Consider the following 57,671-nt stretch of genomic DNA (forward strand, 5'->3'; position numbering starts at 1 on the left):
AACATTTTACTAGAATGATTGGTTGCACCGATAATCATCCAATAGAAGGGGAAGATTGAAATGATGGTAAAGATCCCGAGCATGAAATAAATACCGATACGGCCTGCCAATGACTTATTTTTCTTCTTTTTTACTTGAATGGTTGGTTGTGTCGTAACTCTTTGGACTGTATTCATCTATTTTTCCTCCGTTACTTTGAACTGGATAAAGGTTAAGATCGCCACTAATACTACAACTGCATATGCAACTGCTGAGGCATAACCAAAGTCAAAATATTGGAATCCACTTTTATAAATATATAATCCTAACGACATGGTGGAATCTGCTGGCCCACCCTTTGTTAAGTTGTAAGGCTCATCGAACAACTGAAGTGTTCCGATGGTTGATAAAATTCCTGCAAACAAAATAACCGGTTTTAACTGTGGAATCGTAATATAAAAGAACTGTCTAATTTTCCCCGCTCCATCTAGTGAAGCTGCTTCGTACATATCCTCTGAGATGTTTTGTAGTGCTGCAAGGAAAATAACCATGTTGTACCCTGTCCAGCGCCATGTCATAGCAATGATAATGGATGCTTTAGCACCAGTTGGTGTTGAGAGCCAAGGGATAGGATCAAAACCAAAGATGCCTAGGAAGTTATTAATAAACCCCTCGTCTTGAAGCATGATCGAAAACAAGATTGAATATGCCACCAGAGACGTTACGGCTGGTAAAAAGAAGGATACTCGGAAAAATCCTTTAAATTTTAATAGCTGGCTATTTAATGCGCTAGCAAGAATAAGTGCTAATAAAATCATGACTGGTACTTGAATGATGAAGATAATAAACGTATTTTTTAATGCTTTCCAGAAAATTTCGTCATGTAGTAATCGCGTATAGTTAGATAACCCTGTAAATACCATTTCTCCCTGATCCATCTTTTGAAAACTCATGATGAGAGAAGAAATAATTGGGTAGATGGTAAAAATCGCGAATAAAATTACGGCTGGACCAACAAAGTAGTATGGAAAAAGCTTATTTCTGCTCATTTTGACCTCCGTCTCTAAACTGAATAGATCACTCTATCAGTTCCGTTGTAAACATTTCGTATTTTAAGAGAAAAGACGATCACTATAAACCCTTAAATATCTCATGAGTTACAGGATCGTCTTTGAAAACTTAAATCAATTGTTTAAGTTTCTACTATTACTTATTCATTCTGTTTTTCAAACGATCTTCTGCATCTTTAAGTGCCTTATCCATTGATTTACCATTCATGACTTCTGATTGTGCTTTAATTGCTTCATCATGTGCTAATGAATAGTTTTCTGTGTAGTTTGCTGGTGGAATGTCATTTACTTCGTCAGCAAATGTTTTCCAGATTGTTTGTCCTGAGAAGAACTCATCTGGGCCAGTAAACATTTCATTGTTGTAAATGGTATTCAATGTCGGGAATAATCCACCCTTCATCGCTTCTAATTGAATGTTATCGGTAGTAGAGAAGTATTCTAAGAATTTGTAAGATAGATCTTTATTTACAGTAGAAGATAGAATCATATAGTTACTTCCACCTTGGTTCGCTGCACGATTTCCGCCTTCTTCAAATGCAGGGAATTGCATAACGCCCCATTTACCTTTTGTGTCTGCTGCTTGTTGTGTAATTGAACCTGCTAACCAAGCACCTGAAGGAGCAACTGCTGTTTTCCCTTCAGACATTGCACTGATCCAAGCATCCCAACCTACAGTGTTTTTCACTAATTTTGCATCTTTTAAATCCTTTTGTACTTGTAGTGCTTTTTTCGCTTCTTCTGTGTTTAATGCTACTTTTCCATCGTTATCAAATAGGAATGATCCTTGCTGATTTAACATTGCACGAAGAAGTCCATCATCACCGTTAAGATCTAAGCCGATAAAGTCAACGCCAACTTTTTCTTTGATTTTCTTACCTGCTTCAATGAAATCGTTCCACGTTTTAATATCGTCTGCTTTCACGCCTGCTTTTTCAAAGTAATCTGTACGGTAGAATACACCAGTTGGTCCACCGTCAAACGGGAAGCCGTATACTTTACCATCTTTTTCTAATAGAGCTTTTTTATACTCTGGGAATTTGTCTGCTTGTTTGTCGAATCCCATTTTTGAAATATCTAAGAACGCTTTAGGAAAAGCGTTTACATATCCTTGTACACGATCATCCTCGACTAACACGATATCAGGTAATCCTTTACCGCCTGCTTGTAGACCTGTTGTTAATTTTGAGTACACATCTTCGCGACCCATCTCAACAACTTTTAATTTAAATCCTGGATTATCTTTTTCAAATTGTTCAGCAGCTTTTTTCAGAACAGGAACGTTAATGTTCCAAGCCCAAGCTGTTAATTCTTTCTTGTTTCCTGAAGTTTTTTCAGAACTTCCCCCACATGCAGCTAAAACTAGTGTTAGAGCTAGTAGTAAGCTAAGTACACTAAACATTTTCTTCACTGCTATTACCCCCTTGTTTTAAGAAACATTTTCATCATCATTGTAAGCGATTGCAAATTAATCGTCAATAAAAATTTAACTAAAATTTTACTCATTGTTTTACTAAAGGCTGAATATACTGTTAAATCAAGCTTTTTTACAACCTTAAAAAAATTTTTTGTCTGTCCAATCATCCTCTTTTACGCAAAAAAACATGTGGCTTTTACGAGGCCACTGAAAAAATCCTTAAAGGATTTCGTTCATAAAGGAGTTGGTTGATTTCCACTCCATGCCGCTTCGCTTTCCGCGGGGTGTGCGGTGAGCCTCTCCGCTGCTCTGCGGTGTCTCACCTGTCACACTAATCCCGAAGGAGTCTCGCGCCTTCCGTTCCAAACAACCTAGAGCGACTGCATGATCTAGAATAGCCAAGTTTCCATTTTGAAAGGAACTTGGCGGTTTTTTGCTTTACCATGAAGAAAAAGCTGGATCCATTCCAAAGAAAGGAATGGATCCAGCTTTTTGTCTTACGTTCTACTGATCATCTAAAAAATCCGAAGCTTTTCGGTGGCCTCGCTTTTACGCAACATGTTTTTGAAGTATTTTCTTCTATATTTTTATGCCCTAGCAGACATTGAATGACTTCTTTCTAGATTTAGAGGAAGGAGAAGGTGCACTTCTGTTCCTTTACCCTCTTCGCTTTTATACGTAATTTTACCATCCATTGCTTCAATGATTCGTAAGGACACCATTGTTCCTAACCCCGTTCCTCGATCTTTCGTCGTATAAAAAAGCGTCCCAATTCGTGCAAGTTGCTCCTTGTTCATTCCTTTCCCATCATCAATGACCTGTACACATACATAGTCATCCTCCTTCTGCGCGTGAATAGTCACCGTTCCGCTATTATCAGTGGCTTCTATTGAATTTTTGATTAAATTAATAAACACCTGCTTTAATTGATTTTGATCCGTTTCCAAATGAAGAGGAATTTGTACGTTTATATGTAGATTTACTCCTTGCTTTACGGCTAACGGGTTTAATAAAGCTAATACATCATAAAACATGTCTGATAAGGAAAACACTTCAATCTTAGGAAACTGCGGCTTGGCAAAAGTTAAATAGTCACTAATAATTGATTCCGCTCGGTTTAACTCGCTTAGTACGAGCGAAATATATTGATCATACTCCCCGCGTTCCTTTTTTTGATCATGATTCATTAATTGTAGAAAACCCTTTACAACCGTAAGCGGATTACGTACCTCGTGTGCAATGGAGGCAGCTAACTCCCCTAGCGTATTCAGCTTCTCCGCATGCTGAATTTTTTCTTTCATTATCTTTCGCTCGATCATCCACTCATAAATTAATGAAGCCATGCAAATTCCGATTAGTTGAATAGTGCCAAAGCTTATCACATTTTCAATTAAGCTAGCTTCTATTGAGACATTTGGGCTTAGAGCAGTAGAAATTAACAATATGGAAAGCTGAACGAGGGATGGACCCAGTCCTAATATAATGGTAAAAATAATTCGTTTGCGAGCAGAAAATCCCCACGCCATTTTAGCTAAAAGAAAAGGGAAAAGAGCAGAGATAAGGACGCTTATATAACCGACGATAAGGGCATTTCCACCTAACATCGTTCTCCCACAAAGAATAAACCCTAATACAATAAATCCAGATTTCCTTCCACCATACACAAAGGCTAAAATTAACGGAACGTAGCGCAAATCCCAAAATAAATCATGACTCGAAAATGAAAACATTAGACAACAAAAAGTAGCTCCCCCTTGAAACAATCCGATTGCATAAGGAGAACTTCCGTACCGATTGTATTCTTTGAAGATTCCATGAAGTAATGTTGGCACTAGAATAATCAAAACATGTAAAAATAACTTTTCAGTTACCATTCTGTCGTACCTCACTAGACTTATTTTATAGTACAAAAGTACGACACTTCTCTCTATTTCCCTGCTTCTGTTGCATGATAATTTCTTCTCCCTTATTTATGATTTTGAGATGCATAGGCACATTTTGATTGATCTCACATACCTTGTCGGTAACGACATTTTACGAATGAGGTGGGAAATCCAATGTTTAGAACCCCTTACTACAACAAATCCCTCGCCCTTTTTTTACTAAATATGTGTGAGCTCGCATATGTGCAATACCAGCAAAACGGTTTAGTCTCTGTTCCAGAAGGATTTACGCTTGTGACCGAATTTCAAGCAACTACGTATGGTAGAACAGGCTTGTTTGGCTTTATTTTAGAATCGGAAGAATCGGTCATTGTAGCTTTCCGAGGAACTCAGTCAGACGTCGATTGGATGGCAGATGCGGACTACTCTCAAAGCTACTACCCTTATACGGTCAACGGTGGGCTTGTTCATAATGGCTTTTTAAGTGTGTATGAATCATGTCGTGATTTCCTACTAGATGTCTATAAAAAGCTTTCTCCTAATAAAACGCTCTATATTACCGGGCATAGTTTAGGAGCAGCTTTGGCTACTCTTCATGCGGCAGATGTCGCAACAAATCAGCTCTTTCGAAACGTTGTGATGTATAACTTCGCTAGCCCTCGTGTTGGCGACCCAACATTTGCTGCTCGTTACCACCAGCTTGTTCCGAATTCCATCCGGTTCGTTAATACAACAGATGTCGTAGCTAAAGTGCCTCCCATTATGATCTACGGACCAAAAGCAAAAAAAGCATGGTATTACTGTCATGTTGAATATGAGGTGTCTTTCACCGTGCAAGGAGGATCATTAAAAGCCAATCATTTTTTAGACACGTATAAAAGAGGAATCAAAAAGCTCAGTAATAGCGTGTTTAAATAAGAAAGGCGAGCTCTTTTTTTACTGAGCTCGCCTTTTTCTATCTATATTAATTCACATTCCACTTTTGCTGAAAAGAAGGAGGCGCCTCCGCCCATGTCTGCTAGCTTTTGTGGTGTAAGCATATTAACGGAAATACGTTCTCCCTCTTCGTCATCCCACCACAAGCCTTGTGTGAGCGCGACACCAGGTAGTACGTCTTCGGTAACGAATATACGTAGCTTCACTTCTCCTAATTCGTTAAACACTCGTACTCGATTTCCATTCTGAATTCCCCTTTTCATCGCTTCCTCTGGATGAAGTGAAAGGATTGGCTCTTTTTCTAGTTTTTGAAGACTTTTAATATTAGACATCGTGGAATTCAAAAACTGGTGATTAGGTCCGGATACAAACGTTAGCGGGTAGTGATCATTCTCTTTAACCCCTTCGTAATGTGGAAGCGGATTATAACCATCTCTTATCATTCGCTCTGAATAGAACTCTATTTTTCCTGAAGGAGTCGGAATATATTCCGGAAACATCTGCTGTTCCGTTACGTTCAACTTTATATGTTTTTCTTTGGCTAAACGCTCGTATGTAATCCCTGCAAGTGATGGGTTTTGGCTATCTAGCGCCTCATTAATCATGTCTTGTTCACTCACTTGAAACGCATCATCAGTGAACCCCATCCATTCAGCAAGCTCTTTAAATAACGTGAAGTTTGACTTTGCTTCTCCCATTGGTTCAATAATTGGTTGTTGTAGCTGTAGATATAGATGCCAGTACGATTTATAAAGATCTGTGTTTTCAAAATGACTTGTTGCCGGTAGGACAATGTCAGCATATTTGCACGTATCCGTTAAAAACAAATCATGCACAACGGTAAACAAATCTTCCCTCATTAGCCCTTTTCGAACTTTGTTTTGATCAGGGGCTACTTGAGCTGGGTTGCTGTTGTAAACAAAAAGACTGCGAATTGGGAGCTCCTCCTGCAGAAGTGCATCTCCAATTTGATTCATATTTACGCTGCGAGGATTTTGACTTGGTCGCAGATCAGCTCTTGCAAGTTTTGCATAGTTCAACTCTGCATAAGCGCTATTTCCTTTTAATGCTCCTCCACCTTTTACTCCCCATTGACCTGTTAAAGCTGGGAGACATGTAATCGCTCGTATCATCATTCCCCCGTTCTCATGGTGCTGAAGTCCATTTCCAATTCGAATAAAAGATGGCGTCGCTTCACCATACATTTTTGCTAGCTTCATAATATCATCAGCTGAAACACCCGTTATACGAGACACGTATTCCGGTGTATATTCCTGCACATGTGCAACCAGTTCTTCATAACCAACCGCATACTTAGAGACAAATGCTTCATCAACAAGCTTTTCGTTTATAAGCACGTGCATCATCCCAAGCGCTAACGCTGTATCTGTTCCTGGATTTAACTGAACAAACCAGTCGCCCCATTTTGCTGTTTTATTGTTATGAACATCAATTACGACGATTTTTGCGCCGCGCTTTCGAGCTTCATTAAAATAAATCATTTGGTGCATGTTTGTACTAATCACATTGCACCCCCAAATAAGGATTAACTTTGAATGAACTGTATCTTCTGGGTCAATGCCTACACCTCTCCCCATCGTATAGCGAAATCCAACAGAAGCCGCTGAATTACAGATGGTTTGCTCAAGGTGACTTGAGCCAAGCTTATGGAAAAAGCGACGATCCATTCCATCACTATTTAACAATCCCATATTTCCGTAAAAGCTGTAAGGAAGAATGCTCTCTGGTCCGTAACGACTAATTAAGTCGTTGTAGCGACGAGTAATTTCCCCGTACGCTTCTTCCCACGTAATTCGTCTGAAAGAAAAATCCCCTTTTTCTCCTACACGTTTTAATGGATACAAAACACGGTCAGGGTGGTTTACTCTCTCAGGAAATTTACGCACTTTATGGCAGATAACTCCCTTTGTGACGGGGTGATTCGGATCACCATTCACGGAAACAATTTTCCCTTCTTCTATTTCCACTTTTAATCCGCACGTGTCTGGACAATCTAGTGGACATACCGCTGATGCAATGGTTCGCTTTTTTTCCATCTTATTTCTCCTCTCACGACAAAGTATTTTATTATTCTATCATTTCTGGATTATTTGTCATACGTTTCTGCCACTCTTCCAATGCTTTTCCAATTATTTTGTTTAAAAATTCAGAAAAATAAAATATAATTACCGTGTAGACAAATTATTGAGGGGGAATATGCATGAGAGCATGGAAATCAATTTTGATCTGGGGTGTTATATCGGCCTTAGGAGCGATCTGCTTTGGCGTCGTGGCATTAAAACAAGGAGAAACAATTAATGCCATTTGGCTCCTGACAGCAGCCGTGTGTGTGTACGCTGTTGCCTACCGATTTTACAGTCGTTTTATTGCCCGAAAAGTGTTTCAGCTAGATGATAACCGACAAACCCCTGCCGAAACGCAGACAGATGGAAAAGATTATGTTCCAACAAACAAGTGGGTACTTTTTGGTCATCACTTTGCAGCAATCGCAGGAGCAGGTCCACTTGTCGGGCCCATTCTAGCGGCTCAAATGGGATATTTGCCTGGCACGATCTGGATCGTTGTAGGTGTTGTTCTTGCAGGAGCGGTTCAGGATTTTATTATTTTATTCGGTTCGATGCGTCGTAAAGGAAAATCTCTTGGTGAAATGATTAAAGAAGAAATTGGACCCGTCACTGGATTCATTGCGATGGTTGGTATTTTAGGTATCATGGTTATCCTTTTAGCCGTTTTAGGGCTCGTAGTTGTGAAAGCGCTAACAGGAAGTCCTTGGGGAATGTTTACCATTGCCGCTACGATTCCAATCGCTATTTTTATGGGTGTATACATGCGTTATATTCGCCCTGGTCGCGTTGGTGAAGGATCGATTATTGGGATTGTGCTCTTAATCTTATCATTAGTAGCCGGGCAATACGTAGCCGAAAATCCAACTCTTGCTAGCATGTTCACGTTTACAGGCGAAACGATCGCAATCATGATGATCGTATATGGATTTATCGCTTCTGTGCTTCCTGTTTGGATGCTGCTTGCTCCGCGCGATTACTTAAGTACGTTCTTAAAAATCGGAACAATCTTAGGTCTTGCATTAGGCATTTTGGTCGTTGGTCCTCACCTACACATGCCGAGCGTCACACAGTTCATTGATGGAACAGGACCTGTATTTGCTGGAAATATGTTTCCGTTCTTATTCATTACTATTGCCTGTGGAGCTGTATCAGGATTCCATGCTCTCGTTTCCTCTGGTACAACACCAAAAATGATCGAACGCGAGTCACATGCACAACCGATTGGATACGGCGCAATGCTCACGGAATCCTTCGTTGCCGTTATGGCCATGATTGCTGCCTGTGTATTAACGCCTGGTATTTATTTTGCGATTAACAGTCCTCCTGCCGTAATTGGGACAGACGTGTCACAAGTTGCTCAAACTGTAAGCAGCTGGGGATTCGCTATTACTCCTAATGATTTGAGCACGCTCGCAAAAGATGTTGGAGAGGAAAGCATCCTTTCTCGTACAGGTGGCGCTCCTACTCTTGCAATCGGAATGTCGTTTATCTTTTCAAAAGTAATCGGTGGAAAAGCGCTCATGGCGTTTTGGTACCACTTTGCTATTTTATTTGAAGCTCTCTTTATTTTAACAACCATTGATGCTGGAACCCGTGTTGGTCGATTTATGATTCAAGATCTTTTAGGCCATGTGTATAAGCCTCTCGGGAAAACAGACTTTCTTCCAGCTAACTTATTAGCTACGCTACTCTGTGTCGCAGGGTGGGGCTACTTCCTTTATCAAGGTGTTATTGATCCGTTGGGTGGTATTAACACGCTTTGGCCATTATTCGGTATCGCCAACCAAATGCTAGCAGGGATTGCCCTTCTACTTGGAACAACGCTCTTATTCAAAATGGGGAAAAAAGCGTACGTATGGGTCACACTTGTCCCAACGACATGGCTATTAATCGTAACGATGACAGCAGGATGGCAAAAACTATTCCATGACAATCCTAAAATTGGATTCCTTGCTCATGCGAAAGTATTTAAAGGTGCACTAGACAAAGGAGAAATTTTAGCTCCAGCAACGTCGAAAGAACAAATGCAGCAAGTATTGTTTAATGACTATATTGATGCCACGCTCTGCGGTATTTTTATGCTTGTTGTATTGGCTGTTTTAGTATCAGCGATTCGTATGTGGATAAAGGTTCTTACAAACAAAAAAACGACTCTTCATGAAGCGCCTTACGTTCCACGTGAAAAAGGAGACTTCCAACATTATGCGTAAACTGATAGCATCTTTTTTAGCGCACCGAAAGCAATTTGTTAGTCTCCTAGTAGGCGTTCCAAGCTACGAAAAATATGTAGATCATATGAAAAACCATCACCCTGATGAACCAGTTAAATGCCGCAAAGAATTCTTCTGCGAAGCTCAAGAAGAACGCTTTAACGCCAAGGGTGGAAAAATATCTCGTTGCTGTTAATACGGTCAGAGCCCTCTAAACTGTTTAGAGGGCTCTAATTATTTTGAGTGTAATCTCTCCTACCTTTCAAAATTCTTCCTAGTCCTTATCTACCAAAATAAGGATATCTCCTTCTTTTACCAAATTTCTTCCTATATACTTTTATTTACAGCCGCTTGTCATCCCTCGTCCCGCAACAAAGAAAGCGGTTACTAAAAAGGGGGATTTTCTATGAAAAAGTACGTTCTTTTGCTCATCACTGGCTTCCTCATCTTAGCTCTTTTTCCACGTCATACACTTGCTGATGAATTTCAGCCCGGCGATCAGTTTGAAAAACCCATTAATTTAGGTGAAGCGGTTACCATTCCACTTTCACAAGCTGCTGCATATGGTCAAACAGCAAGTGGGGAAAACGAGCAGTACATTGCCATTACCGGAACACCGGCCGTTTTCTATGCGGTGGATGCCGAAACAGGAGAAAAAAAATTCTCTCAAGCCCTTCCCAATACAGATGTTGTTTGGGCGATGACGGTGGGAAGTGACGGCAATGTCTACATGGCTGGAACGATTAACGGCATGATCTATCGTTACCTTCCAAATGAAAAACGCCTTGAAGCAGTAGGAAAAAATCCTTCCGATAATTTCATTTGGGACCTTAAAGCAAGTACTGATGGAAAGATCTACGGTTCAACATATCCTCGCGCAAAAGTATTTGAATATGATATTGCTTCAAATTCTTTTACCGATTTAGGTGTGATGAAGGAAGGACAGCAATACGCACGAGGGATAGGCGTTACTGATCAGTATGTATACGTAGGAATCGGAACGACTGCCGCACTAGTACGCTATGACCGTCAAACAGGTGAAAAGAAAGAAATTGCGATACCAAACAGCGGAAAAAGCGGCACAATTTCCGAATCGGCGGTTTATAATGGAAAACTATTCGTCTATTCAGGAACGAGCCTATTTATTCTAGATGAAGCAACAGAAAAACTTATTCGCACAATCAGCTTTCAAGGAAAAATTTCTCCACCTTCTCCTTACAACCCAAACTTAATCTACTACAAATCTAGTGGAGACTTATATTCCTATAACACAGCAACCAATACGGTTCAAAAAGTAACGGGCATTCCTCCTCTACCAGCAGACACAGCTGTAAAATCTCACTCATGGATCACTCTAAAAGATGGACAAACGGTCTTAACTGGAATGGCAGCTTTTACGGATTCCTTCTTTTTCAATCCAACTACCAACTATTATGACCTTCATTTCCCAACCGTTGAGGCTCAGGGAACAACCGTGAACGCCTTGCACTACTCAAATGGCAAAGTATATGCGGGAGGCTACCAAAGAGGCCTTAGTATTTTTGATGAGAAAAGTCAAAGCTACACCTACACGTACAAAGGCTTTCATCAGCCTGAAGGAATTGGTGTGATGAACGATACGCTTTATTTTGGAACCTATCCAGGTGCAAAAATCTATCGCTACGACCCAACCAAACCGTTTGACTACAACGAAATTAAGCAAGGAAACCCTGGACTTATTCTAGACATCGAAGAGGACCAGGATCGTCCGTTTGTTTTAAAAAGCGCTGATAATATGATGTTTATTGGGACATTCCCAAGCTATGGAAAGCTTGGTGGTGCCTTAACGATTTTAAAAGAAAAGCCGAACGGTGATGGCACCATTGCCACGGAGACAAAAACCTATTCAAACATTGTCCAAAATCAAAGTATTTTCGGTCTTGCCTATAAAGATGGCAAATTATATGGAGGCACATCTATATACGGCGGACTCGGTAGTACACCGACAGAAAAAGAAGCAAAAATGTTTGTATTTGATGTCAAAACAGGGCAAAAGATTAAGGAGTTCACTCCTACTATCCCAGGGATAGACGTTCCAATACAACTTATCGGAGACTTGGAATTCGGTCCTGACGGATTACTATGGGGAATTGTAGACGGCACCATTTTTGCAATGAATCCTGACACCCTTGAGGTAGTCAAAAGCAAAGTGGTTTATCCGACCACGTTTGGCTCAAGTAAGTTCCGTCCTTATTATTTGAAATGGGGCTATGATGGCACCATTTACACGACAATTGGAAGAACTCTTACGGCGATTAACCCTGTTACGTTAGATTCTCAAAAGCTGATCACAGGCTCTAGTCAAATGATGACTTTATCAGATGAAGTTGTAGAAGCTTCCATTAATTTAATGGCGCTCTCAGATGACGGAAGCCTCTATTATACGATTAGTTCCAAACTGTATAAACTTCCGATGAAAACTATTGTTTCCCTATCCGTTGATCAACAAGTGATTAATAAATATGACGTCGTAAACCCTTCTATTTCATTTGCCTATGCCAATGGGAAACCGATTGTCTATGAAAAAGAAGATGTGACGCTAACCTCGTCTGATTCTTCCGTTCTTCGTGTCAGAGAGGATCAAACACTTCAAGCGGTTCATTCAGGTATAGCAACCGTTATGGCAACGATCAATCGGAATGGCAAGGTCGTCACAAGTAACGAAGTAACGATTACAGTGACAGCAAGTCTTCCAATTTTGACAGAGGATATTCAAAAAGCCAGAGAAGAAGAGGAAATAAGCAACTCTCTTTTCAAACGAATTATTAATCCACTACAATCAGCACAGCATTTTATAGACAAGGGAGAATCAGATAAAGCCATTCATCACCTTATGAAGGCTAAAGAAGTTCTACAAAATACTTCAGATAGCGAACTAAAGGAAGCTTTACGGGATAGCTATATTCATGATCTAGATGCGATTATAAATAGCCTGTCTTAGTTTCTAAAAGCAGCGCTTTTGGCGCTGCTTTTATGATTTATCTATCTTTCGACCTAAAAACACTTCAAAAAAATTCCATAATAACCGATAATTTGATCGTACATGCTAAATATAAGACAAAACAATACAAGGAGGTTGAAATGAAATTACGTAACTATTTGTCAGTAGTAATTTTGTTTATTTTAGGTCTATTTTCTCTATCACCACAGCACGCACTAGCCGCTTCTTCTGATTTCCATCCAGAAGATTCATTCAGTGATCCTATCTCACTTGGACAAGCGGTTAAAACACCTCTATCTCAAGCAGCAGCTTATGGACAGAATGCGCTAGGAGAAAATGAACAATACATGGTTGTTAACGGAAGTCCTGCAGTCTTTTATGCCGTTGATGCAGAGACAGGTGAGCAAAAGTTCTCCCAAACCATTGCCAATTCTGATGTCGTATGGGGAATGACTGTCGGAAGCGATGGGAATGTCTATTTCGCTAGCACGATGAACGGTATGCTCTATCGTTACTTACCAAATGAGAAAAAGCTTGAATCGCTTGGGAAAAATCCCTCTGATACTTTTGTTTGGGATTTAAAGTCGAGTAGTGATGGAAAGATTTATGGAGCGACTTATCCTAATACGAAGGTATTTGAATATGATATTGCAACCAATACATATAACGATTTAGGTATTATGAAAGAAGGTCAGCAATATGCGCGTGGCCTAGGTGTAACAGATCAATACGTATACGTCGGGATTGGAACAACAGCCGCTCTTATACGCTACGATCGGACAACAGGTGAAAAAGTCGAGATCCCTCTTCCAATTTCAGGTGAAAGTACAACAGTATCAGAGGTGGCTGCGTATAATGGGAAATTATTCGTCCGCGCGGGTTACCGACTATTCATTTTAGATGAAGAAACAGGGAAACACATTAATACCATTGGTTTCCAAGGGAAGATCTCCTCTCCCTCACCTTATAATCCAGATCTGCTTTACTACAAAGTAAACAGTAGTCTCTACACGTATAATATGAAAGAAAACAAAGTAGAGGAGCTAAAGGACGCCCCTCCACTACCAGACGAAACAGAAATTAAAGCACACGCTTGGATTACCTTACAGAACGGAAAAACAGTGCTAGCAGGAATGGCTGCTTTTACGGATTCTTTCTTTTACAATCCAACCGACAATGATTATAAGCTTCACTTTCCAAATGTAGATGCACAGGGTACAAACATAAATGCCATCGCTTCAATTGATGGAAAAGTGTATTCTGGTGGATATCAGCGTGGAATGAGTATTTTTGATGAAGCATCTCAAAGCTATACGTACATGAATAAAAGCTTCCATCAGTCAGAGGGAATTGGATCGTTAAATGGTGTGGTCTATTTCGGAACATATCCCGGTGCAAAGATTTATCGCTACGACCCAACCAAACCGATTAACTACACAAGCGGAAAAAATGGAAACCCTTCTCTCGCCGTCGATATTGATGATGACCAAGATCGTCCATTTACGATGACGAGTGGAGATAACAAGTTATTCATTGGAACAATTCCTGGTTATGGAAAACACGGTGGTGCGCTTACAGTATTAAGTGAGAGCCCTTCTGCTAACGATCAAGTGAATGTTCAAACAAAAGTCTATGCTGACATTGTAAAAGATCAAAGCATCATCGGACTTGCTTATAAAGACGGCAAAATTTATGGCAGTACTTCTATCCATGGTGGTCTAGGAAGTGAACCTGTTGAAAAAGAAGCGAAAATGTTCGTATTCGATGTAGAAAAGGGAGAAAAAATTGCGGAATTCACGCCTAAAATTCCCGGATTAGATATACCGATTGAAATGATTGGCGAATTATCGTTTGGACCTGATGGCTTACTTTGGGGAATTATTGACGGAACCATTTTCGCTATGGACCCGACGACCTATGAAGTCGTCAAAAGTAAAGTTGTTTACCCAACTACGTTCAGTACAGGTAAGTTCCGTCCGTTCTACTTAGACTGGGGAAAAGACGGTACGCTCTATACGACACTTGGTCGAAAATTAACGGCTGTTAATCCTGATACGTTAGAAGTTAAACAGCTTGTGCGAGGATCCAAAAAGCTGATGACAGTATCTGATGAAGTGGTTGAAGAATCCATTCAGTTCATGACATTATCAAACGACGGAAGCATTTACTATACGCTCGGTTCAAGGTTATATAAGCTTCCGATTATGATTGAAAGCATGAACTTGGATATCGGTCCAGTTGGCTTGAACTTGCAAAAGAAACAAGTCGTTACCCCTTCACCTACTGTTCAAGTAAAATACGCAAGTGGAGCTGAAGGAACATTAAATGAAAATCAGTTCAAGCTTGTCTCATCAAATCCAGACGTTATTAGCATTTCAGACTCAGGAGAAATTGTAGCGAAATCGGCTGGTATTGCATCAGTGATGGCAATTTCTACTTCTACAAAGCAAAACGTAACGAGCAATGAAGTTCCATTCGTTGTTACCGTCACACTCGGAGAAGTGAAACAGGAGCTGTCTGATTTTACAACAAAGGCGAAAATTAGAAGTGTCTTTAGCCAGACATTACAAAATGATCTACAAGCTGCTGAGAACTCCTACAACAAAGGCGACGTTACGCAGGGAATGAACGTTTTAACCGGTATGATTACCAAGCTACAGTCTGCACAGCGTATTTTGATTAGTATCCAGGCTCAAAAAACGTTGATTAATGATCTTAACAGCTTGAAAATGTCATGGCAAACAACAGTGAAATAAACAGAAAAAATCCTGGTCTCCAAAATGTGACCAGGATTTTTTCATTGAACAACGATTTGAAAATCTAGATGAGATGATATTTTCTCTAACGATTGATCTCCGATATGCTGACAGGTTTTGCGAACAACTAGCTTTGATGGTACTACAATACACTTCGGTGTAGCTGAGGTGTCCTCCACCTTTTCTACTAAACATTTTGCCGCTTCATAACCAAGCTGATAGATATTCACGTCTACCGTCGTTAATGGTGGAATCGTGAATCCTGCAAAAAACAAGTTATTAAAGCTAACAACCGTTACTTGCTCAGGCACTCGTATTTCCTTTTCGTGAAGCACGTTCAAAACACCCATCGCTAACACATCATCCGTCACAAATATCGCTGTTGGGAGCTCGTTTAATTCAAGAAGCTCCTGGACACTTGCATTTCCACCCTCGATGCTAAACTCAGTATGTTTGATGTAATCCTCCGGAACAGAAAGTCCCGAAAGAGAGAGCGTATCTAAAAAGCCAGATAGACGATTTCTCGTCACAATCAAGCGCTTATTCCCCCCAATAAAGGCGATCTTTTTATGTCCAAGTGACAGAAGGTATTTCGTAACGTTTTGGGCAATTTTATAGTTATCATTATCCACATACGTAATGTTTTGAACGTTATCAGGAGGATGACCAACCAACACGAACGGAAAATCATGTTCCACAAGAAAATTGATGATAGGGTCCTCTTCTTGCGAATAAAGAAGCAAAATGCCATCTACTCGTCTCCCTTTGACCATATTCACAACGTCCTGGTAAATTTCCTCTTCCGTTTCTCCTGACGTCATATAAAGTGAATAGTTTTTCGAGTGAACAAACGATCCCACACCCTTCATGACATCTTGAAAGAAGGGGTTTTGAAATACGAGGTCTTGATCTCTCATTGATACTGGCATCACAATACCGAGGGAACACGTAGCTCCGTTTACTAAGACGCGCGCGTGAAAGTTAGGAAAGTATCCTAGCTCTTCCATCACTTTTTTGACCTTCCGCTTTGTTTTTTCACCGATTAAGGGACTGTTTGAAATGACTCGTGAAACCGTTGATGGCGATACGTTTGCTTTAGTCGCAATATCTTTTATCGTTACACCCATAAGTTATATCCGTCCTAATTTTATTTTTCGTTTCCTAAAGAATATGCTTCTTGTCAACGCACTCATAAATAAAGCGCTTTCAATATCTTTTAAAAAGAAAGAGAAAAGGAGGAATCCCCTCTTTTCTCTCTGTCTTTTACCCTTTATTAGCCCCGGCTGTTAATCCACTAATAAGGTACTTTTGTAAGAAGATATACAAGAGTGTAATTGGTACCGCAACGAGAATAGCTCCTGCAGCAAACATCGTAAAGTTTGTATTCGTATTTCCTTTAATAAGATCGAAAAGGCCTATCGCAAGTGTTTTCTTTTCGTTTGAGCTAATTAAGAGACGTGGAAGAATGAAGTCCATCCACGGTGCCATAAATTGCGTGAGCGCTACAAACGTTAGAATTGGCTTTGAAAGCGGCATAATGATCTTAAAGAAAATTTGTGTTTTCGTTGCTCCATCGATCATGGCTGATTCATCTAATGATTTTGGAACAGACTGTAGATATCCCTTAATTAACCATGTATTAAACGGAATTTGTCCTGCAGCATAGATAATGACTAATCCGATATGGCTATTTAACAGGCCAAAGTTTAAGAATAAAATGTAAAGAGCAATCATCCCCATGAAGGAAGGGAACATTTGCAGAATCAAGATTGACATTAAGCCCACTTTTTTACCTTTAAACTTAAAGCGAGAAAAAATGTACGCCGTTGATGTGCTCAATAGAACTGAGAAAATCATGTTCAATACGGCAATTTTAAATGTATTCCAATACCAGGCTAGGAACTTGGTTTTTTCAATCAATTCTTTGTAGTGAATAATTGTAGGATGTTCAGGAATAGCCGTGGCATTTGCTAACCCACTAGACTCACCAAATGACGAACCAACGATCCAGATGATCGGAAAAAGAACGGCAGCTCCTACGATAATTAACTCAATATAAATGAGCGTCGTAATGAAAAAGCTTTTAATTTTAAGGCCAGGTGTCCCCTTCTTAGGAGCTGGCACGTTACGATTAACGGGTGTTACACTCTCCATTTAGCTCAACTCCTCTTCCTTAAACGCTTGTGTACGGCTGAAGTTCCAAGCAGAGATCGAACCGATCACAATGAAAATAATCATCGACATAACAGATGCCATGCTATACATCTTGACATCAATGGTTAATTTATAAATCCACGTAATCAGAATATCTGTGTATCCAGCGAACTGATACTGCGAATTGACTGGTCCACCCTCTGTGAGGAAATAGATGACGTTAAAGTTATTAAAGTTTGTTGCAAATGACATAATTAACAGCGGCGCAGTTGCACTTAATACAAGCGGGAACGTAATTTTCCAAAATTCTTGTGTTGGTGTTGCACCATCGATTTTAGCTGCTTCATAAATTTCCTTATCAAGACTTGTCATAACCCCAGTCATTAATGCCATGAAGTATGGGAAACCGAGCCATAAGTTAATGATGAGCACCATTGCGCGTGCCAGATTTGGATTACTTGAATCCGTGAACCAAGAGATACGTTCAGACGTTAATCCAATATCCAATAAAAATTGGCTGACAGGTCCAAATTGACCATTGAATAGCGTTTTAAATACAAGCAAGGAGATCATTCCTGGAATGGCCCATGGAAGGATATAAAGCGTTCTCCAGAACTTTTTACCTTTTACTCGTTTGTTGTTTAAAATAACCGCTTGGAACAGTCCTCCGAAGAAGCATGTCACAGTTGATAAGATTGCCCATACGATCGTCCATCCAAATACACCGAGGAACGTGGAAGACCAGATTGGCATTTTAAATAGGTTCACGAAGTTATCAAATCCAACCCAGTCAACAAGCTTAGCTGGTGGAAGATGAGCACCGTTGTAGTTGGTAAATGCAATAAGAACACCAAAAATGATTGGCATTACTGAGATAAATAGTAGAAGAAGTGCAGATGGAATGAGCACGATGTATTCAAACATGCTTGTCCATAATTCACTTAAGTACTCGCGAGTCTTTGGAGTATGACCTGTTTCATTAGCAAGCTTTCTTGTTTTTACTGCATCTTTAATATTCCAATAGTACAGTGACAACAAAATACACATAAACAAGATGGCAATAATCCCGTTAATTAAAAGAACAATGGAGTGATCTCCATCTGTAAGACCAAGGATGGACATTTTTCTTGGAACCTCTCCAAGCGTCACAAGACCCCAGAAGCCTTTTAAAAAGAAGCCACCATTTTCGCGAAAACTAAAGCCACCAGACATGTTCGTGTAGTTTCCAGTAAGAAACTCAATCATTACAATTATCACTTGAATGATAAAGAAAAATAATGCTTTAACAGGCTGTTTGTTCAGCAGTTGGCCCAGTCCCCAAATGATAGCTGAAGCTACACCAGGTAAAACAGGACTCTTTTTCGGTGCATGATCAATCATGGCGTATATCCTCCTCTTCAAGCAGAAAAGCAGGCATAAGACCTACTAACTTTACTTGAAAAAATAGTTTAATAGAATTTTATTCCAAAAGATGTAAAACTAAATTCCCAATCTTTGCAAACGTTTGCTTTTTTAGAAGATAAAATTGCCTCATCCAAGTTGTATTGGAGAGGCAATTTCTCTTCGTCAGAATGACATCTAGGTACTTTCAGATGTCACATATATGCAAGATTTTGCTTCTTCCTCAGACAGATTATTTACCGCCTGATTTTTGTAAAGTTTCGTAATCTTGAGTTGCTTTCTTTTGAGCTGCTTTTACATCTAATAAGCCATTCCATACGTTTACGTACATTGCTTTAGCAGGATCCCAGTAGTTAGCCATTTCTGGAATTGTTGGCATTGGAGTTGAGTTCGCTGCTTGAGCTGCTACACCTTGAAGAAGTTCATCGTCTTTAAGACCTGCTACTTTTTCAGCTGCTTTTTCTTTTAGTGCTGGTAATTTACCAGTTGATTGATACATTGCTTCTGCTCCCTCTTTAGAAGCTAGGAACATTGCGAATACGCGTGCTGCACCTGGATATTTAGAATAAGCAGATACGCAGGCAATTTGGTTCCCAGAGAATGTTTTAGCTTTTTGGCCATCAACATCTGGAATTGTTGTAATACCAAATTCGAAGTTGTTTTTCTCAGCGCCTTTTTTCACATCAGCGATTGCCCAAGGTCCTGAAATTAAGTAAGGTGTTTTCCCTTTTGCAAATTCAAGAGTTGTTGTATCGTTTGTTGCATCTTCAGCGTTTACATCCCAAACTGGGCGAAGTGATTTGAAGAATTCTAATCCTTTTGTTACTGACTCATCTTCAAAGTTTAATTTTTTTGCATCGTCTCCATTTTTACCAAACAGTTGGAATCCATTTGCTGTTAAGAAGAAATGGTTTGTGTAAGAGTTACCTGATTCCCAACGAACTGTCCATTGGTTTTTTGCTTTGTTGTTATAAGTTTTTGAAAGCTCAACAATGTCTTTCCAATCTTTTGCTGGTTCACCTGAACCTGCTACTTGCTCTAATAGCGTTTTATTATAGAATAGTGCAAGCGATTCCGTAGAAATCGGCACTCCGTAATATTGACCATCGCTTTCTACTGTCTTTAATGAAGACGGAATAATTTCATCTTTTAATTGATCGCTATATCTTCCCATTGGACCGATAATAGAATCTGATAATGATGGTCCAATTCCATCATGTGGTTGAATGAAAACGTCTGCACCAAGACCAGCTTCCCCATCTAAAGCCATTTTTGCACGAGCATCAACTGCTCCAACTTTTTCGTACTTGATTTTTACTTTTGGGTATTTCTCATTCCATGCTTTAATGATTGCGTCTGCGTAAGTATCGTCATCTAACCATACTTTCAAAGATGCTTTTCCATCTAGTAATTCTTTCTCAATTTTGTAACCGTTTTCTTTTTTATCCCAAGGAAGATCCCCTTTTTCCTCAGCTGCTCCTTCATTATCTGTCGATGCTTTTTTGTCACTGCTACATCCAGAAATGAAAGCGACTACAATTAGCATCATAGCTAAAAATAGCATTGATAATTTTTTAAATCCCCTGTTCATTCTTATACCCCTCTCCATTTTCCGCGAAATTTGTGCAAACGCTTTTACAGAAATCATATTACATGATTTTTAATTCGTCAATTGAATTTTTTTCATTTTCCGAAAATTCTATCCTTCGTTTGTCTTACACTATTATCATGCTTTTGTTACAGATCAAAGGAGTACACCCTCTGATCTGTAAGCAAAAAGTCTCATCGCAAATATTTTCTAAATAAAAAGTAAGCCAAGAAAATTAATCCGAAATTATAAATGGTATAAACAAAAGCTGCGGAAATGAAACTACCGACGGCAAACGCAATAAGAGCTGGTATAGTCGCGGCGTAGGACAGCATAGAGAAAATTTGTTTGTACTTCAGCTTCACTCGTGCTCTGAAGTTCATTGGCAATGCAAAAAGTGAAACGATTGCGATAAAGATCATATTCATGACAATTGAGAGTGGGTAAAGGAATTGCATGGCGGGCAAAATAAGCTGTGGTTTTGCCGTTTGTGCTACCTGTTCTAACAGCTCCTTGCCACTCTTTTGATTAAAGAAATTATCTGATCCATACGGAACCGTGACGTTAATTCCATGAGAAGAAACGCTCATGTATCGTTTGTGGAAAGCAAGATAAGCGTCATTTTCCTTCACTTTTTTTTCCCATCCGGATGCTGGATTAACTAAAATATGTTCATTCCCCTTTTGTATGTCTTTGCTTTTGTCATCCTCACAGTTCAGCTTCTTATCATTAATCGTACATTTAGGAAGCTCTTGAACCCACGTGTCACTACTGCTTAACTTCGGAAAGGCTAAGCTCGTCAACGTTTCAGGTGTAGCCTTTGAAACTTGAATCACGAGCGGAAACGCGATGAGGCTTCCTACCAAAACATGTTGCAGCAAGATAAATATGAATCTAGCATTTACCGTTTCCATAATGTGTTTGAACGACATTCTTCTTAAAGCAAAACTCCTAAATTTACTCATTATGCAATTCTCCTTCAGCGTAACTTCACACTTGTTGTATGCAATACTCTCCTCAATAAAAGAGTTATTGTTTCTCCCTATAAGTGTAAATGAAATCGTTTGCATAAATCTACTATTTTTTAAAAATTTCACACTTTTTTAAAAATATTGTACTCCTTCGCTCATTTTTCTAGTAAAATTTAACATAACAACGAAGATCAGGGGGAGTGTGTACAGATGAAAACAATATTACTTACAGGATTTGAACCATTCGACGGTGAAAAAATTAATCCATCGCTTGAAGCCGTAAAGCAGTTACATCAAACACAGATTGTAGATCATATCGTCATTTCCAAGCCCCTTCCGACCGTTTTTAACCAATCTATTTCGCTGCTACAAACATACATTGATGAATTGGAACCTAGTGTGGTTATTTGTGTTGGACAAGCTGGAGGGCGAGATCGTATTAGTATCGAACGTGTTGCAATTAACGTGGATGATGCTCGTATTCCCGACAACGAGGGACAACAGCCTATTGATCAGCCGATTGTTGATGGCGGGCCTGTTGGTTACTGGTCTTCCTTACCTATCAAAGCCATTGTACGCGATCTGACTACAAAAGGTATTCCCGGCCACGTTTCACACACGGCAGGAACGTACGTATGTAATCATCTTTTTTATGGGCTTATGCACCATATTAAAGATAAAGACGTTAAGGGTGGATTTATTCACATCCCGTTTATTCCTGAACAAGCCGTCAGATACCCTGGAAAGCCAAGCATGTCGTTAGAAATGATCGTAGCAGGATTACAATCATCGGTAGAAACAGCTCTAACAGTTGAAGAAGATATCAAAGCTGTCGGTGGTGACACACATTAAAAAAAAGCAGTCGTCGCTATGACTGCTTTTCAGGATAGTCCGTCATTACAATTTGAACATTTGCCGTCTGCAATGGACCAAAATCTTCATGATTATTCACTGTATATACGCGGAGCTGTAGACCTTGAGCAATCGCTTCTATCCCACCTTTGGAAAGTGCAAAGCTTTGATCACAGTGCAGCGCTTCCGCATGGATCGAGCGTGCTTGACCAATTTTCTCCTCATCGATCCCCTCAAACAAAACGCCAATAGCAATATCGTTGTCTAATTGTCTTACGCGCTTTAGCGTATCAAAATTAAATGAAGATATGATGATGCGCTGTTTGAGTCCCGCTTCCTCAATCAATGTTAATACCTTCTGTTCAATTCCTTGATAGTCAAACAAATCCGTTTTCAATTCTAGATTGACCATCATTTCTTTATCCTGTTCTGTCACCCATTTCAGAAATGATTGCAGACGTGGAATACGCTCCTTTGAAAACGAAGGATTAAACCAGCTTCCGGCATCAAACTTAGAGAGCTCTTCATACGTATAATCTTTCACATAACCTGTTCCGTTCGTCGTTCGGTCAATTTTTTCATCATGAATAATAACAGCTTCTCCGTCCTTCGTGAGCTGAACGTCTAGCTCAATCCCTTGAGCACCTGTTTCGTAAGCTGCCTTAAAGGCTGCCATCGTATTTTCCGGATAGCGCCCACTATAGCCTCGGTGGGCGTAAATCATAAGATCGTTTGACATGGACGAGTGATCCCCTTTCGCAGAAAGAAGCTGACGATTGCTGTCAGCTTCTTCTATTTTTTCGTTTACTTTTATATTTCGTCATTTAAAACTTGTTCCCTCTAGCGATTTGCTGATTCGAGGGCAAAGTTTGTTCCTTCTTGTGCCTGTTTTAATACTTCTACTGGGTCCATTCCTTGATAAATGGATTCCATTGCCGTTACTACGTTTTGTCGTGACTGTGGGAACACTGAGATTAGCGCTCCTTGCGTTGCTTTTGTTGATTTTGTTTGGTGAAGCAAATCAACCGTCTTTTTCAACTGAGGGTATTTCTTCCATTCTCTTTGAACCATTGGATCATTATAAGCTTTTGGATTTGTCGCAAAATATCCAGATTCAACGTGCCATTTTGCTTGTACCTTTGGCGTTGATAGATATTTCATAAAGTCCCATGCAGCTTTTTGTTCTTTAGTTGAAATGCCTTCACCTTTAGACATCCATAGTGATGCTCCGCCCATTACAACACCTTGATTTTTCACCCCATCAGGTACTGGAAGATCCGCTACTCCTACTTCAAAAGGTGAATTATCGACTAATGCACGAATACCGGCAGAAGAATCTAAGAACATCGACATTTTACCTGATTGGAAAGCCGCTCTCATATCATCCCAGTTTTGACCTGCATTATAGAACGTGCCTTCTTTGTACATGTCATGAATGAGATTAAAAACACGCTGTCCCTTTTCTCCTGCGAACGTAGCTTTCGTCGCATTTCCGTCTCGACCATTTCCTTTGTTTACGTAAAGACCACCTTGGTTCGCTAACAGCTCTTCAAAGAACCATCCATAGTTAAGAATCGAGAATCCGTATTGAGTCGTACGCTTTCCTTCTTTTTGAGTCAGCTTTCGTGCTGTCTCTTTTAATTCACTGTACGTCTTCGGTGGTTTATTTGGGTCTAATCCTGCTTTTTTAAACGCATCCTTGTTGTATACAAGAACTGGTGAAGACGAATTAAACGGCATCGAGTATTGCTTGTCGCCAACTTTATAATAGTTCGCAATGTTTTTCTCCCATACCGATGTATCATAATGATCTTGATCGATAAACTTTTGGATCGGCTGGATCTTGTGGGTATTCATCATATACTTCGTTCCAACCTCGAACGTTTGCATAATCGTCGGCGCATCTTTTGTGCCTGCTACCGTATTAAACTTTGTTAATGCCTCTTCATATGTGCCTTGAAAGATTGGCTTTACTTCTACTTTATCTTGAGATGCATTGTATTTCTTCACGATTTGATTCAGTGTTTTTTCAAGGTCTCCACTCATTGCATGCCAAAAGATAACCTGTGTCTTACCTGACGATTGCTTTGCCTTTGCTTCATCTGAACTTCCGTTTGAGCAAGCTCCTAGAAGTAATAGGCATAGTGATGAAACGATAATCAGCAGCTTCTTCATCCTTTTGCCTCCCTTATTTAACGGCCCCTTGTGTAAGACCTTTTTGGAAATGCTTCTGTCCAAGGAATAACAATAAGAGAGTAGGAATGATGACAATGACAACAGCTGCCATTACTACGCCCCATTCTGTTGAAATTTCTTGAGACTGCATTTGCTTCAGACCAATCTGTACTGTTCGAACCTTTTCATTGTTCGTCACAAGCAGCGGCCATAAATACGTATTCCACGTTGTTAAAAAGCTGTAGATCCCAAGCGTTACAAGACTCGTTTTTGAAACAGGTAATACAACATTCCAGAAAAAGCGGAAGCGGCTAATTCCTGCCACTTGAGATGCTTCATACAAATCTTTTGGAATCGTTTTGAACTGCTGACGTAATAGAAATGTTCCGAATGCTAGTGCAAAGAACGGAATAGTTAATCCGGCATACGTGTTCAACCACCCAAATTTTTGAACTGTCCAGAAGTTTGGTACCATTGTTGCTTCCCACGGAATCATCATCGTTGAAATGAATAAAAAGAAAATAGCGTCTCGTCCTTTAAACGAAACAAATACGAATGCAAAAGCCGCTAAGCTACATACAACAAGCTGACCGAGCATCACGAGTAGTGATGTAAAGAAGCTGTTCCATAAATATCCGAGCAGCGGTACTTGTTCAAAAGCTGCTTTATAATTATCAAAATTAAAATTCTTTGGCCAAAGATGTCCTTGAAGAACTTCCCCACCGCTCATAAAACTGATTAAGAACGCGTAGGCGATTGGAAACATCATCACAACTGTAGCCACGATTAACAATACATATAGTAAGGGCTGCTTCGCTTTTCTCACTGATAATGCACCTTCCTTTCCCCTACTTTAAATTGAAGGATTGTCACAACAAGAATGACAAAGAACAAAATGACTGCCTGAGCACTTGCTGATCCTACGTTGTAGTTGATAAATGCATCTTTGTAGATGGAATACACGATAACGTTTGTTGAATCCATCGGTCCACCTTTTGTTAAAATATCAATTTGTCCAAACGTTTGAAATGCGTTAATCATTGATACGGTAATAATGAAAAACAGCGTCGGTGAAAGCATTGGAATTGTAATCTTACGTAATTGATACCAGTAACCAACACCAGAAATCCGAGCACTTTCATAAAGCTGATCATCAATGTTTTGCAAGCCACCAAGTAAAATAAGAAACGTAAATCCTGTGTTCATCCAAATCGTTGAAATGGCCACAGATAAAAGTGCAAACTTCGGATCAAGCAACCATTGCACATCACCAATGCCAAATACGTTTAAGACTTTATTAATAACACCAATTGCTGGATTGTACATGAATGCCCAAATGACGGAAGATGCAGCAACGCTCATTCCCATCGTAGACGAGAACATCGTACGGAAAAAGCCAATTCCGCGCACCTTCTCATTCGCAAGTAACGCTAAGGCAAAGGCGATAATGATTCCAATTGGAACCGTCACAAGGACGAATAAAAACGTCGCCTTCATGCTGTTTAAAAAGCTTGGCGATTGAAATAAAAGAATAAAATTATCAAGTCCGATAAAGTGAAGCGGATTTCCCTGCGTATCCGTACGGAAAAAGCTCAAATAAATCGTGCGTAGCATCGGATAGAACAGAAAGACACCAAATAGTAAAATCGATGGCAACAAATAACCAAATCCCGCTAGAGCTGCTGGCATCGTACGCGTCTTCTTCACCTTTTCTGTGCGTTCAGCTTGAATTGGCTCTGTCACATTCATACGGATGCCCCCTCTAATGATAAGCTTTCTGTACGCTCAGCTTGATGGTAAAGACATGCGCCAGTCTCAGCATCAAACAAGAATAAATCTTTCTCATCGATGTAAATCGGCATACGCTCACCCATTTTTACATTCCACTGACCGTTCCATTTTGCAATCCACTGTTCTCCGTTTCCTATTTCAAACGTAATTAACGTTTCTGTTCCTAAAATTTCAACGTTTGCAATTTCTACGATTAACGTCGTTTGGTCACGATCTGCAAGCTGAATCTTTTCAGGACGTACGCCAACCGTTACCTCATTTGGAAGCGCTGATGCAATGGCTGGTGAGAGCGGCATTGTACGATTGTCCTGTAAATGTAAACCTGTTGAGTCAGCTTTTGCATTCGTTAAGTTCATCGGTGGTCCACCGATAAAGGATGCAACAAACGTATTGTTGGGTGCATTGTAAATGTCGAGTGGTCGACCTACTTGTTGAATGTGACCACCATTTAAAATCATCATACGATCCGCCATTGTCATTGCCTCTGTTTGGTCATGTGTCACGTAGATCATTGTAATACCAAGCTTGCGTTGGATTTGACGAATTTCTGAACGCATTTTTGCCCGAAGCTTTGCATCTAAGTTTGATAGCGGCTCATCCATTAAGCAGATCGGTGAATGAGTCACAATGGCACGAGCTAGAGCAACACGTTGTCTTTGACCACCTGAAAGCTGACGGGGCTTGCGTTTTAAATAGTCAGTCAAGCCAAGCATTTCAGCAGCTTCTTCACAGCGCTTTTTTTGTTCTTGTTTTGATACATTCTTTGTGTGCAAACCAAACGTAATGTTTTGTTCTACAGTTAAATGTGGGTAAAGCGCATAGCTTTGGAACACCATTGATAAATCTCGCTGACTCGGTGGGAGCTCATTTGCACGCTTTTCACCAATTAACAGATCTCCACCCGTTACTTCTTCAAGACCTGCAATCATACGGAGCATTGTACTTTTACCGCATCCTGATGGCCCAACTAACACGAAAAATTCTCCAGGTTCAATCGTGGCATTTATATTTTCAATAATATTGTTCTTTTTATCGTAAGATTTGCTTACGTTTGCTAATTCAACTTTTTTCATGTTCATAATCCCCTTTCCATTATCGGGTATTCATTTATTTGAATGAAGATTTCCATAGCCGCGGGCTTCCTGTTGAAATAGCCGCAGCCCCGCTTTCTAAAGCGGCCTCTGCTTGTCTTTTATTTCGAATCAGTCCACCTGTAATAATTGGAACAGATGCTTCTTCACGAACTTTCATCACCATCTCAGGAATCAGTCCGGGCATAAGCTCTAACGCGTCCGGTTGAATATCATTTGCAACCTTTAGGCCGTGTGCCACAGCATCTGTATCCACTAGAAACAAGCGTTGAATCGTGAGCAGCCCTTCCTTTTTAGCTAATTGAATAAGAGAACTCTTTGTACTAACGATTCCCGTCGGCTTTACAAAATTTGCAATGAACTTTAAGCCTTCTCGGTCGTAGCTGATGCCCGGGATCTTTTCAATGTGTAGAAAGACAAAGCGATTTTCTCTTTTTAGGGCGTCTACATATCGTTTAATTACGCTTATGTTTCCCATTAAAAGAAAAGCTAATTGAATATTGGTTTCCAAAAAATAATCAAAGCTTTTTGGATCTTTAATTGAGGCGATGAGCCGATCTTTGTGTAATCGACGTAAAAATTCTTCGTGTACATCCATTCCTCTTACCTCCAAGCAGATAGAGCGATCATGTAAAAAACCACACGAAATACGATAGATGTGTTGGGACACGCCTATAGATTTGTGTGGTCTCTCTGTTCTCTAACCGAGTTGTTTATTCACTTATCTTTCTCAATTTCTATCCTATAAAACCTTTTTAAAGCCCCTATTAACTCTTTGTATAGATTTGTTAAGAAATAATTTCACCTCTGTAAAAAAGCAGGATGATTTCTGTAAACAACCATCTTTTTTCCAAAAAAAGAGCCATTCCATAACCAAATGGAATGACTCACTTTCATTTAATGTTCCGTCAAATCGTCCAAAATCCGTGATTTAATCGCTGTAAAGTCAGCTGACGTCGTTATTTTAGAAGCACGTGGCCTAGGTAAATCAACGTTTACTTCAGCGATTATTTTTCCTGGTCGCGGTGATAATACGTAAATGCGATCTGATAAAAGAATGGCTTCATCGATATCATGTGTGATTAAGAGAACAGACTGCTTAAACTGTCCCCAAATTTCTAACAGCCATTGTTGCATTTGAAGGCGTGTTAAAGCATCAAGCTTCCCGAACGGTTCATCAAGAAGCAATAGGTCTTTTTTACATAGATATGTACGTAAAAAGGACGCACGTTGTCTCATACCACCGGATAATTCTCCTGGAAAGCGGTCTTCAAATTCTGATAACCCAAAAATCGGAAGAAACTCAGCTGCTTCTTTCCGAGCCTTTTTTTTATTCACTCCTGCCACTTCAAGTGGAACCATCACATTCTCAATAACCGTCCTCCAAGGGAACAACACGTCCTTTTGAGGCATATATGCGACGTGTCCTCTCTTTCCAGTCACGCTTTCTTCATCCAAAAGAATTTCTCCTGAATCAGGTGTGGTAAGCCCTGCGATCATATCAAGAATCGTACTTTTCCCACACCCACTTGGGCCAATAATGCTCACAAATTCACCTTTTTTTACATGAAGATCTACATCTTGAACCGCTTGAATGGTTTCAAACGTTTTTTGAACGCCTCTTACTTTAAGCTTTTGTTCTTCAAGCTTTCGTTCACCTATCATCTTACTTCTCCCTTTGCTTGTTCTTTACAAAACGTATGGTGAAGAATTATCGCTTTGGTAAAAACTCATTTGTAAAGGCATCCTTCACATCAAGCTTTTTCTGAATCAGCTTTCGTTTGTACATCCAGTCAGCATAGTTATTCCATACTGCTTTCTTTTGAATACCCCACTGCTTTGCATCAGCCTGGTACTGAGTAGACAACCATTGTTGTGATTTCTTTACTAGCTCTTTGTTCAGCTCTGGTGCTCCTTTTAATAAGGAATCCGCTGCTTCATCAGGATTTTCAATCGCATACTCATAGCCTTTTGCTGTAGCCGCCATGAACTTTTTCGCCAGGGCTGGGTTGTTTTTAGCAAGCTTATCGCTTGTCGCAATAACAGGCGTATAGTAATCGAGTGCCGGATCTAAGTCTTTAACAGGAATAAAGTTAATTTCCTTTCCTTGGCGTTCCGCCTCAATCCCGTCCCATCCGTAATAAATCCATTCAAAATCAGCGTCTCGGCCAATCGATTTAAAGAAGTCTACGGCACCTAGCGTAACGTTTTTCACTTTTGAATAATCGCCACCGTTCTTTTCCATTGCGGCTTTTAACGTTGCTTCTTCGGAAGGTGCACCCCATCCACCGTAACGCTTTCCTTCAAAATCCTTTACCGTTTTAATCTTATCTTTTTTAAGCGAAGCAAATCCTGATGTGTTGTGCTGAATAATGGCACCAATCGATTTGATTGGAATACCTTGTGTTCGTGCTTGGGTAATGTTTTCTTGATAGCTAATACCAAAATCAGCTTTTCCTGACGCAACTAGCTGATCAGCTGAGCTATTCTCGCCCGGCTGGATAATTCGTACCTTCAAGCCCTGGTCTTTAAAATAGCCTTTTTCCTTTGCTACATATAATCCTGTATGGTTTGTATTCGGGAACCAATCTAAAACGACCGTAATTTCTTGTGATCCTGTTTTTCCACCGTCATTGCTGCTTTCTTTCTTTCCGCAAGCAGACAAGAAAACAGAAAGAACTAACAGCATTCCTATCATGATCTTAATTGTCTTATTCATTTTTTTCTCCTTCTAGCTTCTCACATCTGATTATTTTTTCGCCACGGCATCGTCCATTTTGCAATGATCTCAATTAGTCCATAAATAATGAGACTCAGTAGCACAATAACAAAAATCGTGGCAAATACACGGGTTGTTAAAAAGGATTGTGAGGATCTAGTAAGCAAAATCCCTAGTCCTTCACTTGCTCCTAACCATTCACCAATAACGGCTCCCATTACGCTGTACGTTCCGGCAATTCGTAATCCTGTAAAAAAGGAAGGAAGCGCCGCAGGAATTTTCACCATTTTGAAAATTTGCAAGCGGCTCGCGCCCATTGATTGAAGAACGCGAATCATATCACGATCTACCAATCGATATCCGTCTGCCAAGCTAATCGCGATCGGGAAGAAACAAACAAGCATAATGACCAATACTTTCGGCAACATTCCATAACCAAACCACATCACCAAAAGTGGTGCAAGCGCAATGATTGGAATCGTTTGTGAGATCACCAGAAGTGGATAAATAGCCTGTCGAAGTTTTGAACTCATATCAATAAGTGTGGCAATTAAAATACCAGCTCCTAGTGATAAGGCAAGACCAATTAACGTTTCGTAAATGGTTTGAGCACTATGTAGAATGAGTAGGTCCCTAACATCCCACACTTCCTTAAAGATCGAATGCGGCTTTGGTAAAATCCACTCTTCGATCCCCATAACTGAAACCGCTACTTCCCATATGATGAGCAAAGCGATGATCACACCTAAAGGAAGAAATAGTTGTTTTATGTTAGCGGTATTTTTCAAGTTTTTCATCCATTGAAACTCCTTCTGGACGATAATGAATTTTAATGTGCGTCATAACCTGACTTGCGCCTGCATCTATACAAGCTTGCTTTGCCTTTTTTACGATTTCGAGAAGCTCATCCATCTCGCCTTCCATTACCGTTTCCATTGCTCCTACCTCATACTTCACTCCTGAGCGCTGTACTACTTCAATAGCTTTATCTACTACCTCGTAGCTATTCATATGATCTGGAACTGTTGGTAAAACTTGAAATCCTACATTTACAACTGTCATGTTCGTTTCCCCCTCATTTTTATCATCACCAAAAGGAGTGATCACCTAATGAAATTTATTCTGACTGAAACAACAAAAAAGACTGCCCCAGAGGCAGTCTTTGACTTTTCACGATCAATTCCATGTACCTCCGCTGGCATTATCCAGATCAGGCGATCGGGTCGGCGCTTCACAAGCACCCTCTCAGCCAAGTCATACTTAGCTCCCCTTTTGGTTATCGAGTTAATCATATCAAGTAGACCTTTATTTGTAAACAAATCATCTGCTTCAAATCCACCATGACCCCGTGTTTTGGATGTTTCCGGGTCATGCTTATTACCTTTTACAGAATTTGCTGCTTAATTTCCTTCATTTGATCTAAATGACGCTCTTCGTGGTAGCCAATAAACGGAATCCACTGATTGACCGTCATTAATCCGAAAACTGGATGAGGAAATGCTTTCTTTTGACGCTTTTCTTCATTGGTTTCGGATTCGAATTGCTGTAGCGCTTGTCTTGATTTATATAGCTTATCCTTCATTTCATCGAGGGTAATGAATTCATCTGAGGGCACTACATAAGACGGAGCATCCACTTTTCTTGAACGATCTACTGTTAAGTGAATGGGTTTGTCATCAACAGATTTCTCTTCTCCATCTTCAAGCACCTTTTTCATCGTATTCGTAAGATTTTTCTCCATTAAATATAAATGATCCATTACCTGCATGATTGACCACTGATCATCACGAACCTTTTGATTAAGCTGTTCATCTGTTAATGTTTCTGCAAGCTCCAAGACCTGTGAACGAATTTCTTCATTGTGCGTCATCGTTTCCACCCTCTCAAATGTTCAGTTTCTGTCATTATTTTACGTATACATCTTCCTTCTCATCGTACCCTATTTCTCCCTATAACATCCAATACAAAGCTTGTGACTCAAGTCGTAGGACTTGAAAAATTTTCTTCCCGTGGTAAGATGGGGACTCGGTGTTCATGAGAAATGGGAGTAAAATGACTCACGCACTAACGCTTTAGTTTGATAGAGGTCATTTATTTTTAATAGTTTTGTAACATTTAATTTCCAATTCTTATGGTATAACTATATGTGCATAGAAAGGGGGCTTATGCCATTATGATAAGGCGTATGCTTTTAATAGTTCTAATGAGCTTTGTTGGATTATCCAGTACAGTTGTCGCTCACGCTGCTGAGTCAGAACAACAAAAACTAAAGGATGCCGAACAAAAGCTACAAGAAAAAGGTTCTATGGTGAAACAAAAACAACAAGAAAAACAAGCTGTTAATAAAGATATTCAGAAAATACAACAAGAATTGCTTTCACTACATAACTCAATCTCCGATAACAGAGATGACCTAAACAACATCGAAGAGAAAATTTCTGCTGCCAACAAACTAATCGAAAAGAAAAAAGCGGAAATTGTATCGTTAGAAGACAAAGTTTCTGCACGTGAAAAAGTAATGCGTGAGAGACTAGTAGCTCTGCAACACTCTGATCATGCTAATCTTGTCCTTGATACAATTATGAGTTCTGATAGCTTTGCAGACTTCATACAGCGTGCTAGTGCCGTTTCAACGTTACTTAACGCGGATAACGACATTTTAGATGCTCAAAAAGCTGACTTGAAGCAAATCGAAGAAGATAAGAAAACAATTGATAAGCAAGAACAAGTGTTAGAGGAAGAACAGGATAACTTAGCAAATAAACAAGCTGAGTTAAACCAAAACCTTCAAAAACGACAAGAAACACTTACAACACTGCAAAAAAACTTCAGTAACATTTCAAAACAAATTGTATTAGCGAAGCAAGACCAAGCGACAATTGAATCTGAAATGAAAAATATCCAAGAGAATATAAAACGCCAGCAGGCAGAAGCAAAAGCTCGTGCAGAACGATTAGCACAGGAACGTGCTGCTAAAGCACTTGCTGCGGAAGAAGCGAGAAAAGCTCGACTTGAGGCCATTGAAACAGCCAGAAAAGCTCGTGAGGCGTTAGAGGCTGAGAAGAAAAAGCATGCCGAACGTGAAGCTGCTAAAGCTAAGCAGCAGGCACAAGCAAAAGAGCAGGCTGAACCACAACAACAGCCACAGGCAAAGGCGCAACCATCTTCATCATCCAATGAGCAATCTGAGGAGAATATTGATGGTAAAGAGTTCTACGTTTCAGCAACGGCATATAGCCCAGACGAGACAAACGGAAATAACTTCCGCTCAGCTTTAGGCTACAACATTAAACAACCTGGTTTAAAACTTATCGCAGTGGACCCTTCTGTTATTCCACTAGGTAAAAAAGTTTGGGTTGAAGGATATGGTGTAGCAATTGCTGGTGATACTGGTGGTGCGATTAAAGGTCATATCATTGACGTTTTAGTACCAAACAGAGAAGCTGCCTTATCATGGGGACGTCGCTATGTTAAAGTCATTGTTCTAAACTAAAAAAATCCCACTTCGGTGGGATTTTTTCTTATTCTAAAGCGGCTTGAAGCTTGCGGCGTTTGACTTTTCGCTGTGCCAATAGAATTTTAAGAGACAAATAGATGCCTGAAACGGTTAGGAAGATCATACTTAGCGCTGCTATATCAATCACCCACTTAATATTTGCTCCACCTAACTTTCCTTCATGAAGACCACGAATTGTTCCATACAATGAAGCTACAGGCCCTCCTTCTTTAAAGTTTGGTTTTTGAAATGAACTTTCCCCTGTTGACGCAGCAGGAGCCGTGCTACCTCCCTCTGCAAAACTTGATCCCATCATTGCTGATCGGTGCCCTTCTCCCTCTCCGTGTCCCTGTTGACCAACAAGCCAAGGCTCTGATAGGACAAGCCCTGTGATTGCTTCCATTAATAAAAAGACAGACGTAATTAATCCAATCCATAAATGCGCTTTACGCGTTTTCTTCATTTTAACTCCTCCTGTATAAACGAAATAATTGTATGTAAAAAGAACGTATGTGTATTTTTTCAGCCACCTATTGGGCTATAGGTGGCTGATTTATAGGGGCTCTACTTATTACTTCTTTACTATAAAACTTCAATGTGTCAGGTGTGCGTCAAAACAGAGGTTTCTTGCTATTTTTTCACAAAAATAATCTCGCCCCTTTCAAGGCGAGATTACTGTGGTGCATTGGTAGCTGAAATAATAATAGTAAATGTCGTTCCCTCAGTTGACGTTTCCTTCAAAAACAAATCGCCGTTCATTGCCTTCGCAATCATTTTGCTAAAAGCCAACCCTAAGCCGAGACCCCTTACCTTAAATTTCTTTCCTTCCCCTCGGAAAAATCGTTCAAACACATAGGCTTGTTCTGCTTCAGGAATTCCAATACCCCGGTCCCTCACATCGATGGCAATTTCTCCTTGAACGAGTGGGTGGATCGTAATATCAATTCTCTTTTCCTCTTCCATCGCTTGCTTCGCGTTGTTTAGTAAATTAATAAATATTTGCTGAAGTCTTGTTGTATCCACCATGACTTGTTGACTTTGATCTTGTAAATGAAGATCGATTTTAATCTCCTCATCTTCCTGTGTCACCTGCCATTGATATACAATCTCTTTCACGACACTGTTTATATCATGGGACTCTAGCGTGACAGGAAGGGCATTTGCAGAAAAAGAGTTGAACTCTAGCAGGTCAGCGACCATCTTTTGCATTCGTCCTACTTCTTTTAACGAAATTGCTAAAAACTCTTTTGCCTCTTCTCCTTCGACGATGTCGTCCTTTACCGCCTGTAGAAGGCCACTAATAGATGTTACGGGAGTTTTAAGTTCATGGGTAACCCCAGCTAGTAGCTCTGCTCGCAATGACTCTAACGTCTCTAATCGGCTCGTCATTTCTTTAAAAGATGATACGAGCTCATGCACTTCTTTTTCCTTTACTTCATGATGAAGCTGAATATCATAGTTACCTTCTTGAACTTGCTTTGCTGCTTTCGCCACATCTTGAATAGGTCGTGAAAGTCGGCGCGTTAGTAAATAAATTGCCAGCCACCCTAAAAGCGCTAAGCTCACAAGCATAATACCAAGCAGGCGGTATTCCTCGTTCACCTTTACTAAATCTTTTTCCGCCATTAATAAAATAACAGAGCCAAGCTGAACATTATTTGATTTAATCGGTGCTTTTACCGCATAAAAAATGTCATCATTTGAAGCATGTACTTTTTGAATCTCTTTTTTACTTTGTAGGATAGAAGGTGGAAAACGGAAACTCATTCGATCATCGTCTCGCATTGGTATACTTGATGACAAAATATCCCCGTCGTTGTTCACAATATAAATAAACGGTTTTTCAAGACCTAGCGTTTTATCATGATCTCGTAAAATTTTCCCGCCTTTTTCCCTAGGTGTCGGTTCCCCACCTATATTACTTACGAATCGATCAGCCGTTTCTTCCGCCAAGAACTTAGCAATATCGAGCCGGTGTTGCAATGTACTGTGACGAATCCATAAAACAGATAAAATACCAATAACCAATAGTCCAATACAAAGAGTTGCCAAATACCTTGTGGTCCAATATTTTAAGAGCGTTATTTTCTCATTTTTTTTCGTGAACACAAAATTGATACCCCAATCCCCGAAGTGTTTTGATTTCTCCCTCTGTTACCGGCCAATTTTGTAGCGACTTTCGTAATCGCTTAATCGAGAGGTCAACAGCACGGTCACTTCCGTCGTAATCCATTCCCCATACACAGTCAATTAATTCGTCTCTTGTAAAGGTCCGATTTGGACGCTCTGCTAGGAAAACCAACAGAGATAGATCACGTGGAGTTAAATCGATCTCTACACCGTTTAGCATGACGACATGGCCTTTTACATCAATCTTCAAACTTCCAAACTGCTTTATTCCATTTTCCTCTGATACATACGGAGCCCTTCTTAAAACAGCTTGAATTCTTGCCACTACTTCATCCCCTACAAATGGCTTCGTGATATAATCATCCGCTCCGTCATTTAATCCAGACAATCGGTAATTCACATCTCCAAGAGCAGTGAGCATAATAACTGGGCAAGAGCTTTTTTCACGTATTTGCTTTAAAATGCTCCACCCATCTATCCCAGGGAGCATCACATCTAACAAAACTAAAGACGGATTACTTTTAGCAAAGACGTCAATCGCTTCGTTCCCATCAAACACCTGTGTGACATTGAACCCTGCTTTTGTTAAATAGGCTTTTAATACCTGACTAATCGCTAATTCATCTTCAATCACTAATATATGTTTCATTACTATCCACTCCCTACCATTTCATTATAATCAAAAAAGAGGATGATTCGAAAGAGACGGAAAAGTCTTTTAGAATCATCCTTTCTTATATTGATTTGACAAGGAGTTTTCCACTAAAAGGGGGGAAGTGGAGAATTTCCTTGTTTCATCTATTATCCAAGTAACAGAGAAAAACGTATGGGTAAACATCAAATTCTTATATTGTCCGTTTTTTGATCATATTTCGTTAAAAACTCATCTTCTTTTAGTGGTTAAATCCACGATGTCCGCCATGGCCAGGGTGACCACCATGACCTGGCCCGCCAAAAAATCCGTCTCCATCCTCATGATCAAACGGGAACAGCTGAAGATCCTTTGCTTCATCAGCATGATTAAGCATTACTTCCTGAAATAACTCCTCAGCTGTTTTTCCCTTCGTGTCAATTCCTAGCTTCTCAGCCGTTTTCACAATCTTTTGATCCCTAACCTCTTTTGCTACATCTCCAATTTCTTTATTAGCCGTGCTAATGCCTAATTCTTTCGCATCTTTTTTGATTTGTGCCTCACGTACATCTTGAACGAGTTGACGCACATCTTTATTTGCCGTATCAACTCCAAGAGCCTTCGCTTGCTTCATTATTTGTGCTTTAAACACTTCTTGTGCTAGCGTTTCTAAATCTTTACCACTCGTGCTAATGCCTAATTCTTTTGCCTTTTTAGTGACTGTATCTTGACGAATAGCCTGTGCAAGCTGCTGTGCCGTTTTTCCTTTTGTATCAATCCCTAGCTTTTCAGCCTGCTTCTGAACTCGCTTTGTACGAACTTCGTCCATGATCGTTCTTGAATCTTTCCCTGTCGTATTAATGCCTAATTCTTTTGCTTCTTTCTTTATCAATGCATCTCGTACTTCTTGCATTAATGTATTTGTGTCTTTTCCAGCCGTTTTAATTCCTAATTTCTCAGCTTGCTTCTTCAAAAATTCTGTATTATGAAGCCCGTTCATATGACCAATTCCGTGATTAAATCCGTGCACTTCTTTTACTTCTTGCTTTTGTGTTTCATTTGACGATGCTGCAAAAGCCGTGCCTGCACCGATAAGACCTAGTGATAGAGCTCCTGTAAGTACATAAGTGACTACTTTTTTCTTCATCATACTTGTGTTTCCTCCTAAAGGATCTTTTGTGATAAGTGATATAGTACATGCTCTGTACATGTATTAATGTAACCTGCCAATGTGTCAGTAACATGTCAAAGAAAATTTTTTTGCTTTTTTTCATAAATTTCCCTTAGATGCTTAGAGACATACAGATATACGAAGCGAAATGTCAGAGTTAAATATTGACTTCTAGTAGTGGATAGTATGAAATAGAATTAACCATATCTTGAATGAATAAGGAGAAATTATGAACGAGAAATCCTATGCACTATACGATTTTCTAGTCTCTCAAGCTACCAGCTTTACGGATGAATGGCTGAACTTTCAGTTCGTGAAAGAGGGATCGGATTATTCAATTGATGCACCACCACAGGTCGCACAGCGGATTAAAGAACAAAATTCTAACTATGTGCGACTAGTAGCAAAAACTCTTATACATTCAGAAGAAGAGACGAAAAAAAGGATTGAGGAATGGACCAACAAAACAGCGGCAGATCGCGTTCAATCGAATACGTCTCTATCTGAGGTTGTGCGAAATTCAGGCGTTTTTCGTCATGTCTACTGGTTATACGTTCAAAAATTTGTGGAGCAAACCACTCTGGATATAAATGTCTCAGATATTTTTGGTTGGGAGCGCAAAATCAATTTTACCCTTGATTACGTATTGGAAACGTTCACAAATCGATTTATGGAAATCGTGACAGAACGCCTAGCAGCTCAAGCGTCACTGATTCGCGAGTTAAGTACACCTGTTATTACGCTAACGAATCAGATCGGACTGCTTCCACTTATCGGTGACATCGATACGAACCGAGCAAAAAGTATTCTCGAATCAACGCTACACCAAAGCGTAGATTCCAAAATTTCCGTTCTCATTATGGACCTCTCGGGAGTTGTAATGGTGGACACGATGGTCGCACAGCAATTATTTCAGCTCGTTGATTCGTTACGTATGGTAGGAGTAAAAACTATTTTAACTGGTATCCGACCTGAAGTAGCGCAAACAGCCATTCAGCTTGGCATTAATTTTGGCGATATTCAAACAGAGACCTCTTTGCAAAAAGTGGTCGGAAAGCTTGTAATGAAGCATATGTAAGAAAAATACCAGACCCTATTGATCTGGTATTTTTTCTTATGCATTTAATGTGGATTGTTTCGACATAGCCATACGGTGGCGCCTAACGAATATCATGTATAGAAGCAGTGCACCTACATCACAAACTGCAATAATAATTCCAAGTGGAATTGCTGTTCCTTCTCCACCTAGACCTACTAAAGGAGCCGCGACAGCTCCGAAAACAAATTGCAATAACCCCAATAGAGCAGAAGCACTTCCTGCGTTTTGCTCCTGATTTTGCATAGCTAGAGAGAAAATCGTCGTATTCACAATTCCAACACTTGAGACAATCATGAAAAATCCAATGCAAACTGCTAGCATTCCTAATCCAAAAACAGTTGCGGCAAGCAGTAAAATACTTCCGAACGCAGCGAAAATCAGACCCGCTACTAACAGCTTGGTTTCTCCTAGCTTTTCAGCCAAACGTCCCGTTATTTGTGAAGCAATGATAATTCCGATTCCATTAATCGCAAATAAAACGCTAAAAAGCTGTGGAGATGCGCCGAAAATCGTCTGTATGACGAACGGTGAACCAGAAATATAGGCAAACATCGCCCCTGTAATCAGTCCTTGAATAACTGCATAGCTAACAAATAAGCGATCTTTTAAAAGCTGAGCAAAGGCACCAAAAATATTTTTTATGCCGCCCTCAGATCTCATGCTGGGCTTTAGCGTCTCTTCAAGACCAAATATAACGGATAAAAGCATGATGATTCCAATTACACACAAGACCACAAATACGCCTCTCCACGAGATAAATTGTAAAAGCTGTCCACCAATGACCGGTGCCAAGATAGGCGCTACGCCGTTAACGAGCATAAGAAGCGAGAAAAATTTTGTAAGCTCTGGGCCTGAAAACAAATCACGCACGCTTGCTCTCGCAATAACGATACCAGCTGATCCCGTTACTCCCTGCAAAAATCTGAGCGCTACCAATAACCAGATGGAAGAAGCAAAAGCACATAGAATAGATGCAATCGAATAGAGACATAGCGCTACAATCAATGGCCTTCTTCTTCCGTTAATATCACTAAACGGTCCAACCAATAGCTGACCAAATGCCAAACCAAGTAAACATGCCGTTAAGCTTAGCTGTGCCGAGGAAGCATTGGTATGTAAGTCTGCCGTCAAAGCTGGTAGTGATGGTAAATACATATCAATCGATAGAGGTCCAAATGCTGATAGTGAACCTAAGATTAAAACCAATGACAGAAATCGCCCCTTGCCTACTTTTGAGTGATCCCACGTATTTTGCTGTGACATTTTACACATCCTTTCAATCTAAGAGGTTGACGATGATCAGAACTACGTCAATCACAGATATACGTCTTATCATAAACTCTCCAGTAACTGTAGGGTCAATCCTTTTTTCGAACTTTTACTTGAATTTCTGTTACGTGCTCCTGTGGGCGGTTGGATAGAAACTGATCAATAATATCTCGAACAATGAGGGGACCCTCAGTTTCATATTCATGTGTCTTCACATAATCTAACAATCGATCGTAATAAATCGTTGTTCGCTCCTTGGGCTCTCGGAAATAAATACTAGCATATATGCCTTCTTCTAAAAGGCGAGAAGCACTCTCCTCCATGTGGATCAATTCACTTTCTTCTATTAATAAGAAGACAGAGCTATAGTCAAAATACTTCCCTAGTTTAGCAGCCTCGACTGATAACGTTAGTCCCACCTTACTAATAATAATAGGTGAAACGTGGTGAAAATCCTTTTTCACATGGCGAAGCGATAATTCTAAATCATATAGCGAGCGAATATCGTTCTTCACTTCAACAATTCGGCGCGCTTCTACTTTTTTGGTAAAAGGGATGCCAAGATTTTGGATGTGCTTAGCCTCTGTTAACTCGTCAATTCGAGCTGTTAAACGCTCATTCATAAGCTGTAGCTGCTTAATTTTTTTAAGATTGGCTTCTTTATAGGAAGAAAACAGTGTCAAAAATTCGCTTAATTCACGGTTTTGAACTTGCTTTTGGATTTCTTTTAAAGGGACACCTACCATTTTTAAATAGCAGATCAGATCAAGCAGCTCAAATTGTTCAGCTGCATAATAGCGATAGCCGCTTTTCGAATCTACCTCTATCGGCTTAAATAACCCAATTTCATCGTAATAGCGTAACGTTTTAATCGGTATATGATGAAGCTTTGCCATCTCTCCGATCGTAAAGCGATTTTTCATTGTGACCTCCTTGTAGACTAGCCTTTATATAAATAGGAAATTATTCTTTATTTTATACATAAAAAGAGAAATGCCAACAGCTGCATTTCTCTTTCTACTTTATATATTTTGTATTCAGGAGACCACTGCTTTAATTATATATACTCGTTCTGGCCTTCCGACCGTTCCATATGACAAGTCTGCGTCAATCTTCCCATCAGAAATCAAGTATTCCAAATACCTTCGTGCCGTTGTACGACTCGCACCAATTTCCTTTGCCATCTGTTCAGCCGTTAACCCGATTGTAAAGCCTGAAAGCACGTCTAATACTTTTTCTAAGGTGAGACGATCAATTCCTTTTGGATAATACGTACTTTTTTGTGATGAGCTTTGCTTACGAAGAAGCTGATCTACTTCTAGCTGCGTAACACTTTTATTCTCTTTTTTTAGTGACTGCATAATCATATAGTGCTCTTCGTACCGCCTTAATGACTGCTCAAATCGTTCAAAGATAACAGGCTTGATAATAAAATCAAATACGCCAATTGAAATAGCTTCTTGGATGACGTCGATCTCCTTCGTCGCCGTAATCATCATGACATCAATTCCCTTGTAGTCACTCTTTATCTCTCTCAAAAACTGAATGCCATTCATATCTGGAAAGTAAACGTCTAATAAAATAAGCGCTGGCTGTAAAATTTCAATTGATTGCTTTGCCTCTTCATAGGAAGTGGCAATTCCAATGGTTTGAAACCCCTCAATCTTTTCAATGTAACGCTTTTGAATCTCAGCAATTCGCACATCGTCTTCGATAATTAAAACTTCAATGACCTTCGTTCCCCTCATGAATTAAAGCCCCTCTTTCTTTGGAATAACAACGGTAAAGACTGTTCCTACTCCTTCTTCGCTCGAAAGTGTTAAGTATCCATCTAATCCTTCTAGCGATTCTTGAACAAGGCTAAGCCCAATGCCTGCATTGCTCTGTCCTCCCTTTGTGGAAAATCCTCTTTGGAAGATTCGTTCTTCATTTCCAGTCGAAATCCCATTTCCGTTATCTTCTACTTCAATAATTAAGTCCCTTCCCAAATCCGTTAAAAATAACGTTACCTTTTTCTCTCTATCTATATTCTCTTTTACTGCATCAAACGCGTTATTAATTAAATTTCCAACAATCGTAACAATTGAATCTCTATTGATTGAACGAGGTATATCAACAAAACTGCTGTCAGGATCAATCTCAAATTCAATTCTCATCTCATGCGCTAAGCTGACTTTTCCTAGGATAAATCCAGCTAGAATTGGATCGCCAATTTCCTGTGTAATAAAATGGAGAAAACCTTGCGTCACGTTGACCTCTTTTGAGATAAAATCGATCGCTTCTTGATTAGACCCAAGCTGAATAAGTCCTAATAATGTGTACAGCTTATTCGAATACTCATGCGTTTGAGCACGTAGTCCCTCCGCATATGCTTTCACATTGGAAAGCTCTTGTGTTATTTTTGATAATTCTGATTTCTTACGCAAGCTTGCGACGGCGCCAATGACCTGCTGACGTTTATCAAAAATCGGAATCCGGTTTACGACAAACACTTCACCTTCAATTAAAAACTCTCGATCGTATTCTGCTAATCCCGTTTGAACAACTTGCAACAAATGTGTGTGCTTGATGACGTCTTCAATCGGCTTTCCTCGAAGCAGAATATCATTTGGCACACCGAGTATTTTATGAGCCGTTTCATTCACGACGGTAATATCTCCATCGGCATCAATCGCGATAATTCCTTCATGGATGGATTCTAAAATAGCATGCTTCTCCTGATACATCCAAGCGATTTCTCTTGGTTCGAGTCCAAAGATCGCTTTTTTTATATTAAATGAAATTAAGATCGCTGCTACAAGACCACCTACTAATAAAAGGGACGTGTATAAAAAGATTTTTCCCTGCAGACGCTTAATCTCTTTTTGAATATCAATCTGTAAAAAGCCAACAGATACAACACCGATTACTTCGTTTTTATCATTTAAAATAGGTGCTTTTCCTCTTAAAGAGGGCCCTAACGTTCCCACTGATTCTGAAATAATCGCTTTCCCCTTAAATACCGCTTTATTATCTCCACCCATCATTTTCTTCCCAATACGCTTTGCATTCGGGTGCGAATACCGAATTTCTTGTCTATTTCCTACAACGATAAATTCTGCATCCACTTGTTTTCGAATTTGTTCAGCTATGGGTTGGATAACGGTAGAAGGCTGTGGTAACAAAAATGCTTTTTGAATCTCTGGCATATTGGCAACGGCTTTCGCAATGGCTAACGCTTGGTGTCCTTTACTTTCTTTTAGATTATCTTCCATCATTTCTTTGAACGTTGCTTCAAAGCCTAATCCAATTAAAAGAACGAGAACAAAGATCCCGGCCATCAGTTTTGTTTGTAACCGCATTCATTTCTCCCCCTGTTTAACGACCGCGTCTCTTATGTGATTGATTGCTACTCACTAAATATTGATTATTCACATCTTATCACATTTAGTATTCCCTGAGGGGTACTTTTACGGTAAAGCTTATATATTGCGCCTGTAATCCATTGATCGGTATAATTACACTACTCTTATAGTGAAAAGACGGAGGTGTCGAACGTGGGACGTATGAATGATAAAGTATTTAACTGTGAGAAAGAGCTTACGTTAAATATTATCGGCGGAAAGTGGAAAATGCTCGTATTATGGCATTTAGGTAAAGGTGGAACGAAACGATTTGGTGAGTTAAAAGCATTAATTCCTGAGATTACACAGCGTATGCTCGCGAATCAGCTTAGAGAGCTTGAAGAAGATCAAATCGTCCACCGTGAAGTCTATCCAGTTGTCCCCCCAAAAGTTGAATACTCCTTAACCAAACAAGGTGAAACACTAATGCCCATTCTTGATGCTATGTATGCATGGGGGCGTAACTACATGGAAACGACTTTAGAAGACCGTGTAGAAGTAAAAGAATCCATTTATCCTTAATTATAAAAAGCTGACTCGTATGAGTCAGCTTTTCTTCTATTCTAGGTTGGCATGCTGGCCGAGCATTGTATGTGAGTCTAACCCTTTTTTGTCCATTAATGCTAAGATAAGAGCATCATAGAAAACAAGAAGGGTTTGTTCAAACAGCGATCCCATTGGCTGAATCGTCTCGTATTCCCCTTCTCCTTGTTCCTTCGAGGCCCCAGGAAGCTGAGCGGTTAGATCCGCAAGCTTTCCAAGAGAAGAATCAGGAAAAATAGAAACTAGCGCGATTGTTGCGTTAATGTCACGTGCTTTTGTAGCCATCGCAAGCAATGTTTTCGTTTCACCAGAACCTGAGCCAAGGATAAAAATATCTTCATCCGTAATTCCAGGAGTGGTTGTCTCCCCTACCACATGAGCATTAAACCCCATATGAACGAGTCTCATTGCAAAAGCTTTGCCCATTAAACCAGAGCGCCCAGCTCCGGCAATAAAGATCTTACGGGCAGAAAGAATCGCATCAGCTAGCTTGTCCATCTCTTCCTGCTTCAGTAGTGAAATCGTCTTCTCAAGCTCTGCTAAGACTTTCTCTGCAGGATTCATTCTTAGTTTCCTTCTTTGATTAAGGATTGCATTTTTTCTGCTACTGCTTTTTTATCATCAGCGCTTGTAATTCCTCCACCAACAATCACAAGATCTGGTTGCGCCTTAATGACTTCTGGTAATGACTCTAGCTTAATACCACCAGCTACAGCCGTTTTAGCATTTTTCACAACGCGTTTAATCGTTTGAAGGTCATCAAATGAGTTTTGTCCCACTGCTTGAAGGTCATAACCTGTGTGAACACAAATATAATCAACGCCGAGCTCATCAAGCTCTTTTGCGCGTGTTTCAATATCTTTTACACTAATCATATCAACAAGAATTTTCTTGTTTTGTTTTTTCGCTTCTTCTACTGCCCCTTTAATGGACATATCTTCAGCAGCGCCTAGAATGGTAATAATATCTGCACCTGCTTCAGAAGCTTTCATTACTTCATATCCAGCTGCATCCATAATTTTAAGGTCTGCAAGAACTTTTAAATTAGGAAATGCTTCTTTAATTTCTTTTACTGCTTTTAATCCTTCGTTAATAACAACTGGTGTCCCAATTTCGACGATATCAATATGATCTTCAACCTCTTTAACGAGTTCCTTTGCTTCAGGGATGTTGACTAAGTCTAATGCTAATTGTAATTCCATGAATGTCTCTCTCCTTTGTCGCTTATAATAAGTTACTCGTAGGCCCACGAGATAGTTGCTATGAATCGGAAATTAGTTTCCCGGTACGAATGAGTATAGTACATCTCAAAACGAAATGTAAGTACGCACTTTCAACACAGATAGTGTGGTGAAGTATACTATAGAATATTCCGCACTTCCACATCGTGTAAACATCCATCTTTTTACAAATAAAAACCCCTACACGAGGGGTTTTTATCCTTCCACATTGATGACTACGTCTTTTCCGCGCTTTTTAAGCAGCATCGGAACGGCCAACCATAAAACTGTAATGATAAGAAAAACAAGGGAAATAGGACGAGTAAAGAACACACCGTAATCACCGTTTGAAATGGTTAACGCACGGCGTAAGTTGTTTTCAATCATTGGTCCTAGTACAAGACCGAGTACAAGCGGAGCAATTGGATAATCATTTTTGCTAAAGAAATAACCTAAAATTCCACACGCGACTAGTAAAAGTAGATCATACACGGAAACTTGTACAGCGTATACGCCAAAAATAGAAATGGCAATAATCATCGGAATTAAATATTTCTTCGGTGTTTCAATAATTTTAGCAAACACTTTCACAAGCGGAAGGTTTAAAATAAGGAGCATTAAATTCCCAATGAACATACTCGCAATAAGACCCCAAGCTACTTGAGGGTGATCTTCAAATAAAAGTGGTCCAGGCTGTACGTTATACATCATAAGGGCTCCCATTAAAATAGCCGTTGTCCCTGAACCTGGGATACCAAGTGTTAATAAGGGAATCATTGCTCCACCTGATGCTGCATTGTTTGCAGACTCAGGAGAGGCTACTCCTTCGATTGCACCCTGACCAAATTTCGAAGGATTTTTACTTACTCTCTTTTCTAAAATGTACGCAAAGAATGAAGCAAGAGTCGCGCCTGCACCTGGTAAAATCCCAACAAAAAATCCTAAGATCGAACCTCGAGCAATTGGAGCAGCAGAATCCTTCAGCTCTTGCTTTGTCGGCATTAAGCGCTTAATCTTCGCAATTTCTCCTTCTTCCTCTTCTTTTTCAACGATCGTTTTGAATACTTCACCTAATGCGAACAATCCTACAGCAATCGTTAAAAATTCTAACCCTTGATAAAGCCAAGGAAATTCAAACGTAAAGCGAGCTACTCCCGATACGTTATCAACACCAATTGTTCCAAGTAATAGACCCATAATCGTCATAATAAGTGCTTTTGTAATTGATTTTCCTGCCAAGCCGCTCACTGCAGCAAGACCTAGTAACATTAACGAAAAATACTCTGCTGGACCAAATTTTAATGCCACATTGGATAATGGCTTCGCCAATAAGATCAAGGCAATCAATGTAACAATTCCGGCAACAAAGGAGCCAATAGCGGAAATGGCAAGTGCACTTCCTGCTCTCCCTTGCTTTGCCATTTGATAGCCGTCAAGCGTTGTCACAACTGAGGAAGATTCTCCAGGTGTATTTAATAAAATGGAGGTTGTTGATCCCCCATACATAGCTCCGTAATAGACTCCTGCTAATAAAATAATTGCACTTGTAGCAGCTTGTTCAGGAGGGAGTCCGCCTGTGATAGAAGCTGTTACAGGAATGAGCAATGCCACCCCACTCATCGGGCCAATTCCAGGCAAGACGCCAACCGCTGTTCCAATTAATACACCAACGAAAGCAAATAAAATATTATACCAGACGAGCGCTGTTTGAAATCCACTTAATAAATACTCTACTGTGCTCATTTTTCCACCCCTCTTTGTAGCCTAAAACCAAACTGGCCATCCCGGTAATGTTCCTTTTAAAATATCAACAAATACGTAATAGACAATTCCTGAAAAAGCTGCGGAAATGATAAAAGATTTGATCCATTTTCCCTTTTCCATCGCTTGAAAGCATACAAGCAAAAACACAAAAGTTGTAATGACATATCCAATCGTTTCAAGTGTTAACACATAAATTAATGTCGCAATAAAAATGATGACAAAAAGTTTATACTGCATTTCTACCTTTTCACCGCTTTTCACCTGATAGCGGAACGTTTCGTAGAATAGACGAAGACTAAGTAAAATTAAAATCCCACCTAGTACGAGCGGGAAAATATCGGGTCCTACAACACTTCCATATGCCGAGCTAGCAATTTGTCTGCTTCCATACATAAACAGCACGCCAACTAGGAGAAACAGTACAGCAGCAATACGATCAAATTTAACGTCCATCGTTATCACTTCCTCTCTACAAGTAGCGCACAGACGACATAACCGCTTATATCGCATGTGCGAAATATTACTTTTTCATTCCTAATGCATCTAGAAGCTGCGTCACTTGCTCTTCTTGATCTTTTAGGAACGAAGTGAATTCTTTTGCATCTTTGTATTCCATTTCCCATCCTTGCGTTTCTACTTCTTTCTTCCATTCATCAGATTCTACAAGTTTGCCAATTGTCTTTTCCCAGTAATCTTTTGCATCTTTAGACATTTTTTCTGGGCCGAATACACCACGCCAAATTAGGAATTCTGCGTCTACCCCTTCTTCTTTAGCAGTCGGGATATCTTTTAATTGATTGTCCTTTGAACGCTCAGGTGCAGTGGTTGCTAATACACGAATTTTTCCTGCCTTTAAAAACTCACGTACGCTTGATACGTCCGTTCCGATAACATCCGCATTTTTTCCTAATAGCGACGTAATGGCTTCTCCTCCACCGTCATACGAAACATATTTAATTTTCGTTGGATCAACTCCGTACTTGTAAGCGGGAAGAATGGAGATTAGATGATCCATTGAACCCGGTGCGGATCCCCCAGCAAACGTTAATTTAGTTGGATCCTTTTTCACTTCATCTAGCAATGACTTCAAATCTTTAAACTTTGAGTCTGCTCTTACAACGATCGCTCCATAATCCTTCGTTAACTGTGCTAAGGGCGTTGTATTTTTATAGCCGTACGGGCTATTTCCTTCTTTTTTCAAGTTATTAATAATGATTGGTGGGGAATTGACAAATAACATGTCATTGTTATCAGCCTCTTGGGTTGCATACTGTGCCATAAAAACAGCTCCACCGCCGCCTGGTTTGTTCTCGACCGTTAGCGGCTCGTCAACCGCCTTTGTTTCGCTCAGTATCTTTGTAAATGAGCGTGCCGTTAAATCCCATCCGCCACCTGCTCCTGATGGTGCTACAACCGTAATTGCACGATTTGGATAGTCGCTTCCTTTGGCTCCCCCTTTCGTAGAAGCCCCTTCTCCACTACATGCCGCTAATCCGACAACCATAGCACTTGCACACATTAACACAGACAGCTTTTTCATTTTAAACATCTTTCTTCCCCCTCTTTTTAAAATTGTAAGCGTTTTCTAAATTGTACATAACTTTTGTTCCAATATGAGATTATCGACGTAATGTGTATTAAAAACGTTAGAGCCATTTTGTTCATAAAGTTCACGCAAAAAAGGACGAATGCCGATAACAGCATTCGTCCCTTCTTTAATCCATATCTGGGTTTTTAAAATACAAACCTAGGAAAATAACGCCAACAATTGTTGTTACGCTTCCCCATATAAGGTTAATATTTAGACCGTTTAATGACTTTAGGGTTGGAGGGCTAACAATACCTGTCACTAATATAAGCAACCCGATGATCGTTAGAATCCATCCTATATTCGCGCGTATATCCAAAAGCATTTTTTTCATGACTTCACCCTCCTCTTAAAATGCCCAAATGTTAACGGCTACAAAGATGACCATTGAAATCGTACCGAGAATGGATGGCTTACGATACCAAGGAAGATTCGGCTCTTTCAACTTGTCTCCTACACCGTATACAAGTCCAATAAGCTCTGCTGGTTTCTTCGGCTTAGTGAAAAAGCTCACTAGAATTTCGACCACAAAGGCAGCAAAGAATGCCCACCATGCTCTCCAAAAGTTCCCTGCAGCGGCACTTGGGAAGTAATCGGACGGTAAGCCGAAATACAAGATTGCAGCCGTTAATGTCCCAACTAATAATCCCCAGAAGCCTCCCCATCCTGTTGCACGTTTCCACGTCATTCCAATTAAGAAAATTGCAAACAGCGGTGCATTAAAGAATCCGAATAGCGTTTGGATATAATCCATAATGCTTGGGAATCCCATTGCAATATAGGCTGTCCCAATACTAATGATGATTCCCCCAGCCGTCGCAAGACGACCCATAAATAGGTAATGTTTATCAGATGCTTCTTTTTTAATATAGGCTTGATAAATATCATACGTCCATACAGTGGTGAACGCTGTAACGTTACCCGCCATTCCTGACATAAACGAAGCAAGTAGCGCCGTGATCCCTAGTCCAAGCAACCCTGTTGGATAATATTTTGCCATCAGCAAAGGTAAAACCATATCATAGTTACCACCGTGGTCAACTGTCCCAAGCTTCGGCAGTAAAATAATTGCCGCAAGTCCTGGAATAACCGTTAACAACGGCATTAAAATTTTCAAGAATGATGCCATAATCGGTGTGTTACGAGCTGCCGTCATATCTTTTGCAGCCATTGCACGCTGTACAACAAGGAAATCTGTTGTCCAATATCCAAATGACAGGACAAACCCGAGTCCTAAAACGAGCCCAATCCATTCAACGCTCATCCCGTTTCCAGCTGCTGTTGATGTCCCCACCCACGTATGTGTGAGATTCTCTGGTATTCTAGACATAAGTCCATCCCAACCGCCTACGTCAATTAGCGCAAGGAATGTAATCGGTAACAATCCGATCCAAATTAAGAAGAACTGAATGACCTCATTATAAATAGAGGATGTTAATCCGCCGACTCCGACATAAACTAGGACGATTAAAGCAGATAAAACAATACTCATATTCATTGACCATCCAAGCAACACTTTTAAAATAAGGGCCATCGCATATAAGCTAATCCCCGACATTAAGATCGTCATTACTGCAAATGAAACGGCATTAAATCCGCGTGTTGCTTCGTTGTAGCGGAACTTTAAAAATTCCGGAACAGATCTTGCCTTTGAACCGTAATAAAATGGCATCATGAATATCCCTAAGAATACCATTGCAGGTACTGCCCCTAACCAATAGTAATGAGCTGTCATAAAGCCGTATTGATAACCGCTTGCAGCCATTCCTAACATCTCTACTGCCCCAAGGTTAGCAGACAAAAAGGCAATACTCGTAATCCATCCTGGAATAGAGCGTCCTGATAAGAAAAAGTCCTCTCCTGTCTTCATTTTGCTCTTTAAACCGACCCCTACTAAAATTACAAAAGCAAAGTATACTAAAATGATTGAATAGTCTACGAATTTCGGATGAAAAATTGCTTCTCCCATTGATGTCTTCTCCCTTCGCCTCTTGCTGTCTATTATCTTTATTACTCTCTATACAGCAAATCATTGAATGCGTTTACACAATTGTAGCATAGAGAATTTTATTAAAAGGGAAGTAAATTCTTCACTTCTTTGCGATTCACCTTCACTTTTTTGTTCCACATACGTTTATTAATGAAAAGGGTTTCTTTCCTAGCACTTTTTTGCTTTTCCACAACAAAAAAGTCCACCTCAAGGGATGGACTTTCACATTAGATTTCGATAATCAGTAGGCGTCATACCTGTGTAACGCTTAAAGGCACGGCTAAAGTAGTTAGGATCCTTATACCCCACTAGAAAGCAAATTTCCTTTAAGCTTAGCTCCATGTTGGAAATAAACTGCTTCGCTTTTTCCATCCGAACTTCTGTTAAGTAATCCGTAAACGTTTGTCCGCTCTCACTTTTAAAGACCTTACTAAAATAATAAGAGCTTAAATTCACCCATTCTGCCACCTGTTCCATTGAAACATCTTCGGCATAGTGTTGATTAACAAAGGATTGAGCTTTCTCGATAATAGTCTGTGGCTTATCTGCTTCTTGATGCTCTGCGGGGAGAAGGCTTTGCTTTGCATCTTGATAAGATTTCTGCAAACCGGGCAATCCTATCTGCACCGCACCGATTTCAACTCGAACGGATAAGCCAAATCGTCCCTCAATAAACCTATTGATCTTCATACGAAAACCTTCACTTTGTTTTGGATCGTACTGATCTGTAACAGGAATAAAAATGGCAATTTCATTTTGAAGAAGCGGACTTACTAAGCATCTGGTGACGGTCTTTAGCATATTTTTCAGCTCGTCGTGGAGTTTCTTTTTCTCTTCTTCATGCGTATAAGTCTCTGCTAAATAAACGATCATTGAATAGCCTCTTCTTACCGAAAAGTTCGCAATTTGTGCCAGACGATTAACATCAACTTCTTGTACCTGATTGAACATTAGCATCATCGCAAGCTCACTTTCTACAACAGGAATGAGTTCTGCTAACGTTTCTTCTACGCCTAGCTCATGACTTCTTTTCGCACGTTCCTCTTCTAGCTCTTGAAGAAGTTTGGTTAATGTCCCAACTACCTGCTCTCTTTTAGCGGGCTTCAACAAATAGTCTTTCACGCCAATTGAAACAGCTTCCTGCGCATATGAAAAGTAGTCATACGCTGTAATAAGCACCATTTTAATTCGATGATCAATCGCTTTTATCTGCTTTAAGGCTTCTAGGCCTTGAATACCAGGCATTTTAATGTCCATCAAGACAATATCAGGTCTATACTCTTCAGCAAGTTCAATGGCCTGTCTGCCGTTAGAAGCTTGAAAAACCTTAAAGGTGTTGGGCATTTTCCGATCAATTAACAATTCCAACCCTTCACGTTCCAATGCCTCATCATCAGCAATTAATAGACGGTACATTTCATCTCCTCCTTATTGTTCATGCATTGATGTGTATGGTAGATGAAACATTACGAGCGTTCCTTCTCCCTCCTTACTTTCAATACGTACGAGATTATTCGTTTCATAAAATAGCTCCAGACGTTTAAAAACGTTAACCGTTCCAATACCCGTACTAGTGGATGGCACAGCCCCCTGCTCCATCCGAAGCAAGGATTGTTTTGTTTCCTCTGACATTCCTACTCCATTATCTTCAATTGAAATTTTCACAGTGTCTTCTTGCTTTTGAATACGTAGGCAAATAACGGCCCCTTCTTCCATTCCCTCAATGCCATGCACAAAAGCGTTTTCAATAATCGGTTGCAGTGTGAGACAGGGAACTAGGTGATTCATTGCTTCTTCTTCAATAACGGTTTGGAACGTAATACGCTCTCTGAAACGTGCTTTTTGAATCGCAAAGTATTCGCTCACATTCTCTACCTCTTCACGTAACGTCACAGGCTGATCAAGTTTTTGAAGATTGTAGCGCAACAGATTTGAAACAGAAATAGTCAAATCGCTCGTTTTTTCGGCACCCTCAATAAAAGCAAGCTTCGACAGAGCATTTAGCGTATTAAATAAAAAGTGCGGGTTAATTTGATTTTGAAGCGCCTTTAGCTCTAGCTCCTTCACAAGACGATCCTTTTCAACACTTTCAAGCTGTTTCTCGTTTAGTTCCTTCAAACTTTTCAGCATATGCTGAAAAGCCAATGCGAGAATGCCGATTTCATCCCGATCGTTTCCTTTTGGCATATCAGGTGAGACTTCACCATGAGAGATTCTTCTCGCTGCCTGAACTAAATGGTTAATAGGATTTGTAATGCTGCGAGATAGCCAAATCGCAAGTCCAATGCTAACAACCGTCGTCATAATGAACAGGGCCGCGCCCAATCGATTAATCACTTCCGTATGCCGCAAAATATTTTTATAGAACGGCTGATAAAAGCTAAGCTCTGCATCAACAAGATTCTGCCCTTCTTCTCGTATAAACGAAGAAGTTTTTTCCGCTTCCGCGTAATGAAGCGTATATTGCGCCAAGTCACCTTTTTGCAGAGCTGAAATCGTCGCCTCTTCTTCCTCTACAAAGCTATCAATCATATGCTCCAAATCTTGAATCATCAGCGTGTGACTTGTGCCGATATTTTCTTGGTCTGCTAGCTGTGAACGTAGTTCCTTAAGCGATAATTTTTCTCTCTGAAAGGCTTGTAAACTCTTATCATCTTGAGAAGTTAAGTGCTGATTGAGCGTACGGAGATTATGTTTAGAGCCATCTGTAATTTGTTTGTACAGTAGAATTCGTTCTGTCACAACATGATAGCTTTCTTGCACTTGTTTACCGCTATAAAAGATCAAAAAGAAAATAAAATTCAAGAAAATGACCAAAAGGGGAATGAAAATAAAGAGCTTATTTCGAATGCTCATTTCACATCCTCCTCATCAAGCACATCAATTGGTGTAAAATATTGAGTCTTCACTGAATGACCTGTAAAAAACTGATGAAGTAATTGCACAGATTTGTATCCCATCATCGCTGGTTCTTGCTCTAGAGTAGCCTCCATTTTACCGGTTTGAATCGCTTGTTTTGTTTCCTTTAGATTATCGAAACCATATATATGAATACTTTCTCTGCCGATATTTTCAGCAGCTTGGATAATGCCTAATCCGTCTAGAGCGCTTGTGCCAACCATCACGTTGATGTCAGGGTAAGTTCGCATCATTTTTTCTGCCATCTGTGATGCTTGAATTTGCGAAATATTAGACTCTTCAACGGATTTAACAGATAGTTTTGGATAAGACTTAATAGACTCCAAAAAACCCTTGACGCGAAGCTTATGATTATCCGCTGATCGACTTCCCATAATGACACCAATGGTCCCTTTTCCACTCATTCTATTTGCCACATACTCGCCTAATAATTTTCCTGATGTAAAATTGTCTGTCCCAACATAAGCAAGACGTTCACTGTTCGGAGCATCCGTATCAATGGTGAGAATAGGGATGTGCTTTTGTTTTGCTTTCGTCAAAAGAGAAAGTAGCTTAGGGTCACGAGATCCTTGAACGATAATCCCATCTACTTTCGAAGCAATCGCTTTCTCCAAATAACGAATTTGTTCATCCGGATTAATGCGAATCGGGCCGATATATTCCATCTGCATGCCCCATTTATCAGCAGCGTTCCTCGCTCCTTTTTCAATGCTTCGCCAATACGGATTATCTAGTTCTTGTGAAATTAACACGATGTGCTGTTGATTGGCAGATGGCTGCTGATAGCGCAGATCCATGTTGTGAACGGACTGCTGAATTTGATAGGACGTTCGAAAAAAAGACCATAAAAGATAGATGAACACTCCTAAGATGATAATAAGTACAACATATGCCTTTTTCTTTACCAAAATGTCCTTCCTGCTTTCTCCTAAACTTTTGTAATATATTGAATTGTAACCGTTACCGTAGAAGTTGTCTATTTTCTTTATGGAATCACCGATAATAAAAAGGGACCTAACAGCTTTAGTGTTAGGTCCCTTTCATTAAAAAAGAATTTTATTATTGAGCACGAATCATCAGCTCATATTGACGGAGCTTCAATTCAAATAATTTTAATGGATCTTGATATAGCTCGGGATTTGCCTTCATATCATCAAGCTGTTCTTTACTTTGATTGATTTCCACTTCTGTTTGATCAACCGTTTCTTGAAGTACTTGGAATGGACCTCTAAAGAAAATTTTAATATCCACATCAAGCCCTTTTTCAAACAGGTCAAATTGAAGGAAGAACTTACGGACAATTGAATTTGTTACGTCCGTGTAGTCCTCATTTTCCACATATCGCTGATACTGATTATGCAGAAGCTGATTGTTTTGAGAAAACGCTCCGAATAGCTTACCAGCACTTTTCAGCATAAATTGTGAAGGCTTGAAGCGTAGCCAGATGTTTTCTTCTTCAATTTGAACACGACTTGTCATACGATGAACGTCGCGGCTCCAATCATCAAGCACTTTGAAGTCACACGCGAGTTTTAGCGTTTTCCCTTCATAAATACCGTTAAACGTTTCACTCATCTCATCTAAATATACTTGACTGCTGGAGAACTCTTCATTCGATTTTTCAATCCAATCCTGAACAAGCTGACGGAATTTCGGCATTACGTCTAGCTGTAAGTATTCTTGAATTCGCTCATTCATTTTCGCATTTAACTCTACGTGCAGATTACGAAAATCGCTGTCCTCCGTAATTAAATCCGAACACCCGCGAAGAAGCTCTGGGATATGCGCTTGTACTTCGTCTTTGATTTCTTCTTTAATCGAACGATACGAACCCGAAATAATACTGATTTTCTCTTCCTCTACATCACTTAAGCTATTAATAAAGCCGTTTAAGCGTACCACCATATCTTCGTTCCACGAAATAGAATCAATGAGTTCATTTTCAACTTCTACGCGCTTACGAAGTAAATAAGTAAGCGTATTTCGAACGACTTGTAAGAGTTTCATTGCACGCTCTTCTTCTAGATTACGTGTCGTAAATCCATAGCTTGACTGTAAAAATTCCGTTAAATCATTTACCTGTTCATCAACCGCATATTTCGAAGAATATGGGAACACCTTTGCATTTGGGAAATATTCTTGAATAGCAGATTCTGTATGATCAACAAGAGTAGCTGCCTCTTCTGCGTCTTGAATTCCGTCCATTTTATTAAGCAAGAAATGAATAGACAACTCTGGCACTTGCTCCTTCAAACGTAACAGGCGATCTCGTTCTTGTGATGTAAACGGCGTATTAGCATCTAGTACAAATAGCATTCCATCCGAAAGCGGTGCAAATTCCCCTAGATCATTACGTTCTTTCGCATTACTATTCAGTCCAGGTGTATCGATAAATGCATAGTGCTGACCTTTTAAAAATTGGTTTGGAAGGCGCACTTCGATTAGCGCATTTTTCACTTCTCTAGCACGGCTCGTAATCGTTTGTAAGCCGCTAAGCTCTGTCCCTACTTCAACGTGATCTTCGGTAATCTCGCTCACTTCAATATGATCATCGTTCATAACAACAACAGGTGCCGGGCTTCCAGATAGAAGAGGCTCTTGAAGAAGTGAATTAATAAACGTTGACTTACCGCTTCGCACAGAACCAGCTACTAATACATTATGAGTATTCAAATCAACCATTTGATTTGCCCACCATTTTAGCTTGTAACCCACATCTACCTTCACTACTTTTGTCCACTGAATGACTGCTTCAAATAGATCAATGCTGTAACTCAGGCCATCAATTGACGTGGTTGAGCGGAAAATTGTATTTTCTGCCTCTGTTACGGTATTTGCTGCAAGCGTAGAAGGGAACAACTCGTTCCAAGCCCAGACAGCTGATGAAGCAAATAGCGCTTTTACAGGCTGCGTTACTTTTAGCCAGTTCGTTAAAAGTGGCGGAACAAGTTCTTCTAACTGACGAATAAAGTAAGTACCTGCAATAAGTCCACGGTACGTTTCATCAAAAAAGTTAGATACTCGGTCCCACACCGCTGAAGCCTGGATATCTAGTTCAATTAACAATGAATTGATCTCTTCTAACCATTTAATATAAGAAGATGTTTGCTTGTAATGTTCCCAAAGCGCGACGATTAGTTCCACAAATCGATCTTCGCTAATGTTGTGGAAGACCGCTAACACATCATGGAAATAAGTAGGCGTCTGCGCTTGTATATGACCTTCACTCACATAATGAATAAGCACATCAAACCATTTCGTTGATTCCGTGCGAATGGACTCCCCAATCGCTAAATCAAGCGCACTGCTCCAATCATGCTGTTCTTCATAAAATGTACGCGCAACTTCCGTCAGATTTGGATAGGCCGGATTTTCTGCTACTGCTTTTTTAATCACTTCATCTGCCGAATCAAACTTTTGCTGCTCTTCGTATAGTGAGAACAGTTGAAATGCAACCTCTGCGCGTAGCGTTTCAGCATCAGTTTCAATTGATTTATAGATTCCCTCCGCAACATCTAGAAGTCCACTCTCATAGTAGGCGTCCCCAACATTTTTACGAGCCCAGCCTTCAAGCTCACCGTTGATGTTTTCCCACTTAAAAATAGCCGCTTCAAAATCTTTATGATGGTAATACACTTCTCCTTGCGCAAAGCGGATAAATGATACATCGTATAAATCTTTTTTCTGCTCCTCTAAAAAAGCTTCTCCGAGCACACGAATCGGATGCTCTGACTCTTCAGGTAAAAACGTCTTATAATACGTTTTTCTGATCAATTGTTTTTCTAACGTCATATTGACCTCCACGATTTATCTAAATATGTATTTTGATCAAAAGGTGATGTTGATTTCGTGCTGTTTCAACATGAACTTTCTTATCTCTTTGTCTTATTCTAACAGAAAAAAATCATTTAAAAATTTCAATTCCTTTTCATTTTCTGGGTGTTTGGTAAGGTTCAGGGATTTATCTATGAGGAAAGACATACGTAAGTGGAATATTATTGATTTTCATCCTTTAGTTTATTTCCCTCATCACTCTTTTTCTGAAACCTCTCATTATCCTATGAAAGATTCTTCTTAATAAATACATCTTGTACGGGAATGGAAAAAGGTAAATTCTAAGAATTCACCTCTTTACAACTCATCTTTTTTTGTATGATATCCGCGATCGTCGTAAGGATTTACCTTTTCAATCCACTGCTGTTCTAGTTTTTTTAATGCTGTTTTTGTATCCAAATGGTCCTCTCTATCTTCTTTTAACACTTCTAATACCTCAATAGAAAAAGCATGCTGTCCAAATGAATTCCAGTCATTTTGCAGCTTCCTGTTCGTATTCGTTCCCATCGTCAGTTCAAACTTCTTTCCATTTAACGTACGTAGATTGGGCGTACTTCCAACAAAAATCTTTCCGTTC

General features: G+C 39.9%; 51 protein-coding genes and 1 riboswitch (2 of these 52 running past the window's edge). Of the genes, 9 read left to right on the plus strand and 42 right to left on the minus strand.

The window, feature by feature from the left end; all coding sequences use genetic code 11:
• From AMD01_RS19445 to AMD01_RS19460, 5 genes are all read right to left on the minus strand, one after another.
• Positions 1-83, minus strand: partial view of a carbohydrate ABC transporter permease gene (locus AMD01_RS19445; protein WP_053403242.1) — the 5' end (the start) only. The gene continues 700 nt to the left of window position 1, outside the view; only the first 83 of its 783 coding nucleotides appear in the window; it begins with the start codon at positions 81-83; its stop codon lies beyond the left edge, outside the window.
• Positions 84-176: 93 nt separating this feature from the next.
• The gene (locus tag AMD01_RS19450; protein WP_053403107.1) at positions 177-1,028 is read right to left on the minus strand and encodes a carbohydrate ABC transporter permease; all 852 of its coding nucleotides are present in this window, start codon (positions 1,026-1,028) and stop codon (positions 177-179) included.
• A 157-nt stretch (positions 1,029-1,185) separates the two neighbouring features.
• On the minus strand, positions 1,186-2,448 hold the full coding sequence (locus AMD01_RS19455) for an ABC transporter substrate-binding protein (protein ID WP_245638990.1): 1,263 nt from the start codon (positions 2,446-2,448) through the stop codon (positions 1,186-1,188).
• A gap of 234 nt (positions 2,449-2,682) precedes the next feature.
• Positions 2,683-2,865: a hypothetical protein gene (locus AMD01_RS24295; RefSeq protein WP_157052799.1), complete on the minus strand. Its 183-nt coding sequence runs from the start codon at positions 2,863-2,865 to the stop codon at positions 2,683-2,685.
• A gap of 185 nt (positions 2,866-3,050) precedes the next feature.
• On the minus strand, positions 3,051-4,295 hold the full coding sequence (locus tag AMD01_RS19460; RefSeq protein WP_245638985.1) for an ATP-binding protein: 1,245 nt from the start codon (positions 4,293-4,295) through the stop codon (positions 3,051-3,053).
• Positions 4,296-4,520: 225 nt separating this feature from the next.
• Here AMD01_RS19460 and AMD01_RS19465 point away from each other — a divergent pair, with 225 nt between their 5' ends.
• A complete protein-coding gene (locus AMD01_RS19465) occupies positions 4,521-5,264 on the plus strand; it encodes a lipase family protein (RefSeq protein ID WP_053403110.1) in 744 nt (247 codons plus the stop codon).
• 41 nt (positions 5,265-5,305) lie between these two features.
• Here the strand turns inward: AMD01_RS19465 and AMD01_RS19470 are convergent, their stop codons facing one another.
• On the minus strand, positions 5,306-7,339 hold the full coding sequence (locus tag AMD01_RS19470) for a molybdopterin oxidoreductase family protein (RefSeq protein WP_053403111.1): 2,034 nt from the start codon (positions 7,337-7,339) through the stop codon (positions 5,306-5,308).
• Positions 7,340-7,503: 164 nt separating this feature from the next.
• Here AMD01_RS19470 and AMD01_RS19475 point away from each other — a divergent pair, with 164 nt between their 5' ends.
• From AMD01_RS19475 to AMD01_RS19490, 4 genes are all read left to right on the plus strand, one after another.
• Positions 7,504-9,579: a carbon starvation CstA family protein gene (locus AMD01_RS19475; RefSeq protein ID WP_053403112.1), complete on the plus strand. Its 2,076-nt coding sequence runs from the start codon at positions 7,504-7,506 to the stop codon at positions 9,577-9,579.
• Positions 9,572-9,775, plus strand: a complete 204-nt coding sequence (locus tag AMD01_RS19480) for a YbdD/YjiX family protein (RefSeq protein WP_053403113.1) — start codon at positions 9,572-9,574, stop codon at positions 9,773-9,775. The genes AMD01_RS19475 and AMD01_RS19480 overlap by 8 nt, the downstream gene beginning before the upstream one ends.
• A 210-nt stretch (positions 9,776-9,985) precedes the next feature.
• Complete coding sequence (locus tag AMD01_RS19485) at positions 9,986-12,559, plus strand: FIMAH domain-containing protein (protein WP_053403114.1); 2,574 nt, start codon at positions 9,986-9,988, stop codon at positions 12,557-12,559.
• Positions 12,560-12,699: 140 nt separating this feature from the next.
• The gene (locus AMD01_RS19490; protein ID WP_053403115.1) at positions 12,700-15,315 is read left to right on the plus strand and encodes an FIMAH domain-containing protein; all 2,616 of its coding nucleotides are present in this window, start codon (positions 12,700-12,702) and stop codon (positions 15,313-15,315) included.
• 41 nt (positions 15,316-15,356) lie between these two features.
• Here AMD01_RS19490 and AMD01_RS19495 read toward each other — a convergent pair whose 3' ends face one another.
• From AMD01_RS19495 to AMD01_RS19515, 5 genes are all read right to left on the minus strand, one after another.
• Positions 15,357-16,442, minus strand: coding sequence for a LacI family DNA-binding transcriptional regulator (locus tag AMD01_RS19495; protein ID WP_053403116.1), 1,086 nt, complete (start codon positions 16,440-16,442; stop codon positions 15,357-15,359).
• A 136-nt stretch (positions 16,443-16,578) separates the two neighbouring features.
• Entirely contained in the window at positions 16,579-17,469 is an 891-nt protein-coding gene (locus AMD01_RS19500; RefSeq protein ID WP_083446636.1) for a sugar ABC transporter permease, read from the minus strand.
• Positions 17,470-18,849 carry a carbohydrate ABC transporter permease gene (locus AMD01_RS19505; protein ID WP_053403117.1) on the minus strand — a complete coding sequence of 460 codons (1,380 nt, stop codon included), beginning with the start codon at positions 18,847-18,849 and terminating at the stop codon, positions 17,470-17,472.
• Positions 18,850-19,102: 253 nt separating this feature from the next.
• A complete protein-coding gene (locus AMD01_RS19510; protein ID WP_053403118.1) occupies positions 19,103-20,461 on the minus strand; it encodes a sugar ABC transporter substrate-binding protein in 1,359 nt (452 codons plus the stop codon).
• A gap of 191 nt (positions 20,462-20,652) precedes the next feature.
• Complete coding sequence (locus AMD01_RS19515) at positions 20,653-21,423, minus strand: DUF1189 family protein (RefSeq protein ID WP_053403119.1); 771 nt, start codon at positions 21,421-21,423, stop codon at positions 20,653-20,655.
• Positions 21,424-21,639: 216 nt separating this feature from the next.
• On the opposite strand from AMD01_RS19515, the gene pcp reads away from it, so the two are divergent.
• Positions 21,640-22,281, plus strand: coding sequence for a pyroglutamyl-peptidase I (gene pcp / locus AMD01_RS19520; protein ID WP_053403120.1), 642 nt, complete (start codon positions 21,640-21,642; stop codon positions 22,279-22,281).
• A gap of 16 nt (positions 22,282-22,297) precedes the next feature.
• Here pcp and AMD01_RS19525 read toward each other — a convergent pair whose 3' ends face one another.
• The 11 genes from AMD01_RS19525 to AMD01_RS19580 form a co-directional block, all read right to left on the minus strand.
• The gene (locus tag AMD01_RS19525; RefSeq protein ID WP_053403121.1) at positions 22,298-23,020 is read right to left on the minus strand and encodes a glycerophosphodiester phosphodiesterase; all 723 of its coding nucleotides are present in this window, start codon (positions 23,018-23,020) and stop codon (positions 22,298-22,300) included.
• A 101-nt stretch (positions 23,021-23,121) separates the two neighbouring features.
• Positions 23,122-24,456 (minus strand): ABC transporter substrate-binding protein, encoded by a 1,335-nt coding sequence (locus AMD01_RS19530; RefSeq protein WP_053403122.1) that lies wholly within the window; start codon positions 24,454-24,456, stop codon positions 23,122-23,124.
• Positions 24,457-24,469: 13 nt separating this feature from the next.
• A complete protein-coding gene (locus tag AMD01_RS19535; protein ID WP_053403244.1) occupies positions 24,470-25,225 on the minus strand; it encodes a carbohydrate ABC transporter permease in 756 nt (251 codons plus the stop codon).
• A 53-nt stretch (positions 25,226-25,278) separates the two neighbouring features.
• A complete protein-coding gene (locus tag AMD01_RS19540) occupies positions 25,279-26,205 on the minus strand; it encodes a carbohydrate ABC transporter permease (RefSeq protein WP_053403123.1) in 927 nt (308 codons plus the stop codon).
• Entirely contained in the window at positions 26,202-27,320 is a 1,119-nt protein-coding gene (locus AMD01_RS19545) for an ABC transporter ATP-binding protein (RefSeq protein ID WP_053403124.1), read from the minus strand. The genes AMD01_RS19540 and AMD01_RS19545 overlap by 4 nt, the downstream gene beginning before the upstream one ends.
• Before the next feature lie 34 nt (positions 27,321-27,354).
• A complete protein-coding gene (locus tag AMD01_RS19550) occupies positions 27,355-27,936 on the minus strand; it encodes a glycerol-3-phosphate responsive antiterminator (RefSeq protein ID WP_053403125.1) in 582 nt (193 codons plus the stop codon).
• 299 nt (positions 27,937-28,235) lie between these two features.
• Positions 28,236-29,003: an ABC transporter ATP-binding protein gene (locus tag AMD01_RS19555; RefSeq protein WP_053403126.1), complete on the minus strand. Its 768-nt coding sequence runs from the start codon at positions 29,001-29,003 to the stop codon at positions 28,236-28,238.
• A 46-nt stretch (positions 29,004-29,049) separates the two neighbouring features.
• Positions 29,050-30,057: an ABC transporter substrate-binding protein gene (locus tag AMD01_RS19560; RefSeq protein ID WP_053403127.1), complete on the minus strand. Its 1,008-nt coding sequence runs from the start codon at positions 30,055-30,057 to the stop codon at positions 29,050-29,052.
• Between the two features lie 20 nt (positions 30,058-30,077).
• On the minus strand, positions 30,078-30,854 hold the full coding sequence (locus AMD01_RS19565) for an ABC transporter permease (RefSeq protein WP_053403128.1): 777 nt from the start codon (positions 30,852-30,854) through the stop codon (positions 30,078-30,080).
• Complete coding sequence (locus tag AMD01_RS19570; protein WP_053403129.1) at positions 30,829-31,119, minus strand: thiamine-binding protein; 291 nt, start codon at positions 31,117-31,119, stop codon at positions 30,829-30,831. Before AMD01_RS19570 ends, AMD01_RS19565 begins: the two co-directional genes overlap by 26 nt.
• Before the next feature lie 108 nt (positions 31,120-31,227).
• A riboswitch (TPP riboswitch) is annotated at positions 31,228-31,338 on the minus strand.
• A gap of 103 nt (positions 31,339-31,441) precedes the next feature.
• Positions 31,442-31,927, minus strand: a complete 486-nt coding sequence (locus tag AMD01_RS19580; RefSeq protein WP_053403131.1) for a DinB family protein — start codon at positions 31,925-31,927, stop codon at positions 31,442-31,444.
• A 315-nt stretch (positions 31,928-32,242) separates the two neighbouring features.
• On the opposite strand from AMD01_RS19580, the gene AMD01_RS19585 reads away from it, so the two are divergent.
• Complete coding sequence (locus AMD01_RS19585; RefSeq protein ID WP_245638986.1) at positions 32,243-33,550, plus strand: PcsB-like coiled-coil domain-containing protein; 1,308 nt, start codon at positions 32,243-32,245, stop codon at positions 33,548-33,550.
• Positions 33,551-33,578: 28 nt separating this feature from the next.
• Here AMD01_RS19585 and AMD01_RS19590 read toward each other — a convergent pair whose 3' ends face one another.
• From AMD01_RS19590 to AMD01_RS19605, 4 genes are all read right to left on the minus strand, one after another.
• On the minus strand, positions 33,579-34,016 hold the full coding sequence (locus AMD01_RS19590) for a PepSY-associated TM helix domain-containing protein (protein WP_053403133.1): 438 nt from the start codon (positions 34,014-34,016) through the stop codon (positions 33,579-33,581).
• 209 nt (positions 34,017-34,225) lie between these two features.
• The gene (locus AMD01_RS19595; protein ID WP_245638987.1) at positions 34,226-35,605 is read right to left on the minus strand and encodes a HAMP domain-containing sensor histidine kinase; all 1,380 of its coding nucleotides are present in this window, start codon (positions 35,603-35,605) and stop codon (positions 34,226-34,228) included.
• 37 nt (positions 35,606-35,642) lie between these two features.
• Positions 35,643-36,332: a response regulator transcription factor gene (locus tag AMD01_RS19600; RefSeq protein WP_053403135.1), complete on the minus strand. Its 690-nt coding sequence runs from the start codon at positions 36,330-36,332 to the stop codon at positions 35,643-35,645.
• Positions 36,333-36,576: 244 nt separating this feature from the next.
• Entirely contained in the window at positions 36,577-37,464 is an 888-nt protein-coding gene (locus AMD01_RS19605; RefSeq protein WP_053403136.1) for a hypothetical protein, read from the minus strand.
• A 250-nt stretch (positions 37,465-37,714) separates the two neighbouring features.
• Between AMD01_RS19605 and AMD01_RS19610 the strand changes: the two genes are divergently transcribed.
• The gene (locus AMD01_RS19610; RefSeq protein ID WP_053403137.1) at positions 37,715-38,563 is read left to right on the plus strand and encodes an STAS domain-containing protein; all 849 of its coding nucleotides are present in this window, start codon (positions 37,715-37,717) and stop codon (positions 38,561-38,563) included.
• Positions 38,564-38,599: 36 nt separating this feature from the next.
• Here the strand turns inward: AMD01_RS19610 and AMD01_RS19615 are convergent, their stop codons facing one another.
• The 4 genes from AMD01_RS19615 to AMD01_RS19630 form a co-directional block, all read right to left on the minus strand.
• Entirely contained in the window at positions 38,600-39,847 is a 1,248-nt protein-coding gene (locus tag AMD01_RS19615) for a multidrug effflux MFS transporter (protein WP_053403138.1), read from the minus strand.
• 95 nt (positions 39,848-39,942) lie between these two features.
• Positions 39,943-40,776 (minus strand): MerR family transcriptional regulator, encoded by an 834-nt coding sequence (locus AMD01_RS19620; RefSeq protein ID WP_053403139.1) that lies wholly within the window; start codon positions 40,774-40,776, stop codon positions 39,943-39,945.
• A 114-nt stretch (positions 40,777-40,890) separates the two neighbouring features.
• Positions 40,891-41,601: a response regulator gene (locus tag AMD01_RS19625; RefSeq protein ID WP_053403140.1), complete on the minus strand. Its 711-nt coding sequence runs from the start codon at positions 41,599-41,601 to the stop codon at positions 40,891-40,893.
• Positions 41,602-41,604: 3 nt separating this feature from the next.
• The gene (locus tag AMD01_RS19630) at positions 41,605-43,194 is read right to left on the minus strand and encodes an ATP-binding protein (RefSeq protein WP_053403141.1); all 1,590 of its coding nucleotides are present in this window, start codon (positions 43,192-43,194) and stop codon (positions 41,605-41,607) included.
• A gap of 195 nt (positions 43,195-43,389) precedes the next feature.
• Here AMD01_RS19630 and hxlR point away from each other — a divergent pair, with 195 nt between their 5' ends.
• On the plus strand, positions 43,390-43,758 hold the full coding sequence (gene hxlR, locus AMD01_RS19635) for a transcriptional activator HxlR (protein ID WP_053403142.1): 369 nt from the start codon (positions 43,390-43,392) through the stop codon (positions 43,756-43,758).
• 36 nt (positions 43,759-43,794) lie between these two features.
• On the opposite strand, the gene hxlB is transcribed toward hxlR, so the two are convergent.
• From hxlB to AMD01_RS19695, 12 genes are all read right to left on the minus strand, one after another.
• Entirely contained in the window at positions 43,795-44,343 is a 549-nt protein-coding gene (hxlB, locus tag AMD01_RS19640) for a 6-phospho-3-hexuloisomerase (protein ID WP_053403143.1), read from the minus strand.
• 2 nt (positions 44,344-44,345) lie between these two features.
• Entirely contained in the window at positions 44,346-44,981 is a 636-nt protein-coding gene (hxlA, locus tag AMD01_RS19645; RefSeq protein WP_053403144.1) for a 3-hexulose-6-phosphate synthase, read from the minus strand.
• A 234-nt stretch (positions 44,982-45,215) separates the two neighbouring features.
• Positions 45,216-46,742: a tripartite tricarboxylate transporter permease gene (locus tag AMD01_RS19650; protein ID WP_053403145.1), complete on the minus strand. Its 1,527-nt coding sequence runs from the start codon at positions 46,740-46,742 to the stop codon at positions 45,216-45,218.
• Positions 46,743-46,763: 21 nt separating this feature from the next.
• Positions 46,764-47,216 carry a tripartite tricarboxylate transporter TctB family protein gene (locus AMD01_RS19655; RefSeq protein WP_053403146.1) on the minus strand — a complete coding sequence of 151 codons (453 nt, stop codon included), beginning with the start codon at positions 47,214-47,216 and terminating at the stop codon, positions 46,764-46,766.
• Between the two features lie 67 nt (positions 47,217-47,283).
• Positions 47,284-48,312 carry a Bug family tripartite tricarboxylate transporter substrate binding protein gene (locus AMD01_RS19660; RefSeq protein WP_053403147.1) on the minus strand — a complete coding sequence of 343 codons (1,029 nt, stop codon included), beginning with the start codon at positions 48,310-48,312 and terminating at the stop codon, positions 47,284-47,286.
• A gap of 166 nt (positions 48,313-48,478) precedes the next feature.
• Positions 48,479-48,685, minus strand: a complete 207-nt coding sequence (locus AMD01_RS19665; protein WP_053403148.1) for a hypothetical protein — start codon at positions 48,683-48,685, stop codon at positions 48,479-48,481.
• Positions 48,686-48,700: 15 nt separating this feature from the next.
• Positions 48,701-50,320, minus strand: coding sequence for a sodium:solute symporter family protein (locus AMD01_RS19670; protein WP_053403149.1), 1,620 nt, complete (start codon positions 50,318-50,320; stop codon positions 48,701-48,703).
• Between the two features lie 243 nt (positions 50,321-50,563).
• Positions 50,564-51,757: a response regulator transcription factor gene (locus AMD01_RS19675; protein WP_053403150.1), complete on the minus strand. Its 1,194-nt coding sequence runs from the start codon at positions 51,755-51,757 to the stop codon at positions 50,564-50,566.
• 12 nt (positions 51,758-51,769) lie between these two features.
• On the minus strand, positions 51,770-53,197 hold the full coding sequence (locus AMD01_RS19680; RefSeq protein WP_053403151.1) for a sensor histidine kinase: 1,428 nt from the start codon (positions 53,195-53,197) through the stop codon (positions 51,770-51,772).
• Positions 53,194-54,168, minus strand: a complete 975-nt coding sequence (locus tag AMD01_RS19685; protein WP_053403152.1) for a sugar-binding protein — start codon at positions 54,166-54,168, stop codon at positions 53,194-53,196. The genes AMD01_RS19680 and AMD01_RS19685 overlap by 4 nt, the downstream gene beginning before the upstream one ends.
• Before the next feature lie 151 nt (positions 54,169-54,319).
• The gene (locus AMD01_RS19690) at positions 54,320-57,052 is read right to left on the minus strand and encodes a dynamin family protein (protein ID WP_053403153.1); all 2,733 of its coding nucleotides are present in this window, start codon (positions 57,050-57,052) and stop codon (positions 54,320-54,322) included.
• A gap of 339 nt (positions 57,053-57,391) precedes the next feature.
• Positions 57,392-57,671, minus strand: partial view of a GIY-YIG nuclease family protein gene (locus tag AMD01_RS19695; RefSeq protein WP_053403154.1) — the 3' portion only. Its footprint extends 80 nt past the window's final position; the window shows 280 of its 360 coding nt (coding positions 81-360); its start codon lies beyond the right edge, outside the window; its stop codon occupies positions 57,392-57,394.

Origin of the sequence: Priestia koreensis (assembly GCF_001274935.1) — a bacterium.
GTDB lineage: Bacteria > Bacillota > Bacilli > Bacillales > Bacillaceae_H > Bacillus_AG > Bacillus_AG koreensis.

Coding starts and splice junctions, on each gene's coding strand:
- AMD01_RS19450 (WP_053403107.1), bottom strand. CDS start 1,028: ATGAGCAGAAATAAGCTTTTTCCATACTACTTTGTTGGTCCAGCCGTA.
- AMD01_RS19455 (WP_245638990.1), bottom strand. CDS start 2,448: ATGTTTAGTGTACTTAGCTTACTACTAGCTCTAACACTAGTTTTAGCT.
- AMD01_RS19465 (WP_053403110.1), top strand. CDS start 4,521: ATGTTTAGAACCCCTTACTACAACAAATCCCTCGCCCTTTTTTTACTA.
- AMD01_RS19470 (WP_053403111.1), bottom strand. CDS start 7,339: ATGGAAAAAAAGCGAACCATTGCATCAGCGGTATGTCCACTAGATTGT.
- AMD01_RS19475 (WP_053403112.1), top strand. CDS start 7,504: ATGAGAGCATGGAAATCAATTTTGATCTGGGGTGTTATATCGGCCTTA.
- AMD01_RS19480 (WP_053403113.1), top strand. CDS start 9,572: ATGCGTAAACTGATAGCATCTTTTTTAGCGCACCGAAAGCAATTTGTT.
- AMD01_RS19485 (WP_053403114.1), top strand. CDS start 9,986: ATGAAAAAGTACGTTCTTTTGCTCATCACTGGCTTCCTCATCTTAGCT.
- AMD01_RS19490 (WP_053403115.1), top strand. CDS start 12,700: ATGAAATTACGTAACTATTTGTCAGTAGTAATTTTGTTTATTTTAGGT.
- AMD01_RS19495 (WP_053403116.1), bottom strand. CDS start 16,442: ATGGGTGTAACGATAAAAGATATTGCGACTAAAGCAAACGTATCGCCA.
- AMD01_RS19500 (WP_083446636.1), bottom strand. CDS start 17,469: ATGGAGAGTGTAACACCCGTTAATCGTAACGTGCCAGCTCCTAAGAAG.
- AMD01_RS19505 (WP_053403117.1), bottom strand. CDS start 18,849: ATGATTGATCATGCACCGAAAAAGAGTCCTGTTTTACCTGGTGTAGCT.
- AMD01_RS19510 (WP_053403118.1), bottom strand. CDS start 20,461: ATGAACAGGGGATTTAAAAAATTATCAATGCTATTTTTAGCTATGATG.
- AMD01_RS19515 (WP_053403119.1), bottom strand. CDS start 21,423: ATGAGTAAATTTAGGAGTTTTGCTTTAAGAAGAATGTCGTTCAAACAC.
- pcp (WP_053403120.1), top strand. CDS start 21,640: ATGAAAACAATATTACTTACAGGATTTGAACCATTCGACGGTGAAAAA.
- AMD01_RS19525 (WP_053403121.1), bottom strand. CDS start 23,020: ATGTCAAACGATCTTATGATTTACGCCCACCGAGGCTATAGTGGGCGC.
- AMD01_RS19530 (WP_053403122.1), bottom strand. CDS start 24,456: ATGAAGAAGCTGCTGATTATCGTTTCATCACTATGCCTATTACTTCTA.
- AMD01_RS19535 (WP_053403244.1), bottom strand. CDS start 25,225: ATGATGTTTCCAATCGCCTACGCGTTCTTAATCAGTTTTATGAGCGGT.
- AMD01_RS19540 (WP_053403123.1), bottom strand. CDS start 26,205: ATGAATGTGACAGAGCCAATTCAAGCTGAACGCACAGAAAAGGTGAAG.
- AMD01_RS19545 (WP_053403124.1), bottom strand. CDS start 27,320: ATGAAAAAAGTTGAATTAGCAAACGTAAGCAAATCTTACGATAAAAAG.
- AMD01_RS19550 (WP_053403125.1), bottom strand. CDS start 27,936: ATGGATGTACACGAAGAATTTTTACGTCGATTACACAAAGATCGGCTC.
- AMD01_RS19555 (WP_053403126.1), bottom strand. CDS start 29,003: ATGATAGGTGAACGAAAGCTTGAAGAACAAAAGCTTAAAGTAAGAGGC.
- AMD01_RS19560 (WP_053403127.1), bottom strand. CDS start 30,057: ATGAATAAGACAATTAAGATCATGATAGGAATGCTGTTAGTTCTTTCT.
- AMD01_RS19565 (WP_053403128.1), bottom strand. CDS start 30,854: ATGAAAAACTTGAAAAATACCGCTAACATAAAACAACTATTTCTTCCT.
- AMD01_RS19570 (WP_053403129.1), bottom strand. CDS start 31,119: ATGACAGTTGTAAATGTAGGATTTCAAGTTTTACCAACAGTTCCAGAT.
- AMD01_RS19580 (WP_053403131.1), bottom strand. CDS start 31,927: ATGACGCACAATGAAGAAATTCGTTCACAGGTCTTGGAGCTTGCAGAA.
- AMD01_RS19585 (WP_245638986.1), top strand. CDS start 32,243: ATGCTTTTAATAGTTCTAATGAGCTTTGTTGGATTATCCAGTACAGTT.
- AMD01_RS19590 (WP_053403133.1), bottom strand. CDS start 34,016: ATGAAGAAAACGCGTAAAGCGCATTTATGGATTGGATTAATTACGTCT.
- AMD01_RS19600 (WP_053403135.1), bottom strand. CDS start 36,332: ATGAAACATATATTAGTGATTGAAGATGAATTAGCGATTAGTCAGGTA.
- AMD01_RS19605 (WP_053403136.1), bottom strand. CDS start 37,464: ATGATGAAGAAAAAAGTAGTCACTTATGTACTTACAGGAGCTCTATCA.
- AMD01_RS19610 (WP_053403137.1), top strand. CDS start 37,715: ATGAACGAGAAATCCTATGCACTATACGATTTTCTAGTCTCTCAAGCT.
- AMD01_RS19615 (WP_053403138.1), bottom strand. CDS start 39,847: ATGTCACAGCAAAATACGTGGGATCACTCAAAAGTAGGCAAGGGGCGA.
- AMD01_RS19620 (WP_053403139.1), bottom strand. CDS start 40,776: ATGAAAAATCGCTTTACGATCGGAGAGATGGCAAAGCTTCATCATATA.
- AMD01_RS19625 (WP_053403140.1), bottom strand. CDS start 41,601: ATGAGGGGAACGAAGGTCATTGAAGTTTTAATTATCGAAGACGATGTG.
- AMD01_RS19630 (WP_053403141.1), bottom strand. CDS start 43,194: ATGCGGTTACAAACAAAACTGATGGCCGGGATCTTTGTTCTCGTTCTT.
- hxlB (WP_053403143.1), bottom strand. CDS start 44,343: ATGAATCCTGCAGAGAAAGTCTTAGCAGAGCTTGAGAAGACGATTTCA.
- hxlA (WP_053403144.1), bottom strand. CDS start 44,981: ATGGAATTACAATTAGCATTAGACTTAGTCAACATCCCTGAAGCAAAG.
- AMD01_RS19650 (WP_053403145.1), bottom strand. CDS start 46,742: ATGAGCACAGTAGAGTATTTATTAAGTGGATTTCAAACAGCGCTCGTC.
- AMD01_RS19655 (WP_053403146.1), bottom strand. CDS start 47,216: ATGGACGTTAAATTTGATCGTATTGCTGCTGTACTGTTTCTCCTAGTT.
- AMD01_RS19660 (WP_053403147.1), bottom strand. CDS start 48,312: ATGTTTAAAATGAAAAAGCTGTCTGTGTTAATGTGTGCAAGTGCTATG.
- AMD01_RS19665 (WP_053403148.1), bottom strand. CDS start 48,685: ATGAAAAAAATGCTTTTGGATATACGCGCGAATATAGGATGGATTCTA.
- AMD01_RS19670 (WP_053403149.1), bottom strand. CDS start 50,320: ATGGGAGAAGCAATTTTTCATCCGAAATTCGTAGACTATTCAATCATT.
- AMD01_RS19675 (WP_053403150.1), bottom strand. CDS start 51,757: ATGTACCGTCTATTAATTGCTGATGATGAGGCATTGGAACGTGAAGGG.
- AMD01_RS19680 (WP_053403151.1), bottom strand. CDS start 53,197: ATGAGCATTCGAAATAAGCTCTTTATTTTCATTCCCCTTTTGGTCATT.
- AMD01_RS19690 (WP_053403153.1), bottom strand. CDS start 57,052: ATGACGTTAGAAAAACAATTGATCAGAAAAACGTATTATAAGACGTTT.